Source organism: Fluviispira vulneris (genome assembly GCF_014281055.1).
Taxonomy (GTDB): domain Bacteria; phylum Bdellovibrionota_B; class Oligoflexia; order Silvanigrellales; family Silvanigrellaceae; genus Silvanigrella; species Silvanigrella vulneris.
Window position 1 is genome coordinate 346,029 of the sequence record NZ_JACRSE010000004.1, and the last position, 57,671, is coordinate 403,699.

Genomic DNA, 57,671 nt, shown 5'->3' on the forward strand with positions numbered 1-57,671 from the left:
TATAATAATAGAATCAAATTCAAGACCTTTTATCTGATGAATATTTGTGACAGTAACACCTTTGCGAAACTCAAAAGACTCACGTTCACTTTGTCGCACTTCAATTTTTTTAAATTTTAAGAGCGACTGAAGATCATTTTTTAAAGCTTCAATCATTTGCTTATCGTGTAAAACAACACAAATATGCGCATGGGGTGCTTCTTCTATCCGCTTTAAAATAAAATGTGTAATTTGTTCCTTCAATTTAAAATAGGATTGAACAGAAATTATTTGTGGATAAGCTCCTTGTCTTCCTTGTAGAATTTTTTCGGAACCTATCACAGAATCGGCAAGCCACATGATTGGGAGAGTCGAACGGTGTCCGACTTCCAATCTTGTTACTTTTGCATTCCCGAAATTTAATTGTTTTGCAATTTCATCCCAACCAATAAATTCTTTTTCTGGAAATATTTTTTGATTGGTATCGCCAACTATAGTAACACCGGTGCGAGAGTTAACAGACTCCAGGAGAACCAATAATTGCATCGCTCCAAAATCTTGCGCTTCATCGATGACCAAGTGATCGAATTTAAAAATAGTTTCACCTAACAAACCATAGGGCAAACCACCACGTTTGAGTTGAACAAGTCGCAATAAAAGTGCATAGTCATCGTACTCTACATATTTACCGACTTTTGCACTGCTAGCCTTACCTTCGCTTTGTATTATTTTTTGTCTTTGTCCTATTTTTTTAGCTTTTTCTTCTGTCAAACCAGGAATGCATTTCATCAACCATTCCCAATGGCTTAATAAACTCAACAGTTCTTCTTTATACAAAATAGATTTTTCATAAACATTTTGCAGGAGTATTTCGATTTGCTCCAAACGTTTTTTTTCATACTCATCTTCTTCTTTTAATATGAGTCTTTTTATTTCTTGTCTGAATTCGATTATATCTTGCACATAGGCTGTTTCACTGCGCTTATATTTAAATCGAATATTATCTGTATCGTACGTAGGAATTTTACTTTCGATAAAATCCCAAGTTTTTTTAGCTTGCGCCTTTACATAAACTTCCATCAATTGAGAAATACCTGCATGGGATTTTATCATCACCAATTTTTCATTGTCTTTAAAAGAATATTTATCAAATAATTTTTTTAAATTTTTCCCGGAAATGGTTTCTAATTGGCCTTTATAAACGCTTTCCAAAGCTGAGATTGCCCAGGAATGAAAGGTATTGATTTCAATTTTATCTTCTAAGTTCAAAGATCTTATACTTTGTTTCACAAAACTCTGCAGAGATTTATTGAACATCACAACTAAAACTTTAGTTTTTTTATTGATCCCGTGTTCTTCATTTTCATCCCATAACAACCAAGACACTCTATGCAGAGCTACTGAAGTTTTTCCCGAACCCGCACGCCCTTGAATGATCAGGGGTTCAGATGTTTTTTGCGTAATCAGTTCGTATTGTTCAGGTGTAAGTAAGGAAATGAGATCGGGTAAGCCTTCTTGTTGTGACTGTTTAACAACTTGAGTTATTTTTTCATTCTCATCTTTGCTTTGGGTATTGTTTAGGTCAACAAAGGAGCCATCATCAAGACGAACAATTTTTGCGGTGCCATTTAAATCACTCCATTCGAGGGATTTTAAATAACCCGAATATCCCTCGGCCGCGGCAAAAGCTGTTACGGCACCTTGTATACTGCGAAAAGGAGGTTCGAGCTCAATTTCTTCACCAATATTCAATTTTTGATAATAAAACTTCGCAACAGGATGCCGCCAATCGACTATTTTTTCTTCTTTGTTTGCCACTGCCCCAATGCGAAATTCAAAATCTTCTTTTTTATTTTTAAAAGAAACATAAGCATGCCAAGGCGTGTCCAACTCTAATTTCGGGGCTAAAACTTGAAACTCTTCGTTCACACGTTCTGCAATTTTAATTGGTTCTTTTTCATTCGCTAAGCTCATATTCTTTTTCCTTTACATGTTTATCCTTTTTTCTCTCTGTTCCCTTAATCTCTTCATCTAAGTCAAAATAGGCAAATGATTTTTTAATTTCTTTTCCTAATAACAGCTGCTGTTCTTCTTCTTTTTTTCGTTCATTGTTTAGCAGTGAAAGGCGTTCGAGAATCTGTTCCCGCGCTGCAGGAGATGGGGTATAGCGAAATTCACCCTTTTCTAAATATTTACCTGCATCCTGTCCTTCATAAAAATCCATGCAGAGCTCAATGTCTTGCCATTGATAAGCAGCAAGCACCGCTTCATTTATCTGTTTGTGCAGATTGCGTAAGGCATAAATATCATCAAAAGGTGGATTTTGTTTGTCTATTTCTTCGCTATTCGATAATTTCTGGTTGTGAAATAAATTATAAACTTTGGTCAAACCAATATTACGCTCAAGACAAATACTTTTTCGCTGGGCAAGGTATTTTTCTCCCAGAGAATTTAGCATCTGCAATTGCTCCCGACTTGGGCGCGGAAAGGGAAAGGTTTCGAAGCAGGATGAAGGTGAATAAGTTCTTGTTTTACCTAAAGTGCTACAATTTTTATCCATCCATAATTCATGAAAGTGACTTTGTAAAATAATATAAATTGATCTAATATTTGTTCCTAATACTACAATTTTATCAGAAAATACTTGCTTAGAATTAATTATAGTTGGACAACAATGCGCTGATACCCTGGCAATGGCAAAAGTTTCACTTTGAATATTTAAATAATTATATAATCCCTTTGCGGAACTTGCATATTTCCACCAATATTTTCCTCTATTATCCGCTATTGTATTTTTTCCAATATTTTCTTCTCTTTCAGGTTTTACTAACTTCTCAACTCTGTTTATTGCGGATGGGTAATCTGCAGCAACAGAGCCAGTATAGTTTGGGGCAGCAATTCCAAAGAAAATTGAATTATTTTCACCATTAATATGTTTTCTTTCATTTACTAATGATTTTGATATTTGATCCCACTCTTTATTCCCTGCTCTTCTTAAAGGCCAATCAAAAAAATTTATCACATATCTACTAGCTTCTTGCGCTGGACTGGTATTTAAGTCATCACCTGTAATATAAGGAAATAAAATATCATTAGGATTTTTGTTTTCATTGACTAAGTTTTCTTGCATTATTTTTAATTCAGTCTTTGGCTCTAAAGTAAAACCTCTGCCAAGAATAAAACTGCCTTGAAATGACTCTTCAGCATTTTCAACTAAAACAAAAATATTTCCACTTTTTCTTTCTGACAGTTCCTCATTTATAATATGAGTTTTTATCCCATTAATTGTCTTTTGCGCATGATCTTTTTCCTTCGCAATATGCACCACACTCACCTGTAAAGAAGCCATCCCTTCCCAGGGAGTCGAAGTGATTGCGTTAGTTATAATACCTCTCCACTTACAGACAATCGGTGTTAAACTTGCATCTTTAGTATAACCTTGAGCAATTGTACTCGTTGCAATAAAACCTAAATTGCCATTTAATTTTAAACTCATAAAGTAACGGGTAAAAAAATACGCGCAAAGATCTGTAGTGACGTTCGAATTTCTATTTTGCACCTTTAGAAAATTTAAATATTTATTGCCTAAGTTTGAACTAATTCTAGATCCCCCCAAAAAAGGGGGATTGCCAAGCACGCAGTGGAAACCACCGTCTTTAAAAACTTCGGGCCACTCGAGTTCCAGGTGAAAAAAGTTGTAAATATCGGCTAGTCTTTTGGTCTCGGCGAGTTTTTCAGGGTGTAAATTTTCGTTGTTGTGCAAATCTGCAAGGGTGGGCGCGACGCTGTTCCCTGCCTGATACTGCCAAAAAAAGGCTGCGCACCAAAGATCAGCCCGTAGTTTTTCGAGCAAGTATTGCTTTTCTTGCTTGAGTTTTAAGAATTCTTTTTCGCGGGAAATACGACTTTTGGCATCTTCCACGTCTGTTTCCGACAATTGATTAAAGGCCTCAGCTAAGTCTTCACTTGCTATGCCCATAAAGGGTTCAACCCCACTTTTGAGCTGCTTTTTATTTAAATCCCGTGCATTATTGGCAATGGTTTTGTTGTCCGCCAAGTAAGAAAGTCCACGCTGCGCAGGGTCTTTGAATTCAGGCTGCGCGGTATAAGCTGCGTTTGGAATATGGCTTGGCCACAGTTCGTAGGCAAGCCCGCGGATTTCTTTTTCCAGTTGTTTCTTTATTTTTAATTTTGCTTCCCGCTCTTTTTCAGGCAAATGGAATGAGTTGCCTAAGGCCGCTATCAACTTCTCCCGCTCTTTTTCGCGCTTGGCGATTTCTTCGCTCAATTCTTTTTGTATGGCAGCGCACATACTCTTGGTTGGCACACCGAGCAGGGCATCGCCCACGCGAATGTGGTGTTCTAAGAAAGTCAGCGGTTTGCCTGCTTCCATGGACTCCATCCAGAGCGCCACGCGGCACAGGTCGATCGCCATGGGGTTCACGTCCAAGCCATAAATGCATTTGCGAATGACTTCTCTTACGGCCATGCGTAAATCAAGCGGTGGCGGGGAATCATCGCCGGTGCGGAGTTTCGCAATTTCAAGGCCAAGCCGATGGGCGGCAGCCACTAAAAAATGCCCACTGCCGCAGGCGGGATCCAAAATCCTGAGTTTAAACAATTCTTTTTCTTTGTCTTTCGCCGTTTTTCCTTTTTCGAGGGCATCTTCAATCGAAGCTTTTAAAGCAAAATCGAGGACGGAATTTAATATGCGTGTAGGCGTATAGTGCGCTCCTGTTACTTTACGTTCGTCGGTAAACTCTTCATTGTTTTGTGCGCCGATAGAAACCCGCTTCAATTCAAAATTAATATTGGGGATTAAAGGTAACAAACTCTCATACACACCACCAAGTTCTTCGGCACCTAAATGTCCCCAATTGACTCTCTGCTTTGTTCCTTTATCATCTTCGGTGAAACAGAGTGAGCGGAGTGAATTTAAAAAATATTCATTACTGACATTCGCATCGTTTAAAAAACTGGTTGCTTCATTTGAAAATAAAAATCCTCCGAGTGCCGGTAAAGCAAGACTCGTCAAACCCTCTTCGCTACCTAAGGCTTGGGTAATGAGCTTAAAAGAAAGCCACAGGTCAAAGTGCGCGCTGCCCGTTTGCCCATTGGTGGCAAAAATGCGCAAGCGTTCGGTTGAATAATATTTTTTATACAGTTCTCTCGCTTTATTTGCTGCTTTTGGCCCATGCAATAAATTGCGATCTTCTGCAACAAATAAAAAAACCAAGCGATAAATCCAGCGTAACGATTGCCGATAGAATTCTTGTTTTGTGCATTCACCTGATTCTAATTGTGCACGAAGTCTTTCTCCAGCTTCAGAATAGTCAGAGATAAAACCAGACGCCAAGTACTCAATAGCTTTGCTCACCCCAATTTTAAGTTTATCGAGGGCGCGAATGCCGCTTTCCATTGCTTTTTTATGCCAGAGCTCAATTATAATTTCTTTTGATTTCTCTTTTTTTAATAAAAAAACGCTCTTGTGACATAGTAAATATAATTTTTCAAAACTGGCAATGTCGTTCTCAGAGAAAATAAAATCACAGTCGAATTCTATATAGGATTGTCTTGTTAAGCTCGCAGTATCTCTTAAGAGGCGAATGGATTTCCCATTGGAGATAACCCCCCAAAGATGTTCCGAAGCCGCATTTAAATACTCTTGCATAAGCGAATGCGCTGTTACTTTACGTTCCACAAGCGAGTTTTCATTTGCACTTTCGCGCAATATAGAAAAATTACGCTGGGAGTCGAAATCTTCCCACACACTGGTAAACAACAATGGAATTTGATTGTCTTCAATATAATCTAATTTATATGAGTTGGAGTTCAGTTTTTTTTCTATCCCTAAGGAATTTGGAATGGAATAACCTAATTCAGAAAATAATTCACTTAAAAATTCGATTTTGGTTTTTAAGCGCTCATGATCCAATTCATCTTTATTCCAATCTTTATGACTCAATTGCTTTTCTTCTTGTCTTAGTTTCGACCAAGCATTCCATTTGAGTAAAAGTTCGTTCCAAGATCTGTGAATTTTTTCTTTTAAGCTCTCTGCCCCAGTTAATGAATAAAGTTCACGTTTTATTTTCTGCTCTATATTTCTTTCAGTTAGACTTTCAATAAAATCACGATGAAATAAAGCACCCTCTAAATGAATTGCTGAATTTTTATTTATCATATTTTAATTCCAATTTACAACAGGAAGAAAGACATAGACTCCTAAGACATCGGGTACACCCACACACTCAACCCGCACACGTCGGATAGTTCCCTGTGTGCGCACACGTCTATGTGTTTCTAAAATATCGATCATTCTTTTTTCTTTTTGCCACAAGGATAATTCATTGCATAAATGAGAAGCTGCTTCTAGAATTGGTTTTAAAAAACGATCCCTTTCTGCCACGGTTACGTTGGCATCGGGTTGAGCTTTACTTAAAATAAGTTCAGCACTTTCACCCATAGTTATTTGATCCTGGGAAAAATCAGTAGGAGAACCTTCAAACAGAATGGGCAATATTTCTTCGACAAGCGAGGACTCTTCCTCTTTTTCTTCTCTTAATAAGTAACGAAACCGGCCTAAAAGAACCGATGTTCTTTTACTCACAACTTTAGTGCGCATAACCCCAGCTCTTGCCGCAACTTTTAAAGGGTGATTTTTAATTAAGCCATCAAGCGAGGTTTCAAGCACTGTTCTAGCAATGTCTTCCACTTCCGGTGAGGTGCGTAAAACAAGTTTATCGATTTCTGCAAGACAGTTTGGATCGAAACTCAGTTTGAAGGAATAGTCTTTTTTATTCAGAGAACCCAGTCTATTTTTTAACTGCAAATCTGGGATTTGTGCTTCTATATAATTATCTTTTTTAACATAATGACCGCGCGTGCGCTCTATTAAAGTTAAGATAAATCTTTCAACATCTTCTTGACTGCCTAAGGATTGCTTCATGGCATCAAGTTCTTTTTTTACATCATCGACAGTGACTTTACTGTGACTATAAAATGTTCTTGAAGTTTTTTGATATTCTTCTTTTACTTTATCTATTTTTGTTTCCAGTTTTTTCAAACGAAAGGCTTTTTCATTTGCCTCGAAACTTGCTGAGGTGTCATCGAATAATAATATTTGCTGAGATTCTTCTTTTTTTGTTTCTTTAACTTTTAAAGCCAATTGTAATATTTCTTCGCCGATATCTGTAATAGGTAAATGCACTCCGAGTGCGTTGCGAATTTGTCTTTGCTTTTCATGCAAAATTCTTAAAAATATTTCTTCAATTGGATGGTCTTTACCGATTAAAGTAAATATATGCACTTCTGGAGATTTCTGCAGCAATCTATCCACACGCCCTTCTCGTTGTTCATGCCGATTGGGATTCCAAGCAAAGTCATAATGAATAACTGTGTCAAAGAGCTCCTGTAAATTGACCCCCTCACTTAAACAGTCCGTACAAATAAGTATCCTTTGTCCGATATGCTCTTGAAAATCTTTCAGCACCATCTGTCGCTCTTCAGGTGAATTTTTTCCTGTTAAGGTGCGAATTTCGAGTTTGCTTTTTTGAGTGAAGGGTTGAATATTCTCATCTATTACCAATTCGTCGTATATGTATCTTGCTGTATCAATAAATCGACAGAATATAACAATATTTCTTTTTTTCCCTAAGCATTTCTTAATGAGGATTTCATGGATTAAATTCTGTAATTTTGGATCTTTCTTCCCAGTCAACGATTTTAAGGTTAAAGCAAGCTCTCTTTGCTTTGGACTGAGCTGCGAAAAGACAAATTCTTCCTCTTCTTCAATTGTTCTTTCAAGCGAATCTATCTTTTTTTCTTCAAGCTCAACAGTTTCTTTTTTCTTGCGCCCTCTTTTTTTCGCCTCTGGTTCTTTCGTTGCTGTTAGTTCAATTTGCGCTTTTTTCTTTGTTTTATTTTCTTCAAAATCAAGTTGAATGTTATTTATGAAATCTATTTCTTCATTTTCAAAAGAAACTCCAGGAACTTCTTCATCTGATAAAAAATAACTTTCATCTTCGCTGTCATCATTTTCATTCTGCTCGTAACTTATACTGCCGAATATATCTCTGTGGGCTTGCTTTTTTAATTCCTCTGCATTTTTTGCATTTTTCAATGCCGATCTTCTACAGAGTGATAGGTATGCTGCTTTCGGACTCGAGGTGAGAGCTAAGACAAGTGTAAATGCAGACCACCACTGCGCCTGCCTCCACTTGTTAGAATTTTCACCCACGTTTTCTTCTTGCAGTTGGGTGGCTTCAGCTAAAATAGAAGTACAAAGATCGATATTTAATTTAGGTAAATTATATGTAACATTATTGCGTATTCTCTCGGGAAATAAATTATCACCTAAAAATTTCTTAATATCTGGCCGTCTTCTCTGGACAAAATAATTGGCTAATTCTTCGCGCAGTTTTTCATTTTCACTTCCCGACATATTTTCAGGTAATTTTTCTGCTAATTTTGGATTTAATATTGAAATAAGCGATCGAAAAGCTTGATTTTTTCCACTGTGAGGAGTTGCAGTAAGTAATAAAATATTTTTCTTCGGATTTTTTGCAACATCAGACAGCAATTTATGCCTCAATTGTTGGGTTTTACCCACCGCAGAGTCAGCGCATTCGTGAGCTTCATCCACCACCAAAAGATCGGGGCATTTAGCATAAAACTCATTTCTGTTCCGTTCGCTTTTAATAAAATCTATGCTCACAACTGTAAAAGGATATTCATCAAATATTCCTTTTCCTGGAGAACAATTTTTCTCTAGCGTTACAGCTTTTTTTGCTGTGACTTCAACTGCCTCAATATGAAATTTATCATTAAGTTCCTTTGTCCACTGACTCACTAAATGAGCTGGACATAAAACTGCAAAACGTTTTACTTCATGCCTGTCGATCAATTCTCGGACAATAAGCATGGCTTCAATGGTTTTACCAACTCCAACATCATCTGCAATTAAGAGTCTTATTGCTTCGCTTTCTTGTCTCAGGGCAAGGATAAGTGGCACCAATTGATAAGCTCTTGGTTCGACAGAAATGCGCCCGAAGGAGCGAAAGGGACCGACGCCCGTGCGGATTGAAAGTCTTGCAGCATCTCTTAGCAAACGTGCAGAAGAAGCATCGCCTGCTTCTGCTAACGATGGAAATGGAAATTCAGCGGGCTCTATCTTTTCAATTTTTGTTAATATTCCGGTTTCTTCATTTCCTTCTCTACCTGCTAAAGGTCTAAGTAAACAGAGTTCGGAAGAACTGCCAGGGAGGACTGTCCACTCCCTCCCTCTTGCACGCACCAAAGAGCCAGGTGAAAAATGATGATCCATGAAATGCCCTTTACAAAAGTATAAAATAAAATTCTCAATGAAAAAAAATGTGACAGGCATGAACTTAACAAATATTTTTTTTATTGTGAAACAATTATTATACTTATTTTATTGGAATAAAACCATATTTTTACATGATTATTAATTAGGCTACCATTTACAAAATAGATTATAATAAATAGCTTCTTCTTATTTTTATAACTTACTATAATTATATTTATTTTTATATATATTACAATTTTTTACAAATACATTGTCTTCAAAACTAGATATTAAAATTTTTTACGATTCAAGTGCCACATGAGAAAGTCAATCCTGCTAAATATGCAGGTTCTATTCTTTTAAATATTTTATGCATTAAATTTATGCAAAATAAATACACACAAATCCATTTTGCATTATTTATTTTTTTTTAGTAAATTATTATATTTTAAGTTTTGTTTTTAAAAAAAAATAAAACTTAAAATTAAATGCTAAATCTTAATATATAAGGAATATTTATGATACTTTTAAAAGCAATTCAGAAAAATTTTTGTCATTTAATTAAGCTCTCATTAGTTTATATTGCAACCATCTCAACCCAAGCGCATAGCTCATTGACTTATTGCTCCACATTATGTGGTTTGCTTGATACCACTGTACGAAGCACAAGTCCTGATGAAGCAAGAGTTTATTGCTCTTCAGCAAATAAAGAATGGGCATATTTAGGAAACGGGAACGTTAAAGTTACTGGTACTTGGAAACAGCAAAAAGTTAGAAATTTTTACAAAATATATTTCATTATAGACGGGGGAGAAAGTACTATCTTCCAGTTACAAAGAGCTTGTAAAAATGAATTTGGTGAAGATTTTATTTTTGCACAACCTGACAATCCACGAACGAATTCTTGGCATACCTTTGCAATTAATGATAATATAATGGCTCTAGGTCATTATTTATTACAATTAAGCTCTCCAGGACGATTATAATTATTATTAAAAATTAATTTACTGAGCTAAACAATAATTACATAAATTTTATATCAAAAAAACTTTAATTTATTAACCGATTTATTGAGTGAAAAATAGAATCGGAATCAATATTAGATTCCTTTTGATGAAAAGATTGAGAACCATATTTGCCAGAAGGGTAGCCTTTAGCACATAAGTGAATAAATTTTTCCAAATGTATATTTCTTTTACAAAGTTCATATGCAATCATCGTCGCTGCTGAACCGTGTTCTAAATGCTCTTCTACTATAAGTAATTTGCGAGTTCTCAGTACATCATGAATAAAATTTTCATCTAATATATTTTCACCATTTGATAATTTTGATAATAGCCAAACTGAGCAAGAAAAATTGTTATTTTCTAATTTTAAATACTCACTCACAATTGGCCCAATAAAAAGAAGTGTTGCATTCTCGCCCTGAAACAAATTACGCCAAGATGAAAATGGTTTTACTTTAAAAGACTTCGGTTTTTTATCAACACCCAAACGCAAATAAGCAGGCTTTTTAGTCTCAAATAATAAATTTATTATGCTGCTTAAATCCTCATCAAAGGCTGGAATATATACATTCATTGCATTCAGACCAAGCAATGCTCCATAATCGTCAATAGCATGATGGGTTGGCCCCATAATTCCATAACCATACCCACCACCATTTCCGACTAAAACGACTGGTAATTCATGCAAGCATATGTCATTGCGAATTTGTTCAAAAGGGCGTGCATAGACAAACGGAGCAATGCTATAGACCCATGGTTTCAATCCAGATTGTGCGAGTCCAGCCGCAACCGAAATCATATTTTGTTCCGCCACTCCTGCATTGATAAATCTTTCACCTAAAGATTCTTTAAGTGGCTCTAAAGCCATAAATCCTAAATCACCTGTTAAAAAAATAAAATTTTTATCACTACTTTTCAATAATAGATTTTGAGTGAGCTCATTTCTCATATTATTCCACTCATCCTTTACTTTTTCTTATATGCAAGAGCATAAAAATTTCCTGCAGGGATTTTGATAATTATTTTCTTTAATAGAGGAGAAAAAATCTTATTCAGTAACATTTTCTTAAATGCAAGCGGCATAGGAAAAAGTTTAATCCAATAATAAAGAGGATATGAATTAAAAATTGGCTGGATACTTATATTTTCATATCCACATTTAGTTAATAAAACATGCATTCCTTTTGGAGAAAAAAGCTGCATATGTTCTATATCAAAAATTGGTGATTTTAGACCTAATATTTTGGTGCTAAATGCTTTATAATTATGACAAACCGTATAAAAACATCCTCCTGGTCTTAAAATCTCATGAATCGATTCTACAAATTCTGTGGGCTTTTCTAAATGCTCTAATGTTTGAAAGCATGTTATTAAATCAAATGTATCTTTTGCAAAGGATTCCTTCTTAAAAAAAGAGTGAATAATATTTTGCTTCACTCTGGGACGTGCCGCATTAATGGCTGCCGTAGAGGGTTCTATCCCTTTTACTTCTTTGAATCCAAAATCTAATAAACGCTCAAGAAACGAGCCTTCCCCTGTCCCAATATCGAGTGCAGAGTTAATTTGTTTTATTTCATTCGATATTGTGGGTAAGAGTTTAGCATATGTGAGACTTGCCCGATCTGCTTCTTCTTTACTATCAAAAGCAGCTTCATGATAAGTATGTGCAATATAATTACTTTCAGGAATAGGACTCGAATACAAGACATGGCAGCAATGACAATGGTGAATTCGATAGTGCATGTATTCAGGTGTTTTTCTGGAGGCAAATGCATACTCCCCAAGCTTACTAAAATCAAAATTTTCAGGTGCCCAAACTCTTGATTCCGAATCTACAAAACAGATTGGACAAGCACGATCTAAAAATTTCATAAATAATCCTTCGATATATATTTATTCACTAATATTTTTAATACTTCCATTTTGAATAATTGATTTTCGTATATATTTAGGTCTTGCTTTAACTTCTTCAAATATTTTTGCAATATATTCGCCAATGAAAGCAACAGAAATTAAAATAGAAGAACCAAAAAATATTACCAATAACATAACTGTTGTTATTCCCTGAGGAGCAATTTCTGGAAATATTAATTTTAAAAATATGTGCACAAGAGATAATAATAATGATATAGAAAAAATAATGATTGAACAAAAAGTTAGGAAGCTGAGTGGGACATAGCTAAATGATAAAATCCCTTTTTTAGCCCAATTTAAATTTTTAATTAAATTATTTGTTGACTTTCCAAATGCTCTTTCCGGTCTTAAATAACAAATACCAGTTTGTTTGAAACCTACAAATGCTCTTATCCCTCGTAAAAAAACATCGCGTTCGGAAAATTTCAAAATCCAACTCACAACTTTTTTATCTATGAGGCTAAAATCTCCTGCATCTTTAGGAATATATACATATGAAAAATAACTAAAAATTCTATAAAATAATTTGTAGGCAATTTGCATGAAAAAAGAGGCTTCTCTCTTCACACGAATACCGAAAACCACATCGAAACCTTCCTTCCATTTTTCAATAAATTGAGGAATTATTTCAGGAGGATCTTGTAAATCACCATCCATCAAAATACATGAATTCATACGCGCTATTTTCATCCCACTCTGAAAAGCTGCTTGAGAACCAAAATTACGCGAATGTGTAATACCTATAACATTTGGATCTCTTGCTGATATATTTTTAATTACTTCTTCAGTATTATCAGGACTACCATCATTAACAAATATGATTTCATATTCAATATTCAATTGACTGAGAGTCTCCGTTAATCTTGCATACATCAATGGAATTGCTAAATTATCCTTATAACAAGCAATAATTATAGAAGTACTATATGCTTTATTTAGCACATATTTTTTAGATTTTTTTTCTAAGCTTTCCCAATTCTCTGAAGCTTTCAGCCAGTCAGCAGTTTTTAATAAACCTTGTTGTAAAGAAGTTTTGGGCTGCCAATTGAGTTTAAGTTTTGTTTTTTCTATATTTGCGAACCAATTCACGTTGTCCCAATGCCTACTTTCCGTATTTCCAAAAATAGGATCCGCTGGAATTGCAAATGCTGCTTTTGCTTCATATGCAATTTTTTCAATTGTCACTTCCTTGCCAAAGCCAATATTAAAGGATTCTCCATAAGAATCTTCTTCTAAATTCAATGCTGCAGATATAAAGGCATTACAGACATCATCGATATAAATAAAATCTCTTGAAATATTTTTATTTACAAATGGGGGGTATGAATTCTCAAGTGCCTTATGAACAATATTTGGAATCAAACGAGAAGGATCTTCCAAAGGACCATAAACGGAATACAATCTTAAATTTGCAATGGGGAGTTTTTTCTTTTTCCCATAAAATAATATGAGATTTGCACACGCTACTTTAGAAACAGCGTAATGACTATTTGGTAAAGGAAAATCATTTTCACAAGGCCCTGCTGAATTATCTCCATATTCAGACGAACTACCTGAATGAATATATGCAGAAAATTTGTTTTTCTCTAAATAATTTAGAATTCGAAGAGTTATTAAGAAATTTGTTTCATAAATAAGTTCAGGGTTATCTTCAAAATGATATGCTCCATAAGCAATACAATTAAAAATTGTCTGAGGCTGAATTTTTTCGAATAATTCATGTAAATTTTCATTTATTCGCAAATTAAAAATTAAAATATTTTCTTTATTTTCAACATCAGAGAGTCTCCATGGATTTTCCTTGCTAGAAGTGCCATATACATCATTTCTTAAAGCATTTATTTTTTTAAAAAGATTAGCGCCAATGAATCCACTTGCTCCTAAAATTAATATAGGTCCCCTCAATTTCATTAGATCTAACAAAATTTTTCCCCTTATTCGATTTCATTTATTCTAAAATATTCTCTAATGTTTTAGAATAGCAAGTTTGATTCATAGGAAGATAATGACAGGCAATTTGATCTTGCAATTGATACATATCTTTACCTTTAATAGTGTTACATATAATTGCATTTGGTTTATCAAAAGTTAATTGACTTACAGTTTTCATCGCATTGTCTAAATCAGAGAAGCAATGCCCATCTGTCTCAACAACATTCCAGCCAAAACATTCAATTTTTAACTTCAGAGGTTCTAATTCGAGGGTATCTGAAGTCCTTCCAAATCCTTGGATTTTATTACTATCAATAAGCCAAAATAAATTTGTTAATTTATGATGCGCTGCAAATAATGACGCTTCCCAAGTGCTTCCTTCATTTAATTCACCATCTGAAGTGATACAAAAAATTTTTCTTTTTATACCGGTGAATTTATCACTCAACGCTAAACCCGTAGCTAAAGAAAGACCATGTCCAAGACTTCCAGTTGCAAAGGGAATTTTTGTCAACTTATTTGCTGGGGGATGTGCTGCTAAATAAGTTCCATCCTTATAAAAAGTATTAATTTGTTCTTCGGAAAGATCACCAGATTCTGCAAGAGTTGCATATAGCGCTGCAGCAGCATGCCCTTTTGACAAAATAATTTCGTCATTTATGCTACTACACCAATGAAATTTGCAAATTGTCAAAATATCAGCACACGATAACGAAGAGCCGACATGTCCTGCATTTGCATTAAAGTACATTTTTAAAAATCGTTCTTTTATAGATATTGATATTTTTTTTAAATTAATAAAACTGTCTTCGCAATCAATTGGTACTACTTTTCGTGGGTGATCCAAACTCATATCTTTATTAAGCATAATATTATCCAGCTTCGGCTTAAAATTCCACACAAACTTTTTGGAGTCTTTTACGTAAAGGTAAGGTAGCAAGAATTATATTAAATATCAAATCATAATTCTTACAATCTTGCTATTTTTTTATGCATAATCATATATATCTCATTCTATTACGACATTTGCATTTTTAAATCTTGTATATATTTCTATCCATTTCAATACAAGAATATAGAACAATTTTATTTAAGAATAAACGTTTGTATAACATTGTATTATTTTTTTATATAATCAATATATTACACTATAAAAATATTGAAAAATTATAGGATATGATATACCTTTCTTAGGTGTAAATAACTTGTAAAATAAATTTAAACTGCTTCTGAAATTTGAATTTTATATAAATCAGATCAACTCATTTTTTTTTAAATACTGATTAATAATTTTAAATATTAATCAAAAATTACCCTTTAACTCACTTTTATAATCGCGGGAACCATAACTTTGCAATTGAATCATAAAAGTATTTCAAGAATAATTCATCTTGGAAGTATATTTGCATTGGATAATTCTCAAGCAGTTCATGGTTCTTATTTGCATTGTTCTTCTATGCGCGGAATTCCAAGATTAAGAACACAATTCAATAAGCCTGATGAAGTTAGAGTCTATTGCAGTAGAATAAATAAACAATGGAACTTTTTATCAGATGGTAATTTCAAAGTTCATGGAATCTGGAAAAGTCCAATAATAGGAACTTTCACCTATTTTTATTTTATCAATAATGGTGGAGAAAAAGAAATAAAAGATTAACAACGAACATATGTTAAAGAATTTGGACCAGATTTTATTTATGCCCAACCACACAATCCAGACACTATTTCTTGGCATCCTTTTGCTATTAATGATGAACTTATGGCATCTGGGAATATCATGTTTAGTGTAAGAGTTCTAGGTCGCTTATAAAATTCTCTTCACATGAGCTCCCTTTCCAGTTATTCAAAGTGACAGGGGAGCACTGGTGTCATACTAATGAGTGCTGTTAAACTCTACACTATTGTGAAACATTTTTTAATATTTCACATTTTTTTATGTTATTATAGCCACCTACGTGTCCCAGTTGCCTTGTCTATTGAATTCCTTTTTCTTCGAAAAAGTACCAACTAGAAATGAGAGTTATAAACAAGAAATTTATGAAATTTTTGTAATTAAATTTTAAAAATTTTATAAAATAAGAAAAGTAACAAATATTATTATCGCAGACCCGCATTTAAATGGAATTCTCAAATCTAATAAAGTTATTCTTTAATAAGAGCAAATGATAGAAATTCTCTTTTTAAAAATTATCATTAATTTAATAAAATATTTATAATAAAAAAATAATAACTCCACATTAATTTATATCATTATAAAATTAAATTAGTTATTTATTTGGTATAGTTATTGCTGAATAATAATTTGACTGGAACGGCTCAAGTAGACGATCTAAATTAAATTTATTTATTTCTAATTAATGTTACTTTTTCATTATTATTCATAAGATAAATTTAATAATTTAATAATTTTATCGAGGAGTTAAACTTGACATTTGGGGAATTTTTAGAAGAATTTGATATAAATAAAATCTATAATAAAAAAAGTGGAATAAATAAAATAAAATTACAACATTTTGTTTTATTATGCTTTATGTACTTTAAAACATATCCTAAAGAATTTAAAATAAGTAATTTTAATGATTTATCGAATAATTTTTTTTTTCCAAATTACATTGAAAATAAGATATTTGAAATATTTCTAGATGGTTATTCAAAGCAATCATACAATTCCATTTTAAGCAGAGTTTTAAATTTCATAAATATAAGTAACACAAATAATAAAACTATTATGAAATTTATATCAAAAAAAAATGAATTACAAAAAAATATTGAATATCATAATGATAAATTTGATTATAATTATACATTTGAAAACTCAATATTTAACCGATCATTTGACTCACTTTTAGCTGTTAATATAGTTCAAGACTATAACGATAAACTCCTTTTTATTTTAAATAAAATTATCAAAGAAGTGATTACTGAAAGCTTTACAAAAGCATCTCAAAAAACTGGATCAACTTTATATGGTGCATATGACTCTTTTTCTAAAAATCCGATTTTACAGACAACTACCCAAAAAATGACATTTATATTTAACTATATTTATTCACTTTCAAAAATTGATGAAAAATATAAAATAAGTTCCTCAAAAGAAATAGAAAAGCGTAGAGCAAGAGATAAAAAACCAGAAAATAAGATTTTAAAGAATATACCAGGGACTTTTAAAACTATTGGCCATGAAGATAAAAGAAGAAGTGCAATTCCTAAAAAAGTTTTGAATTTTAAAAATATTAGATACATTAACAATCAAAATTGGACTTCTGGAAAAAATGATTGGATATTAAAAGAAAATGAATACTATAAAAATCAAGAAAAATCAGGTAAATACTATATAGCTGGTTCGTCAGGCACAACTATAAATTTTGTATTATTTATATCAGATAAATGTGGTTTTTTATCTGAAGAAGAGAAAATTACTTTTTTACTAGGTATTATCTCTTATTTAGTTTTAGGTGGACATCACTCTTTAGATGAAGTTGCTCAAGCATTTTACTATGATATTGGACAAATTAAGCATTATGATTCTACATATAAGTTAATTCAAGAAAATAAAACAACTTTAGAATCGTTTGGCTCTATGATAAATCAAAATATAAATAAGACATATGAAATAACAAGCTTATTGAAAGTATTAATGGCTAAGAATAAATATTTTAAAAATACTCTTCAAACAACCCTAGATGACTTACTTGAGCATTTTTGCGACTATTATTCATCAGAAGAAAAAAAATCAAAGCAACTAAACTAAATTATCGAGAACTGTTTAAACCTAGGGAGTAAATTTTTTATAAAAATGAAAGTTCTCCCCTAGGATTTCCTATCCGTAGCTTCTAAGAAACGGTCCATTTGCCCCCTTGTTCAAATTGAAAAATGAACTTTTAATCCTCAAAAAAATCAGACTCTGTGCGACACTATTGAATCTGTGACAGCATATTCTGGAATTGGAATATTGCAATCAAGATAGTAGCTCTCAGAAATATTTAATACATCACAGATCACTAATTTTTTTGATTAAAATGCACCAGAAGTACCAATATTAATTAAAATATCTAGCTTAATTTTTCTATCCCATGAACTGTATTCATAAACTTTGCTTCTGAATCAACATAATCGACAATCTCTTTTTTACCATTTATAACCAGATATATATTATAATTATTTATAACTCCAGTATAATAATAATTACTTCTTGATAAATGACTCAATCTAGCAATTTCGCTCAATTTTAATTTAGATATAATCGATTCAGCTTCGCTTTGCAGAGAAACAATAATAAGAATATTTTTATTTGAGATTTTCTTAACAAAATATCATCATTTTTCAAAAAAATTTCAGTTAGTATAAAACAAATCTTTATATAAAAAAACCGAGAAGAATAATTTATTCTTCTCGGTTTTTTAAGTTCCACCAAATAAAATTCAATCAAAAGATATCTATTTAGTAAGATTAAGCGTTAACAGCTTCTACTTCAGCCTTTATTGCCTTAGGTTCTACGAACTCAATAAGAGCTCTTCTGGCATTGTCACCAGGGCGGAATCCAAGTTTTAAAATGCGTGTGTAGCCGCCTTTTCTTTCAGCATTTGCAGGAGCAACTTTAGTAAAAAGGTCACCTACAGATTTTTTGCTGTAAAGAGTCGCTGCAGCGCTTCTTCTGTTTGTAACATTATCAACACGCGCGAGAGCTACGAGAGGTTCTACAACCTTTCTTAATTCTTTTGCACGCTCAACAGTGGTCACCAATGTGCCATGTTCAACGAGTTGTGTTGCCAAACCACGAAGGAGAGCTTTACGCCCTGCGGAATCTCTGTTTAACTTTCTATGTGCCAAACGATGTCTCATGTTCTTCCATCCTTAAATATCAGACTTAAAGTCTTTCTCTTAATTTAGCGGGATCAAACCCTTCAATCTTCATGCCGAGGTGGAGTCCCATTTCAGCAAGAAGGTCTTTGATTTCATTCAAAGTTTTACGACCGAAATTCTTAGTTTTAAGCATTTCAGCTTCAGTTCTAATAACAAGTTCTCCGATATAACGGATACCCGCATTTTCTAGACAGTTAGCTGCTCTCACAGAAAGTTCGAGTTCGTCAACTGATTTATAGAGATTCTCATTCAAACGAGCATCCACTTGAACTGAATCGATCACTTGAACTTCATCATCAGCTTCTTGAAAATTGATAAAAATGGATAGCTGATCTTTAAGGATTTTAGCCGCATAAGCCAAAGCATCTTCAGAGGTCACAGCACCATTTGTGCTAATTTCTAAAATAAGCTTGTTAAAGTCAGAACGTTGACCAACACGTGTGTCGGCAACACTGAAGCTAACTCTTTTAACAGGTGAGAAAACAGCGTCTATTGGGATAACACCTAATGGCAAGCCATCCTTCACAGCGTCGCTTGTTAAATAACCTTTACCAGTTCTCACAGTAATTTCGGCACGAAACTTACCACCAGCTCCCACAGTACAAATAATGTGGTCAGGGTTTAAAATTCGTAATGAACCGTCTGAAATGATATCAGATCCTTTGACAACCTTTGGACCAACAACATCGATTACAGCGGTTTTTTCACCTTCTGTGTCGAGCCATACATCCAAAGCCTTCAAATTTAAAACAATCTCTGTTACATCTTCAGAAACGTCAGGGACTGTCGAAAACTCATGCTCTACTCCTTCAATGCGCAAACCTACAACAGCAGCACCCTGAAGAGAAGAAAGCAAAACACGACGCAATGCGTTACCTAACGTAGTCCCAAAACCACGCTCTAGAGGCTTAGCTATAAATCTCCCAAAAGCAGAAGAGATATCTTCTTTTTCAATAAACTGCGGCTTTAATAGCGCCTTCCAGTTGCTCTGCATTATTGACTCCGTCAACTTTTCCGTTTCGTATTTTGCCCCAAAGCACTCTTTGAGCTCTTACTAATAAAATAAAGCTCCACTACCACATTGCTCACGCACCGGAATTTGAACATCTTCTCGAGCTGGTCTTTGATGATGCTGCGCAAGTTGCCTTGAAGCACTTCTAGTACTTCCCACTTAAAACACTAAAGTTGGAAACCTAGCATAAGCCCATTGAACTAAACTAGAATTCCAAACAATTAGACATTAGAATGTGAAGCTCTATTAAAAATCATTCTGATTCGTTTTTCTAGAGCAGAGTCCGCTTTTTTGGCATTTCCTTCTTCCAAAGTACAATCAGAGTCAAAACGCTTTTAAATCGCATTTTAAGACCAATCTAAGCCTCTGAACGAAGAAAAAAGCACTCACGTACACTTTTCCTTAGTCAACGAAGAGTAGCAGTCATTAAACTCTACGACGTTTTGGAGGCCTGCAGCCATTGTGTGGCACAGGTGTCGCATCTTTAATGAGAGTTACTTTAATTCCTGTTGCAGAAATTGCACGGACAGCAGATTCTCTTCCAGAACCTGGGCCAGTAACAATCACTGAACAGCTTTTCATACCACAATCGATCGCTTTACGAGCAGCGTCTTCAGCAGCAACCTGAGCAGCAAAAGGGGTACTACGACGAGAACCCTTAAAGCCTTTGCTACCAGCACTTGACCAAGTAACAACGTCGCCATTTGCGTCTGCAAATGTAACGATTGTGTTGTTGAAACTTGCAGATACTGTAGCAATACCGGTTGGAACGTTACGTTTAACACGTTTCTTCTTTGATACTACCTTGTTCATTATCCATTACCTCACTCGGTCTTACTTCTTCTTGTTAGCCACAGTCTTTTTAGGACCCTTACGTGTACGCGCATTTGTTTTGGTTCTTTGCCCGCGAACAGGCAAGCCCTTACGATGACGTAGACCACGATAGCAACCTAAGTCCATTAGACGCTTAATATTGGACTGAACAAGACGACGCAAATCGCCTTCCACAGTGTGGTTTGTGTCAATAAGCTTTCTTATGGCGTTAATCTGATCGTCGCTGAGTTCTTGGGTACGAGTATCTCTATTTATAGATAACTGATCCAAAATCTTTTGAGAGGATTTACGACCAAGACCATGTATATACGTAAGCGAAATTTCGATACGCTTGTTACGCGGAATGTCAACGCCCGCAATTCGTGCCACAACTAACCTCCGATATTATTCTATTAACCTTGACGCTGCTTGTGCTTTTTATTTTCACAAATAACTCTTACTACACCAACACGACGAATTACTTTACACTTGTCACATATTGGTTTAACACTAGCTCTAACTTTCATTAGCATACTCCTAGTAAAAACTCACGAAAACGTAATTATTTAGCTCTATAAGTGATTCTAGCCCTAAATCTTCCATCTTTTGTTTTATCATTGGGATCTAGCAGGACTGTAACTCTATCACTGGGCAATATATTGATGCAATTCATTTTCATCTTTCCAGAGACATAGGCTAAAACCTTGAGACTATTTTCGAGTTCTACTATAAACAAATTGTTGGGTAGCTTTTCAGCGATTATCCCTTCCAACTCTACCTTCTTAGGCTTTTCATCACGTTCAGACATTTACAATCATACTCCAATGAGAACAAAGAGCGTTATTGGGTATCTCAAATTGCTGCTTAAATCAAGACCAATCTTCATTTTCTCATTAAAATTGATACAATTTCAGCATAAACAATTTCGGGAGACTTTAACCCATCAACAATACTTAATAATTTCCTATCCGCATAGTACGAGACTAAAGGAAAGGTTTCCTGCTGGTAAACAGTAAAGCGACGCCGTACTGTCTCAGGTTCATCATCCTTGCGACGGAACATTGAACCTAACTTGCCGCAACTCACACAAGAATACTTTGAGATATCTGTATGAGTCACAATAGAATCGACCTTGCCGCATGCAGAACAAGTCCATCTTCTTTCGAAACGCTCCACTAATTTTTCGAGATCAGCTGTCAGTGATAAAACTAGATCAACCTTGCTTGAAAATTTACTCAAAAGACTATCAAATTCTTTTGCTTGTGAAAGATTTCTTGGAATGCCATCCATCAAAACTATGTCGTTTTGAGTGAGTGTCATTGAGGACAGAGCATTTTCAAGACACAAAAACATCGACTTATCATCTATGAGATGGCCTGACTCAACAATACCTTTGACTTTCAACCCGAGTGCGGATTCGGATGCTATTTCTTGGCGTATGATTGCGCCTGTAGAAATATGCTTCACTCCCAAACGTGAACTGAGAAGAGAACACTGAGTCCCCTTACCAACGCCTGGAGGACCTAGAAAAATGATTACCTTCATTTACAATCCTGTTTCATAGCCTTGTATCATTTGCGGTATCTCGCGAATGAGAAGGGAAAATCAGAAAATCATATTTTTGAGTCGCAAGTTGTGCTCTCACTTGGCGAATAGCCTCAAGTGCAACACCCACAACAATCAAAAGAGAAGTTCCTCCAAAGGTCATTTGCTGAGAGAAGGTCCCACCAACGAGAGAAGGAACGACCACAATAAGATTCATGTAAACCGCTCCAGCAAACGTCAAACGAGAAACAACAGTATCAAGAGCCTCAGCAGTCTCACTCCCAGGACGAACTCCTGGAATATATGCGTTTTGTTTTTTTAGGTTTTCGGCTACATCATCGGATTTAAAGACGATAGATGCATAGAAAAATGAGAAAAAGAGACCTAAAATTACAAAGGCGGCATTATATAGCCAATGGCCTGGTAAAAAATCAGCGAGCCAAATATTCCCAGACGAATTTCCAAAACTTAAAAATGTTGCTGGTACAGCTAATAATGTGGATGCAAAAATTGCAGCCATAATACCAGCCATATTAACTTTCAACGGTAAGTGTGTTGACTGTGCAGACATCACTCTCTTGCCAACAAGACGCTTTGCATAGTGGATTGGAACTTTTCTATAGCTTTGCTCAAAAAATGTAACAGCAAAAACAAGAACAAGGGCAAATCCGATGATGCCAAGGGCACCCACAAACGCACCACTATTCTGCTTGACCATTTCAACAATTGTGCTTGCTGAAGACGGTAAATAAGCAACGATACCAGCAAAAATAAGAAGGCTTATGCCATTCCCAATGCCTTTATCAGTGATTTGCTCACCTAACCACATTACAAAACAGCTACCAGCTGCCATAAGTACACAAGACAAGAGCCTAAACGACAGACCAGGATCAAGAACTATCATTCCACCACCAGGACCACGGGAAGCTTCTAAACCTGCTGCTAAGAGATAACCTTGTACAAGCGCTAAAAGCACCGCAAGTGCCCGCGTTATACGAGTCATCTTCTGCCGACCAACACCACCATCTTTTTGCATTTGCTCCAATGCAGGAACAACCACTGTCATCAATTGAATGATAATGCTCGCAGATATGTAAGGCATAACTGCAAGGCTAAAAATGGAAAAGTGACTCAGAGCACCACCTGAAAACATATTGAATATCTTCAGCAGACCTGCGCCTTGCTGGCTTGCAAAGAGAGCAAGTTCTTTGGCATCGATACCTGGAATTGGAATGTGCACTCCAAATCGGAACACGAGAAGTGCTAACAATGTAAACAACAAACGCTTTACAAGGACATTATCTGTCCAGCCACTTCCCTGAGGCATCCCCTGCTTACTCCTCGATAGTTACACCTTTTGCCACTAGTTTTTCACGAGCTCCAGCGGACATAGCAAAATTTCTTACAGAACGAAGCTCTGCAGGAACATCTCCCATGGAGAGTAATTTTGCAATACCAGAGGCGTTAAAACCTTTGCCATCTAAAATGCCATTTTCAATATATTGGCTAGAATCTTTTAAATTTAAGGACTCTACCTCGATAGCGCACACGTTCTTGAACCCACGTTTTGGAATTCTACGGTAAAGAGGAGTTTGACCCCCTTCAAAACCAGGACGAATGCTTGAACCAGAACGAGCTGTTTGGCCTTTACCACCGCGTCCACCTGTTTTACCGAGTCCACTACCTGGGCCTCTGCCTAAACGGCGTCTATCTTTTCTTGCACCCGGATTTGGGCGAAGTTCTTCTATTCTCACGTTTTACTCCTTACTCAGCTGGCTCAACTCTGATAAACTGAATTACCTTGTTGACCTGGCCAAGGATTGGATTCACGTTTGGTAATACGCGTGAAGAACCAATCTTAGAAAGACCAAGTGAAACTAGGGTTTTGCGCTGTGATTCATTACGACCCGCAAAACTACGGAGCAATGTCACTTTAATATTTTTGGTTTCTATAGTTTTCATTTTTGAGAGACCCTTTTTACTTACGAGCTCTTAAGTATTCTTCGGTAGTCGAAAGCTGTTTGAGGCCCTTGAAGGCAGCCTTAACAACATTATGAGGATTACGACTTCCTTGAATTTTAGCCATGATATTAGGAATACCAGCAAGCTCTGCTACCGCACGCACTGAACTTCCGGCAACAATACCAGAACCTTCTGTTGCTGGACTCAAAAGAAGGTGGCTAGCACCAAATTTTGCGTTCACAACAAATGGAATAGTTTGCTTTTCCATTGGAACAGTAATAAGTGATTTTTTTGCTTGAGCTACTGCTTTTCTAACTGCTTCAGGAACTTCAGCAGCTTTTCCAAGACCATAACCAACTGTACCTTGGCGGTCACCAACAACAACAAGAGCTGAGAAGCTCATGCGTCTACCACCTTTAACAGTTTTTGATACGCGAGAAACGCTTACAACTCGATCTTCAAAGCGATCTTTCTTCTGCTCTTCTTTATTCATTTGCATTTTATGATCATCCTTACAAAGTCAAGTTCTTAGAATTGAAGACCAGCTTCACGAGCGGAGTCAGCAAGAACTTGAACACGCCCATGATACGTGAAACCGTTTCTATCAAACACAACAGAAGTTACGCCTGCGCTTTTTGCTCTCTCAGCAACAAGAGCACCAACTTTAACGGCCATTGTTTTGCCGCGAAGGCCAGTCGATTTAACATCTGCTTCAATAGAACTAGCACATGCAAGAACAACGCCTTTTGCATCATCTATAACTTGAGCCTGAATATGACGACTGCTTCTGAAAATACAAAGACGTGGCTTTGTTAAATCAGTTGAGCGACGGCGCCAGAAACGCATCTTACGCAATTGTCTAACTCGTCTACGATTAATAATACGATACATAAAATCTCCTGGTTTTCTGCTCACATACAGAAAACACTAAAAATAAGCAAGTTAATTATTTCTTACCTGCAGATTTACCAACCTTAGTTGCAATCACTTCGCCAGAATAACGAATACCCTTGCCTTGGTATGGTTCTGCTGGACGTACGGAACGTACTTTAGCAGCCATTTGACCAACAAGTTCTTTATCCACACCAGAAATGCTTACCTTACCAGCCTTGTCCACTTCGAAAGTGATTCCAGCAGGGGGATCGATATTCACAGGGTGAGAAAAACCAACAGTGAGATTCAATACTTTGCCAGCCATGTTTGCACGGTAGCCAGTTCCTTGAATTTCAAGGGATTTGCTGAAACCAGCAGATACACCTTGAACCATGTTGGAAAGAAGGGTTCTGTAAAGACCCCAGTATGCAGCACTGTTTTCACCAGTACTTGCAGAAACAACAACTTCGCTACCTTGCTGAGCGACAGAAACACGACCAAGGGTATCACGCTTCATGATCCCTTTTGGTCCATTCACTTCGAGAATAGTGCCGTTTAGTTTTACGGTTACTCCCGAAGGAATTTTAATTGGCTGCTTACCAACTCTTGACATAGAAGCCTCCTAAAAGTCCTCGAAAGTTACCAAATATACGCTAAAACTTCGCCGCCTACGCGTTCTTGACGAGCAGTTTTGCTTGTAAGAACACCTTTAGGAGTCGTAAGAATTGCGAAACCAAGACCACCACGAATTCTAGGAAGATCAGATACACCTTTGTACACACGGCAACCAGGCTTAGAAACGCGAGTCATTCCACGGATTGCTGGTAAACCAGCTTCTGTGTACTTCATTGCGATCTTAATTTTGCCTTGACCGTTATCCTTGATGAGACGGTACCCACGAATGAGTCCTTCTGCTTCCAAGATTTTTGTAATTTCAATTTTTATTGTGCTTGCAGGAACAGTTGTATACTTAAGTCCTGCATTTGTAGCATTACGGATACGTGTTAACATATCAGCAATTGGATCAGTAACGTACATTTTTATTCACCTCACCAACTAGCCTTGACCATTCCAGGAATTTGACCGGAAAGGGCGTTTTTACGTAAGCAAATACGACATAAACCAAAATCTCTGTAATATGCGCGAGGACGACCGCATTGATTGCAGCGGTTGTGCTGACGCGTAGAAAATTTGGCTTTTTTATTTGCCTTATTAATCATAGCTAAACGAGCCACAGCTTCCCCTTTTACTTTCTAAACGGCATATCAAGGAGAGTAAGAAGTTCACGCGCTTCTTCATCTGTTTTCGCAGATGTCACAATTGTGATACTCAAACCACGAGTTTTATCTACTTTATCCGCTTCGATTTCTGGAAAGATAATCTGTTCGCGGATGCCAAGAGAATAATTACCACGACCATCAAAACTATTTGACGAAACACCACGGAAGTCACGTACGCGAGGTAGCGCCACCGAAACGAGCTTGTCATAGAATTCAAACATGCGCTCTTTGCGAAGAGTAACAGAAGCGCCAATTGGCATTCCTGCGCGAAGTTTAAATGTCGCAATAGATTTTTTAGCACGAGTAATTACAGACTTTTGGCCAGTAATTAATTCAAGCTCAGCAGCAGCTGCTTCGAGAGCTTTAATATTCTGAGTAGCTTCGCCTTGGCAGGTATTGACAACGATTTTTACGATCTTAGGAAGCTCCATAACATTCTTTTCGGAATGACGCTTTTTAAGTTCTGGTAAAACTTTGTCGTTGAACTTTGCCATGAATCTTGGTTTTACACCTTTTGAGTGCTCACCGCGAACCACTACTGCGCCGTAATCAGCGCCTTTTTTTCCAGTAGGTTTTTTACCTGCCTGATTTTTTTCGCTTGCCATGGATTATAGAACCTCCGGAGCCAAGCTGATAATCTTGCCACAATTACGTTGTCTTAATTCACGAGCGATTGGTCCGAAAATACGGGTACCAACTGGCTCCTTTTCATTTTTGACAATTTTTACAAGAACAGCAGCATTTTCATCAAAACGAATTCGAGACCCATCAGCTCTCGAAACTTCTTTCTTACAACGAACCACAATTGCCTTGTGTACTTCGCCTTTCTTAACACGCCCACCAGGCACAGCATCCCGTACGGAGACTACAATCAAATCACCAACACGTGCATAACGGCGGAAAGAACCACCCATAACACGAATGACATTGAGAGTACGCGCCCCGCTATTATCGGCTGCTACCAGGATAGATTCTGGCTGAATCACGATACACCCCATTAAATGAGAAAGAAAATAGAAACTATCTTACAATGTTGCTATCTTAGCGACTAACAACAGAAACAATTTTCCAAGATTTACTCTTAGAAACACGACTGCATGGCAAAATATCAACATCTTTGCCAACAACTACATCTGCAATTCCGGATGTATCTGCAAAAACAGATGTGTGTAAGTGAAGGCGTTTGCCGTATGTTCCGTTAGGAACAACACGTGGAACTTCCACTTTTACTGTCTTTGTGTCTTTTGAAACCGCAACAACACGACCTCTGATAGGATTTTTTGTGATTTTTGCATTTTCCATGATATTACCCCAATTATTTAGCGGATTGTGCTTTTTTACGAGAAACGATTTTAAGATCTCTTCTCAGCCCTGCAATACCACCCGCATTCGAAATGAGAGCAGGATCCATGGAAACTCTAAACTTCACGAGCTCTTTAACAAGCTCTGTGTGCTTAGTGGATGCATCACTTGAATTCAAATCAGCAAACTTTTTTTGTTTTTTCATTGATTTTCCCAAACCTTATCACTTCTGCTCATCATACGAGTTTTGAATGGAAGCTTAGCCGCAGCCAGCTCGAAAGCCTCTTGAGCAAGGTTTGCTGGAACGCCCTGAATTTCAAAAATAACTCGACCGGAGCGAATAGGACAAACCCAACGATCCAAACCACCTTTACCAGAACCCATACGTGTTTCAGCAGGTTTCTTAGTGATTGGCTTATCTGGAAACACACGAATCCAAACCTTTCCACCACGCTTTATGTGGCGAGTCAAGGCAATTCGACTTGCTTCGATCTGACGAGCTTCAAGTTTCCCTGGTTCTACAGCCTGAAGAGCAAAATCTCCAAAATCTACGCTATTGCAGCGGTCTGCAATACCTTTGATACGACCTTTGTGAGATTTACGAAACTTTACTTTTTTTGGAGCTAACATATTCTAATTACTCCTCATTGCGCAAATTCTTGGTATTAACAGCAGAGCTAGCTGATTTCCCAAAAACTTCACCCTTAAATAACCAAACCTTAACCCCAATGAGACCATAGGTTGTCAACGCTTCAGAAGTGCCATAGTCGATGTCTGCACGAAGAGTATGGAGAGGAACACGTCCTTCCATATACCATTCTGTACGAGCCATTTCAGCTCCATTCAGACGACCTGCTACGCGAATCTTGATACCTTTTCCGCCAGCTTTCATAGCTTGTTGCATAACCTTCTTCATAGCTCTTCTGAAGGAAACGCGTTTTTCAAGCTGTTGAGCAACGTTAAATGCAGCGAGTTGCGCATTTGTATCAGGACTTTTTACTTCAAAAACATCAACTTTGATATTCTTGTCGTTCGTTTTAAGAACTGTTCTTACTTCGTCACGAAGAAGCTCAATTCCCTTACCTTGCTTGCCAATAAGTTTACCAGGTTTAGCTGTGTAAACTTTAACAACTACTTGTTTAGCAGCGCGTTCGATTTCAACACGAGCGACGCCTGCTTCTGAATATTTTTTTGAGATGAACTTGCGAACATTCAAGTCTTCATTAAGATTTTTTGCGAATTCGCGCTTACTAAACCAGCGAGAATCCCAAGTCTTGTTGATTCCAAGTCTCAAACCAATTGGATGTACTTTCTGACCCACTGCTGTACCCTCTGTTAATTAAGTTTAAGACGAATAGTTAAGTGCGACGTCTTTTTAAGAATTAGCGTTGCACGTCCTTGAGCACGTGGCATAAACATGCGACGGCGTGGACCTTCATTCACTACAAAATCACTAATTACAGTGTTTACAGCGCTATTTTCAGGAAGCTGAGCCAACGCAGAGCGGATAAGCTTTACGGCAGCAACAGAACCAGAGCGTCTTTCAACAGAAAGGATTGCTATAGCCTGTGGAACAGTTTTGCCAATAATCATTGGCCTTAACAATCTAGCTTTACGTGCAGTACACTTTGCAGCATAGTGTGTTGCTTTTGCGTCCATAACTTACCTCTTACTTTTTCTTAGCGGCTTTTTTATCCGCACCATGACCATGGAAAGTACGAGTTGGCGCAAACTCACCAAGCTTGTGTCCTACCATGTTTTCGTTCACATAAACTGGAACGAATTTCTTTCCATTGTGAACTGCAAAAGTTAATCCAACAAAATCAGGAAGAATTGTTGAACGGCGACTCCAAGTTTTAATAACCTTAGCGGCACCTTTGTTCTTTTCTGCTGCTTTGAACAGATAGGAGTCAACAAAAGGACCCTTTTTCAACGAACGTGGCATGCTTTTACCTCTTAACCAATTCGAAAATTATTTCTTACGACGGCTTACGATAAACTTATCGCTCGGTTTAACCTTGCGAGTTTTATAACCCTTAGACAATTGACCCCATGGAGAACATGGATGACGACCACCACTTGTACGGCCTTCACCACCACCCATTGGATGGTCTACAGGGTTCATAGCGACACCACGAACAGTTGGGCGAACACCTTTCCAACGATTACGGCCAGCTTTACCAAGGGATACATTCATATGATCCGCATTGGAAACGGTACCGATAGTCGCATAGCAATCTTCAGGTATAAGACGAAGTTCCCCAGATGGCATACGGATTTGAGCATATTGCTCAACGCGACCAACTAAAGTTGCAGAAGCGCCCGCACTACGAACAAGCTTTGCACCTGCCCCAGGACGCATTTCAATACTGTGAACAACCGTACCCGCTGGAATTTTCTTGAGCGGAAGACTGTTGCCAGCTTTGATATCTGCTTCGCCTGAAGCGATAACTTTTGTACCAACCTTAACACCGTCAGTTGCGAGAGCGTAGCGACGATCTCCATCAACGAACTTAATTAAGGAAATAAATGCAGTACGATTTGGATCGTACTCGACAGAAGTTACTACACCTTCGACGTCTTTACGAGATCTTTTCCAATCGATAACACGGTATTTTACCTTATTACCACCGCCATGATGGCGAACAGTAATACGGCCGTTGTTATTACGACCAGCCTTACGAGGCTTTGCAGCCAAGAGAGGCTTGTAAGGAGTATCAGTCGTAAGAACTTCTCTGTAGTTAATATAACTCTGTGTTCTTGTTGTGGCCGTATATGGCCTTAATTGTCTGATTCCCATTTTCCTCATCCTTGCGCGATAATTCGAGGATTTTTCCGCGCACTAAAAAAACACCAACAAAACCGAAGAAGCTTATTCTGCAGCAGCATCAGCTGGAGCGGCTACGACTGGAGCTGGAAGCTCTTGACCATCTTTAAGACGAATGAACGCCTTCTTGATGTTAGGAAGCTTAACTTCAACAGCACCACTTTTTTTAGAACGAGCTTTACGAACAACTCTTCCACGTAAAATAGAAGTATTTACATCTACAACGTCAACACCAAAAACATCTTTAACAGCTGCTTTGATATCTGCTTTTGTAGCTTTAAGATCAACTTTAAGTGTGTAAACCTTACTTTCTAAAAGACCGTATGATTTTTCGCTTAAAATTGAACCTTTAATAACATAATCTGAACGCATGTTCATTTCCTTTCTTCAAAATTCAGTCTGCAAGTCTTGATTCAAGAACTTTGAACGCTTCTGGACTTGCAACAAGACTGCGCGCTTGAAGAACAGTGAATGCATTCACTTGCTCTGGGCTCACAAGGTGCACGCCGCGAATGTTGCGAAGAGCACGGATTGTGTTTTCACTTGGATTACTAAGGCAAACCAAAGTATTCCCTGTGAAATCAGCAACGCTTTTTAATACAGTTGCTGCGTCTTTTGTTTTTCCACTTGCGAAATCAAGTGCGCCAACGAAAACTTTACCAGATTTAACACGCTCAGAAATTGCAATTCCAAGAGCCACGCGACTCATTTTTAATGGAATCGCTTGACGATAGTCACGTGCTTTAGGTCCATGAGCTACACCACCACCAACATGGAGTGGAGCAACGAAAGAACCGCGACGCGCGCTACCTGTTTTCTTTTGCTTATATGGCTTTTTACCAGTTGACTTAACCATCGCGCGTGTTTTCACGCCAACAGTACCTTGTCTTTGGTTGGCTCTGTAAGCCTTAACAACTTGCCAGAGAGTGCCTTTATTACGGTCAGCGTAGCTAACCAAACTCTCTGGAAGGTTTTCTATTTTAGACAACATTTTGCTATCCCTTCCCAAAACTTAAATTTAAACAAATACCATACCGCCGCGTGCACCAGGAACACCGCCTACGACAGCCATAATTGACTCTTCATGAGACCAGTAAGCAACCTGAACATTGCGGAGAGTTACTTGTACATTACCGTCTTGGCCTGGCATTTTTTTGCCTTTCATAACGCGACCAGGTTCAGTACGCATACCGATAGAACCAGGAGATCTATGAAAACGGCTACCATGACTTGCAGGACCGCCTCCAAAACCATGACGAGTCATAGCGTCTTGAAAACCGCGACCTTTTGAAAAGCCAGTAATTTTTAATTTTTGTCCGACAGTGAGAGAAGGAGCTTTAAGAGGTGAGCCTACTTCAAATTCAGCAGGATTTTCTACAACCCATCCACGAACCAGTTTATTCTTGTGACCAGTTTCGTATTCAACAACGACAACGACTTGGCCATTCGCCAATTTCTCGTGTCTTACAACCTTAGCTGGCTGCATTTTTAATACAGTTACGCCTTGAGCTGCGCCAATCTGCGTAAATGCACTAGTCATGCCAACTTTGCTAAAAGCATAACGTACCATATGACTTTAACTCCTGCTGGATGCGATAAATCACAGCGCCAGCTTGTTGTTAAAACTTTCTAACACAAAGTCAGAAAGTATAATTAAATAAATCAATAAAAATCGATAATTAGTAAAGATTGATCTCTACATCAACACCAGCTGCGAGGTCGAGCTTCATAAGGCCATCAACAGTTTGTTGTTTTGGCTCGAGAAGGTCGATCAAACGACGGTGCGTGCGGATTTCGAACTGCTCACGAGACTTTTTGTCTACGTGAGGAGATCTCAACACTGTATAACGATTAATAATTGTTGGCATTGGAACAGGACCAGCTATTTTAGCCCCTGTGCCTTTTGCCTTGTTAATAATTTGAGCTACGCTCTGGTCAACCAGAGATACATCATAGCCCTTGAGACGAATACGGATTTTTTGGCTTTCCATTGAATTACACTCCAAACCGTTGGGCGTCGATTCGTAACGTAGAACGACGCCCACTGTCAAGCAAAATTTATAAAATTTAAGCAATATCTAAACATACCGAACAGGTTAAAATTGCTTATCTCATTTGGTGATGCGAACCTGTCCCAAGGCGTGCAACAACTTGTGGAATAGAAGCCTCAATAATGGCTTCCGCATCGAGACTCTGACCTTCAACAAACATATCGAGATTGTTGTAGTAGTTCACACCTGTTCCAGCAGGAATCAAACGACCCATGATGACATTTTCTTTGAGGCCACGCAAAAGATCTTTGCGTCCAGCAAGAGCTGCTTCTGTAAGCACTCTTGTTGTCTCTTGGAAGGATGCCGCTGAGATAAATGATTCTGTTGAAGATGCTGCTCTCGCAATACCTAGAAGAAGAGGTTCAGCTGTTGCTGGACGCGCTCCTCTTTGCATAGCAAGTTCGTTTTGCTCTTCAAAAGTCCATTTTTCGATCTGCGCTGCAGGTAAAAATTCAGTATCCCCTGGATCCTTAATACGAACACGACGGAGCATTTGCTTAACGATAATTTCAATATGCTTATCGTCGATGTTCACACCTTGCAGCTTATAAACTGCTTGGATTTCAGAAACAAGGTAACTTGCCAAGGCTTTTTCACCAAGAACTTTTAAGATGTCATGTGGGTTCAATGGACCGTCAACAAGAGGTTCACCCGCACGAATAAAGTCGCCTTCGGTGACAACAACGTGGCGTCCCTTTGGAATGAGATACTCACGGCTGTCTCCGCCACCCATTTCTGGATTGACGACAACACGTCTTTTCCCTTTGATATCTGCACCAAAGGAAACAAAACCATCAATTTCAGAGATAATCGCGAAGGTTCTGCGTTTCTGAGCAAGGAAGAGCTCAGCAACGCGTGGAAGACCACCGGTAATATCTTTTGTTTTTGCCTGTTCACGAGGAATTTTAGCAAGAACATCACCAGGATAAACCATATCCCCATCTGCAAACATGATAGTCGCACCACTTGGAAGTGGATAACGAGCATCACGGGTGTCAGTGATTCGAATCGCAGTGCCAGAAGAATCGGTGACAACGATTGCAGGTTTGATCTTTGTGTCTTTGTTTTCGATAACAACACGACGGGTCAAACCAGTAACTTCGTCAGTACGCTCTTCAACAGATACACCTTCAAAAAGGTCTTGGAACTTAACTTTACCAGGAACTTCGGAAACGATGACAACAGAGTGCGGATCCCATTCAATAAGCATGGTACCAACTTTTACACTTGCTCCATCTTTTACAAAGACTTTAGAACCATATGGAATAGAATGGCGGTCACGTTCAATACCATCAAGGTCATAAACAATAACTTCACCATTACGGCCCATTGCAGTGTCCCATTCAGCACGCCCTTTGACGAGGCTGACATTGGAAAGCTGAACAGTACCCTCTGCCTTCGCTTCATATGAAGAAGCTTGGGATTGGGTTGTCGCAGTACCACCGGAGTGGAACGTACGCATTGTCAACTGAGTTCCAGGCTCACCAATAGACTGAGCTGCAATAACACCAACCGCTTCACCTACGTTCACGAGATTACCTGTCGCAAGGTCACGACCGTAGCATTTTGCACAAACACCACGACGGGTACGACAAGTTAAGACAGAACGCACATAAACACGGTCAATTTTAGCCTGATCGAGGCGGATAACCGCTTCTTCATTGATTTCTTCGTTTGCTTTGACAATCACTTCGCCGGTTGCACGGTTCTTGATGTCGTAAAGCGATGTTCTTCCAAGCGTACGATTTCCAACGCGTTGGATAACTTCTCCACCTTCAACTACAGAAGTGATTTCAACTCCATCGAGAGTTCCACAATCTGTTTCAGAAATGATGGTATCTTGTGCAACATCCACTAACTGACGTGTGAGGTAACCTGAAGAAGCTGTTTTAAGAGCTGTATCGGCAAGACCCTTACGCGCACCGTGTGTGTTGATGAAGTACTGAAGAATTGTGAATCCTTCACGCAAGTTGGAAGTCACAGGAGTTTCAATAATCTCACCTGTTGCTTTCGCAACGAGACCCTTCATCCCAGCGAGCTGACGCATCTGTTGCTTGGAACCACGGGCTCCAGAGTCGGCCATCATGTAAAGAGAGTTAAAGGATTGAATTCTAACTTCTTCACCTTTTTGGTTGACTGCTTTTTGCGTTTCAAGCTGCTTCAACATTTTTACGGTAATTTCGTCCTGAACACGTGACCAGATATCAATTACTTTATTGTGGCGTTCACCTTCCGTAATAAGACCTTCTGCGTATTGTTCACGAACTTCTTTAACTTCACCATAAGCTTCATCCAAGAGTTTTGTCTTCTCTTTTGGAATCATCATGTCTTTAATTGCGATAGAAATACCTGACTCTGTTGCATAACGATAACCTAATTCACGCAATGCATCGGCTAGGAGAACAGTCTCCTTTGCTCCGCAAAGACGGTAGGTGTCGTTTACAAGCACAGCCAAAGCCTTTTGATCGAGGGCTTTGTTGTACTTTTTAAAGAAAGGCACTTTGTCTGGAATCACTTCTCTTAAGAGGCAACGACCCACTGTGGTTTGTACAAGCTCTTTGTCACCTTGGTGCTCACGCACAAAAATACGGGTGTGAAGCTCAACAAAACCGTGATCATAGGCAACACGAACTTCTTCAAGACTGGAGAATTTCATGCTGTCGCCACGTAGAGTGATATTTTCACGTGTCAAATAGTAAAGACCAAGAACGATGTCTTTACGTGGCTCAATAATAGGCGTTCCGTGCTGAGGAGACAAAATGTTATTTGTCGACATCATAAGCACGCGCGCTTCTATTTGAGCTTCAAGACTGAGCGGAACGTGAACACACATCGTGTCACCGTCAAAGTCCGCGTTAAACGCTTGGCACACCAATGGATGAAGCTGAATAGCTTTACCTTCGATGAGCACAGGTTCGAACGCCTGGATACCAAGGCGGTGCAATGTTGGCGCACGGTTCAAAAGAACAGGGTGTTCTTTTGTACATTCTTCAAGGAGATCCCATACTTCTGGACGTTCCTTTTCCACCATTTTCTTTGCACTTTTAATAGTTGAAACATAGCCTCTTTCTTCAAGTTTGTTGAAGAGGAAAGGTTTGAACATTTCAAGAGCCATAAGCTTAGGCAGACCGCATTGGTGTAAGCGCAATTCTGGGCCAGCCACAATTACGGAACGACCTGAGTAGTCCACGCGCTTACCGAGCAAGTTTTGACGGAAACGACCGCCTTTCCCTTTCAACATATCGGAGAGGGAACGGAGTGGACGCTTGTTAGGACCCGTGAAGACTTTTCCACGGCGACCGTTGTCAAAGAGGGCATCGATAGCTTCTTGAAGCATACGTTTTTCGTTGCGCACGATAATTTCGGGCGCATTGAGCTCGATCAAACGAAGCAAGCGATTGTTACGGTTGATCACACGACGGTATAAGTCGTTGAGGTCAGAAGTCGCAAAACGACCACCATCCAGTGGTACAAGCGGACGCAGGTCCGGAGGCAACACAGGAATAACGGACAACATCATCCACTCAGGACGGTTGTCACTCATAGTGAACGCTCCCACAACCTTCAGCCTTTTGATAAGCTTTTTGCTTTGGGCGTCGGAGGTTGTGTTCAATAGAGATTCTTTGAGATGCTCAGCAAGCTCGAAGACATCTACGGATTGAAGCATTTCAAGAAGCGCATCGGCACCAATACCAACACGGAAAGCATTGTTTCCGAGTTCACGTACTTTTGCAGCAAAACGATCTTCTGAAATGAGCTCATGTTTTTTAAGATCGGAAGTTCCTGGATCGAGCACGATGTAAGATTCGCAATAAAGAACTTTTTCAAGATCTTTAAGCGAGATATCTACTACGCAGCCAATACGGGAAGGTAAACTTTTTAAGAACCAAATGTGCGCAACAGGGCTGGCCAAGTTGATGTGACCGAGTCTTTCGCGGCGCACTTTGCTTTCAATAACTTCCACGCCGCACTTTTCACAGACGGTTCCGCGGTGTTTTTTACGTTTGTATTTTCCACAAATACATTCGAAGTCACGAACGGGTCCGAAGATTTTTCCGCAGAAAAGTCCGTCACGTTCAGGCTTGAATGTTCTGTAGTTGATTGTTTCAGGTTTTTTAACTTCACCATAAGACCAACTTCTGATGCGCTCAGGAGAAGCTAAACCAATTTTTACTGCACTAAAATTCAAAGGATCTACAGGTTTTTCGAAGAAACTGTAAACATCTTTGGTACCTTCATTCATACTCATGCTTAAACTCCTTCGACTTTATTGGATTTCGCGCACATCACGTTGCAAGTCATCGAGACTGATTTCACTTTCATCGCGAATGAGGCTGACATCCAACGCAAGCGATTGCATTTCTTTGATAAGAACATTGAAGGATTCTGGTAAACCAGGAAGCATCATGTTCTCACCCTTAACAACAGCTTCATACATTTTTGTACGACCTGCGATATCGTCAGATTTAACAGTGAGGAATTCCTGAAGGGTGTATGCTGCACCATAGGCTTCCATCGCCCACACTTCCATTTCCCCAAGACGTTGACCACCGAACTGTGCTTTACCGCCAAGAGGTTGTTGTGTAACAAGGCTGTAAGGCCCAATGGAACGCGCATGGATTTTCTCATCTACCAAGTGGTGGAGTCGGAGAACATACATAACACCAACTGTAACTTGACGATTGAATTTCTCACCGGTTCTTCCGTCGTAAAGTGTAACTTGTCCAGATCTGTCGAGATCTGCGAGTTCGAGATATTTGAAAATCTCTTCTTCTACAGCACCGTCAAACACTGGGTTTGAGAGAGTGACGCCTTCTTTATACTTGCGCACAAATTGGCGAAGTTCGTCGTTTGAGCATGTTTTAACAAACTCATGAACAGAAGGATCATCCCAAACCTTGCAGATATACTCTTCAAGTTCATGACGAGGAGCTGCTTTGTCGAGCATCTCATTGATTTTAATACCAATTCCACGTGCTGCCCAACCAAAGTGCGTTTCCATAATCTGACCGATGTTCATACGCGATGGAACCCCGAGCGGACTGAGAACGATATCTACTGGCTGTCCATTGTCGAGGAATGGCATGTCTTCGATAGGAACAATTTTTGAAATAACACCCTTGTTACCATGGCGACCCGCGAGCTTATCACCCACTTGCAGACGACGTTTGATTGCAACGTAGACTTTAACCATTTTGATAACGCCTGGTGGCAATTCGTCACCACGTTTTGCACGGGCGATTTGGGTTTCTGTCATTTCACGAACGAGAGCAATTTTCTCATTCATAGATTTTTTGATTTTTGCCAGAAGTGCGCTCTTGTCAGAGCTGATAACTTCTAGGGCTTTGATTTGTTCAATAGATAAATCAGCTAAGACTTCTTTTGTGAGTTTTTCACCAGAAGTGACTTTAAGGACACCGCTTTCATTTTTAACTTCAATGCTGACCGCAGCTGTTTCGCCTGCAATGAGATCTTCAAGTTTTTCAGCAGTGGACTTACGGATGATTTGAATACGATCGCGTTCATCTTTTTTGAGTTTAGCAATTTCTTGCTCTTGAACCTGGATCATACGGCTATCGAGTTCAGCACCTTCACGCGAAAATACTTTTGCTCCAATAACAGTTCCTTGTACTCCTGGTGGAACACGAAGGGATGTGTCACGCACATCGGCTGCTTTTTCGCCGAAAATTGCGCGGAGAAGTTTTTCTTCTGGAGTGAGTTGTGTTTCTGCTTTTGGAGTGAGTTTACCAACGAGTATATCGCCAGGTTTCACTTCAGCTCCCACACGTACAACACCGGCATCGTCGAGATCTTTTAGGGATTCGTCGCTGACGTTTGGAATATCGGAAGTGATTTCTTCTTTTCCAAGTTTGGTGTCACGGCTGATACATTCAAATTCTTGAATATAAACAGAGGTATATAAATCTTCACGCACAATGCGTTCGGACACAACAATACCGTCTTCGTAGTTGTAACCATTCCATGGAAGGAATGCGACAACGACGTTTTGGCCAAGAGCGAGTTCGCCCATTTCCGTTGCAAAACCATCTGCAATGATGTCATTACGCTCAACTTTATCACCAACTTTTACAATTGGTTTTTGGTTAACACAGGTATCAACGTTAGAACGGGTAAACTTGATGAGCGTGTAAATATCAACTTCAGAAGCCACTTCTGTGATGTCTGAGGAAGCTTCATTGGTTTTAATAACAACGCGTTCTGCATCCACGGCAATAACTGTACCCGCACGGCGAGCAACCACAGTCACACCTGAGTCAGCAGCCACAGTACGTTCCATACCTGTCCCAACAAGTGGCGCTTTGGTTCTCAACAATGGAAGACCTTGGCGTTGCATGTTGGCACCCATGAGGGCACGGTGGGCGTCGTCATTTTGTAGGAATGGAATAAGAGATGCAGCAACCGAAACCGCTTGGTTCGTTGCAACGTCCATTAAGTCAACTTCTTCAGCAGAATAGATGTTAGTTTCACCTGAACTGCGCGCGTTCAAGAGATCATCTGCTTTGATTTTGTTTTCTTTATCAAGATGCATATACGCTTGTGCAATAACGTGATCACGCCATTCATCGGTTGATGAATAATAGCGCACGTCATCAACCGGTAAACGGTCAACCACAGAGCGATAAGGAGTTTCGATAAAGCCATATTTGTTTACTTGAGCAAAGGACGCAAGCGAAACGATAAGACCAATGTTTGGACCTTCAGGCGTTTCAATTGGGCAGATGCGTCCGTAATGTGTTGGGTGTACGTCACGCACTTCGAAGCCAGCTCTTTCACGGGAAAGACCACCAGGCCCAAGGGCAGAAAGACGACGTTTGTGGTAAACCTCTGCGAGAGGGTTTGTCTGATCCATAAACTGACTTAACTGTGAAGAACCAAAGAATTCTTTCACAACAGCAGTCACAGGTTTCGCATTGACAAGGTCATGCGGCATAAGGCTGTCAAGGTCTTGGAGTTGAAGACGTTCTTTAATAGCTCTCTCAATGCGAGTTAAACCAATGCGATATTGATTTTCAAGAAGCTCACCCACAGCACGCACACGACGGTTACCAAGGTGGTCAATATCGTCCACTTTGATTTTACCGCTGCGTACATCGAGGAGGCGCTTAACTGAACCGATGATATCTTCACGGGTTAATGTGCGATAATCGATATCAATTTCGAGATCGAGTTTTTCATTTAATTTGAGACGACCAACACGGGAGAGGTCATAGCGATCTTTTTCAAAAAAGAGATTTTGGAAAAGATTACTTGCATTTTCAAGTGTGGGTGGATCACCTGGACGCATTCTGCGATAAATTTCGAGCAACGCTTCTTCTGTATTGGCTGTTTTGTCAACCATAAGCGTGTCACGGAAAGAAGAGTCCACGTTGAGATCATCAATAAAGAGGATTTCAAACGAAGAGATTCCTTTGAGGACAATTGCTTCGAGAATTTTTTCTGAAATGTCCGTGTTGATTGGGAATAGAACTTCACCGGTGTCATCGTCGATGATGTCACGGCCAATGATTTTCCCAATGATTTCTTCGCGTGGGAATTGAAGTTCTTCAACACCAGCTGCTTTAAGTTGTTTAATATGTAAAGCGGAAATTTTACGGTTGCGTTTAACGAGTGTGTTACTTGGATTTTTAGGATCCATAATATCACTGGAAGCTCTTTGTCCACGCAAACGATCTAGGTTTACTTTACGGAAATACTGACCATCACGAATAACGACAGTCTCGCATTCGTAGAACTTGCCAAGCAATTCTTCCGTTGTATAACCAAGCGCCTTTAAGAGCACAGTTGCAGGCATTTTTCTGCGACGATCTATGCGGCAATAAAGGATATCTTTTGTATCGAATTCGAAATCGAGCCATGAACCACGGTAAGGAATAATACGTGCATTGTATAAAAACTTACCAGAGGAAAGAGTTTTTCCTTTGTCATGATCGAAGAAAACACCGGGAGAGCGGTGTAGCTGAGAAACCACAACACGTTCTGTACCGTTAATAATAAAGGTACCGTTTTGTGTCATAAGTGGGATTTCGCCAAAATAAACTTCTTGCTCTTTAAATCCACGGATGGATTTAACGCCTGTTTCATGGTCAACATCCCAAATAATGAGACGGATTAAGACCTTAACAGGTGCAGCGTAAGTCATGCCCTTTGACCGGCATTCCTCGACAGTGTACTTTGGTTCATCAAGTGAGTAACTGACGAATTCAACAGAAGCTGTTGCATCAAAATCTTGAACGGGAAATACGCTTTTGAAAACACCTTGAAGACCAGCTTCAATACGATTTTCAGCGGAATCAGTACCTTGCAAGAATTCTGCGTACGACTTCTTTTGAATGTCAATTAGATTGGGCATACCAATAATAGGTTTGACTTTTGCAAAAGTGCGGCGGTGACGGACAAAGCTAGATGCCAAGTTGGCCATATGAAATCCTCTGCATGAGAAAGAAAGGATACAAATATAATAAATTGTGCAAAAAATAGGAAATGCGTCCTTTTGACATACCATAAGGAAGCAAAGCACACAATATTTGCACAATAGCAAAAGTCAAGCTAAAGAACGCATGTTCAATAGCTTGACTCTAAACAAACTAAACTCGGTAAAGAGTCTTGTTTATTATTTAACTTCAACAGTTGCGCCAACTGCTGTGAGTTTCTTTTTAATTTCTTCAGATTCAGCTTTAGTAACGCCAGCTTTAAGAGATTTTGGCGCGCCTTCAACGAGATCTTTAGCTTCTTTAAGACCAAGACCAGTGATAGCACGAACTTCCTTAATAACGTCAAGCTTTTTGTCGCCAGCTGCTTTAAGAACAACTTCGAATTCAGTTTGTTCAGCTGCTGCTGCTGCTGCAGGAGCTGCTGCCATCATAGCAACAGGAGCTGCTGCAGATACGCCAAATTTGTCTTCGAGTTCTTTAACAAGCTCAGCAGCTTGAATAAGAGTGAGGTTTTCGATGTAGGAAATGAATTGTTCTTTAGTAATAGACATTGTAAAGCCCTTATAAATTTTCTAGTTTCAAAAGCGAAACTAATAGATTAAACACAAAATTAAAACACAAGTTGACAGCTCGTTTTAGCTCGCCTTTTTATCTTTGATGGCATTGAGAACTTGAACCAAGTTTCTAGGCACACCACTGAGCACGTTGAGAAGTCCACGGTGTGGAGCAACCATTGAGCCGATAATTTGGCCGATAAGCACATCGCGAGATGGCAAAGATGCTAAGTTTTGAACAGCAGCAGGAGTCAAAGCGGATTTTTCCATATATCCACCAGTGATCTTGAGCTTTTCAAATTTCTTTGCGGACTCAGAAAATGCTTTTGCAGCAGCGGCAACATCACCATAAGCAAAAACGACGCCGGTTTGACCAACGAAGAGATCAGAGATAACATTTTCATCTCTGCCTTCAACTGCTTTTTGAGCAATTGTATTTTTGACTACGTGAAAGTCAGCGTTGACTGCTTTGAGTTCACGACGCATAGCCGTAAGCTCTTCAACTGTCATTCCTGAGTAATTAGCTAGGAACACGGCGCCAGATTTGTCGAGAGCTTCGACAACACTGTTACGCCACTGAAGTTTAGCGTTACGATCCAAGAGAATGCCTCCCCTAAGTTAATCGCATTCCCACAGGCAAAATGGGACCACGAGGTTAATAAACCGCAGGGGCCAAAGTCTATGCGGGATTTACACATCTGCAAAACGCAGAATAACCAGCAGTCTTAGACCCTTACGAAACTAAAAAATTATATTTTGAAATCAGCAGTTTCAAGACGAACAGATGGGCTCATTGTTGAGCTTACATAAGCTGACTTGATGTATGTACCTTTAGCAGCTGCTGGTTTTGCTTTTACAATTGCATCAATAAATGCTTTTGCATTTTCTTCGATTTTAGCGGCATCAAAAGAAACTTTTCCTACAGGAGCTTGGATAATACCAGCCTTGTTGACTTTGAATTCAACGCGACCTGCTTTAGCTTCTTTAACTGCAGTTTTAAGATCTTGAGTTACAGTTCCCACTTTTGGGTTTGGCATAAGACCGCGAGGTGCAAGAATACGACCAAGACGACCTACAAGACCCATCATGTCAGGTGTTGCAATGGCAGATTCAAAATCCAACCATCCACCTTGAATTTTTTGTGCAAGCTCTTCGCCGCCAACATAATCAGCGCCAGCTTCTTCTGCTTCACGGATTTTTTCGCCTTTAGCAAAAACTAAAACACGCACCTTTTTTCCAAGACCGTGAGGAAGAACAACCGCACCACGGACGTTTTGGTCAGCGTGGCGCGGATCGACACCAAGATTCATAGCAATTTCAACTGTTTCATCGAATTTTGCGTATGAAATATCTTTAAGAAGCGCACTTGCTTCTGTTAAATTATAAGACTTTTCTGCATTTACTTTTGCAGAAGCAGCTTTTAATTTTTTACTAATTTTTCTTGCCATAATATATTCCTTTGAGGTTCATCGGCTTATAAAGCCTCCCTCGAAAAATTTAAGCTTTAACTTCGATGCCCATAGAACGAGCAGAACCTTTGATAAGGCTCTTTGCTGTTTCGATATCGTAGCAGTTCAAGTCAGGAAGTTTTGTTTTTGCAATTTCTTCAACTTGTTTATCTGTTACTGAACCAGCAATTGCTTTACCTGGAGTTTTACTTGCAGATTCAAGCTTAGCCGCTTGTTTCAGAAGAACACTTGCAGGTGGAGTTTTTGTGATAAATGTAAAGGATTTATCAGAATAAACTGTAATGATTGTTGGAAGAACAACACCTGGTTGCTTTTGCGTACGAGCGTTAAATTCTTTAACAAACATTGCGATATTAACACCGCGTTGACCCAAAGCTGGACCAACAGGTGGCGCTGCAGTTGCTTGCGCGCCTTTAATCTGGAGCTTAATAAGTCCTACGACTTTCTTTGCCATGGTTCTTTCCTCATAAAATGGAACAATCAGCCCAAAAAAAGGTGCGATTTGGGCGTGAGTGCAAAGCGATAATACAAAACTTTAAGAGTTGCAAGAGAAAAGGATGAGTATAAAGGAGTAGAATTCTTATTCCATCAACTTCTTAAATTCTCTTGTTAATATAGGCACTGCTTGGAAGAGATCGGCTACGATACCAAAGTCTGCTTTCTGGAAGATAGGAGCATCGACATCGGTGTTGATCGCCACAATGCATTTTGACGTTCTCATCCCCGAAAGGTGTTGAATAGAACCAGAGATCCCACAGGCAACATAGAGACCAGGGTTGACTGTTTTTCCAGTTTGGCCCACTTGCATTTCGTAAGGAGCGTAACCAGAGTCCACCGCTGCGCGCGAAGCACCTACTGAACCATGGACAACATCTGCACATTCAAAGAGGATTTTGAAATTGTCTTTGCTTGCAATCGCACGACCACCCGAAATAATAATATTTGCTTCTGTTAAGTCAGGTCTTTCTCCAGCACCTTTGCGCACTTCTACAACCTTGGAGGTTATTTTTGCCCGATCGAAGTCGACAGCGAACTTCTCAACATTGGCTTGCGCGTTGGCATCAGCCACTTCGCTTGGGCGCACATTGGGCCGCAGGGTTATAAATGTTATAGGTGCGGCTGAAACTGCCTGTTTAGCGCATTTACCTAAATACATAGGGATCTCAGCAACAACCGATTCTCCGTCCAAGGAAAAACTCACCACATCCGTGAGCATAGCTCCCTTGTTACGAATAGAAAGCCTTGGAAAGAAGTCGCGTCCCGTTGGCGAGGCTGCCCCTACTACAACTGTATAGCTATTTTTTTGGACAATTTGCGTAATAGCTTGGATCGTTGGCTCACCCTGATAGGTGTTTGTTTCAGGTGTGTCGACCACGTAAATTTTCGAGGCACCAAATGTTGCAAGGGTTTTTGCATGCTGCTCACAGCCTTCACCTAATAAAACGGCATGTAAGTTTTCGGTTTTTCCACCGAGCATTTTCCTTGCTTCTGCAAGAGCTTCTCCAGCAGTTGATTTGAGCTTTCCATTTCTCACTTCAGCATAAACAAGAACTTTATGAGTCATTTTCTTCCCCTTATATAACCTTTGCTTCGGAGCGCAATAATTTAACCACTTCCATTACCATTTCCTCGACAGGCTTACCTTTAAAGATTTTCCCGGGAGCTTTTTCAGGCGGAAGCTTATAAGTGCGCACCTCAACTTTTGCTTTCTCAGTGATAAGGTCTGCTGCTTTTTTTTCTGCAATTGGCTTCTTTTTTGCCTTCATAATACCTGGCAAAGAAGGGAATCTTGGATCATTTAAGTTTTGATGAGGAGCTATGAGCAAAGGTGTTTGCGCTTCATAAACTTCAACAATACCGCTTTCAACATCACGCTCAGCGCGTACACTTTTGCCTTCATTTTGCCATTCAAGTTTTGAGATATTGACAAGACTTGGCATGCCTGCAAATTCTGCAACCATAGGGCCGACGTTACCAGCCCCTTCGTCAATGGTATTGAGGCCCGCAAAAATAACATCAGGCTTTTCTTCTGCTACGACTTTGGAAATCGCCAAAGCCACCGAGTAAGAGTCAAGTGCACCCGTATAGCCTTCTGTGTTGATCCACACACCACGATCCATTCCCATAGCAAGTGCTTTACGAATGGTTTCTTGGGCACGGGATGGACCCACGCTCACAACAACACTTTCACCTTTTAGCTTATCTTGGGTGCGGATAGCTTCTTCCATGGCATACTCATCACATGGGTTAACCATATATTTAAAATCAGATTCATCGATAGTTTTGCCGCCACCAGAAATTTTAATAACTGTTTCTGTATCAGGAACATGTTTAGCAAGAACAAGAATTTTCACTTTAGTCCTCCGAGAAGGATTGTTTATTACATAAAAAAACACCACTAAGTCAGATTGAGATTACTTATTCTGACTAGGGTGTCAAAGGATTGATATGAGTTTCTTGGCGGCAGAGATGTTTGATCTGCGAAGGATCTTTAGTCTTTTCTCTTTATACACACATGCCGGCTGCGCGCATCACCGCGACTTTCCGTGTCAAAACCAGCTTCAGAAATGACGACATGTTGCTGACGACGAACAAATGAATTTTGTGGATTAAGACTTAATTCAGGAATACTCTTGTTTTTGAGCATTTTTTGTACTGCTTTATTTGCTTCTAGCAAAGCTTCTTCCATGTTTTGTTGATTTCTCGGATCTACAGAATTGCTTTGTCCTTGAAAACTATTCTGGAATTTTGCAACAGCATTACGCGTTTGCATTTTTCCTTCTGACCTTGGTTTTTCTGCAGACTGAGCTACATTTTCAATCACAAAAGAGCTTTTTTCTACAGGCAACGTTGTAGCTTCTGCACTGATTTGGGGTTTTTCAGACTTTTCCACTCTTTCTTGTTTAGGTGTATGCTGAGATTTTCTTTCATCTTTTTTAAAATGAGGCTTGTCTTTATCACCTCTTTTTTGCGAATTTCTTTCATTACGACGGGAATTTCTTTCTTCGCGCTCTCTATCGAAGAGCTCTTTGAACTGTTTCCGATAAGAAATTCCACATGGAGGACGAACATTCCAGTCAATTGCTTCTATGACTTGTTCTTTCGTAGTGTATTTCCAGAGTGCATATGAAGAAAAGAGCTCGAAATAAGAACCTAAATATTTTTTAGCAAAAGACGTTATAAGGCTCCAAATTTCTTGCACATAATTATCATCTAATTTTTCGTCAGTTTCAGACAATAATGGGAACAAAGAAAAAGGCTCACGCGATTCTGCGGTTGGTGCAGAAATATAGTCTTTAAATTTTGCAAGAGCGGCAATAATATTTTTGCTACTTGTCACTTTAGGTAAGACAGGCGTAGGAAGCAAAGGAAATCCATGTCCTGTATAGGAGACAAGCAAAAACTCGATATCTGCAAACAAAGCTGCTATAGAATGCGAAAACCAAGCAATATTTTCTAAGTTCACGGTTTCATTGCGATTAAAATGAGGTAAAACTTTAATGTGATGAGCTATGATTTCGTTTAACAGTGATTTGAACGTAGAGAGATCAAAAGACTCAGGCTGAGCCCACGAGCCAAGCAAGAACGGTTCAAATCGGAGGTGAGAGTTGAATTCACCGTTGGCTTTGGATCGTGCTTCAAAAGCCTGGTGAACCGCATAAATAAAGGAATCTGAGTTAATTTCTATCTTTGTAGGTTCAGTCACAATAAAAAGTCCCATAAAAAGTTTGATAAAAGGTAAGCATGACACCTTCCTCAAGGAAAAGTAAAGTGACCCTGCGAAAGTAGGATTGCATCCTTAGAAAAGAGATAAACCCTAACGAAAGAAAAGTCACGAATGAATTTTCAAGCTCCGCAAAAAATAACTCTCGAAATGCGTTTGCAGCTTCTCCGAGAAAAACTCACACATGTACCTCAAAAACCAGGAGTCTATCTCCACAAAGGGAAAGAGGGTGAGATTCTTTATGTAGGCAAAGCAAAAGCCCTAAACGCAAGACTTAAAAGCTATTTTACGGGTTTTGAGAGACAGACTCCTAAAACAAAAGCGCTGGTTGAAAAGATTTTTGACTTTGAAGTTATCGTAACAGAAAATGAATATGAATCACTCATTCTGGAATGTAACCTTATAAAACACAATTTGCCAAATTATAATATTTTACTTCGAGACGATAAAACTTATCCATATATCAAAATAGATATGCATGAAGATTGGCCACGCGTAATTACGACTCGAAAGCGAAAAAAAGATGGTGCTCTATATTTTGGGCCATTTTCAATTTCGGGACAAATTCAACAGCTCATGGGTATTTTTAATCGATTTTTCCCTTTAGTTAAATGCACTCCTAGTTTTTTTAAATCCGTAACACGTCCTTGCAATTATTATGATATAAAAAGATGTCTTGGCCCTTGTAAACTCCCAGTAAAAAAAGAAGAATATCTTGTTCATTTAAATTCAGTCATAAATATTTTAAATGGAAAGTATAAAGATATTTCAAAATTAATAAAAGAAAATATGTTAAAAAGTGCTGACAACTTAGAATTCGAAAAAGCCGCCCTATATCGTGAGCAACTCAGGGCATTGGAGGCACTTTCAAACCAACAATCTGTAACTTTAAATGCAGATATTGAGCTAGATATTATTGGTAGTTATTGGAATGAGGAATTGGTTACTTTTTATATTACAAATATTCGTGATGGAAAAGTGGTGGGAGGCTATCCAAATGTCGTTGAGCACTTAATAGAAGAACCTGAATTTGAAGAACAAAAAGATCATTTAAAAAATGAAAAATCAAGAATTTACACCTCTTTTATTTCACAGTATTATGAAAATAAATTTATACCTAGAAGCATTTTATTTGCGAACATTCTTAATATCGATGAATATTTAATACTCGATGAATATTTATTCATGAAAAAGAATAAAGAAAATAGAGATCAAGAAAAAAAGCAACCCATTTTATTTTTGACAAAAGAAGAATACTTTAAAACAATTAAAATAAACAATAAAAATGATGAGAAAAAAATTGGCGACCTTATCTCTTTATCCAATCAAAATGCAGAAAATAAATTTCATGAGCAAGCAAAAATAGATGAATTCAGTCACAAAATGTTAAGCGCATTGATGAAATTATTAAATTTAAATAGCATACCTACTTGGATTGAGTGTTTTGATATTTCCACATTCCAAGGTTCACAGACTGTCGCTTCACAAGTTGTGTTTAAAAATGGCCGTGCCTCTAAAAAAGATTATAGAAAATATATTATCAAAGATATCGTTGGAAAAAATGATGATTTTGCCAGTTTACGAGAAGTGATGCGCAGACGTTTTAAGGACAATGAAAAAGAAAAAATTCCTGATTTACTGATAATAGATGGAGGTGAGCCACAAATTCGCGAGGTGGGATGGCTTTTAACTTCTTTAGGGATGACTTCAATTCCACTTGTAGGGATAGCAAAATCAAGAGTAAAAAATAATTTTTTTGACAAAGACCTTCATAAAAGCTCGGAACGCTTGGTAGTGCCAAAGAGAGACGCAAAAAATGAAATTCTCCCAAATGAACATCCAGAAACTCTTATGCTCGAAAATGGCTCACCCGAGTATAGACTTGTAACACAAATGCGTGACGAAGCTCACCGTTTTGCTATTACATTTCATAGAAAGAAAAGAGATTCTTCCTCATTGAAATCTTTGCTGTCTGAGATTAAAGGCCTTGGCCCCAAACGAAGAAAAAAACTGATAGAAGCTTTTCCAAATTTAAAAGAAATTTTAAATGAAAAAATGGATACTATTGTACAAAAAACGGGAATTCCTCTACATATTATTCAAAATATATATGATAAATTAAAAGAAATTTCTTGATTTGTAATCTTTCTAAATAAAGAAAAATCCTGAATTTAAAAATTATTTCTTGAAAACTATTGCGCTTGAAAAACGAGACACCCACAAAAAATTTCATAAATTTTTATTTTTGCGCCAAAGACTTGGACTTTCATAATTTAATAATGACCAAATACCTATTTTTAGCTTTTTCGCTTTTTTTTCAGCAGAAAAATATTTTTCTAAATTTAGACTTGCATTTAATTTACCTCGATAGACTTCTGCCATACCATTTTCAATCATCTTTATATTCACATTTATATTATCAATGAAAATTTCTGATAAATTACGGCCAAAGTGATCTTCACTGTAATTTTTGAGTTCAACTTTTTTTCCCTTTATAAGGGAATTTAAATAATTTTTACTTTCATTACCAAAAGCTTGACCTTTTTTGACTTGACCATGAGCAACCTCTGGAGCGTCAATGGCTATGAGTCTTATTTTAATATTGATATTATCTGAACTTCGCACGCGGCAGGTATCACCATCATGACAATTCACTACGAAATAAGTAAAATCTTTTGCAAAAACATTTACACATAAAAATAAATAATAAAATATAAGCAACTTTTTTAAGTTTGTCATACTGTGACGTTCCAATCGCTAAAGGTCGATGAGTTTTTGAGACTCTATTTTAAGCTCACTTAAATACTCTAAACACTTTAACGAGCGGGAACCATACCAGCTCAAATTCTGGCCATCAACACGTAAAAAATGTCCATTTTTTAACTTATAGGATTGTTTGAACTCTTCTATATGTCTTTTTTTAAAGGGATATGGTTCAGAACTAAACAAATAAAACTGGGAAGATTTTACCTGCACCATTTTTTCAGTTAACACTGGGTAACGCAAATTCATATCTTCCTCAGTGATGACACTATTTTTAAAACCAGCTAAACTTAGCATTTGTGATATATAAGTTTTATCGCCAGCCACCATCCAAGGATCTCTCCATATAAAATACATAAATGAATACTGCGGAGATTTAATAGATTTAAATTTATTTAATTGATTTTCAACCTTTTCTTGCCAAACACGTACCCATTCTTCACATGAAAATATTTCGCCAAATTGTTTGACCATTTGAATGACATCATAAATATTTTTGGGAAAGGAATCTATTATCATAGTCGATGTTTTATCGATCCTCTCCTCGAGCAATCTCCGTATTTCTGGGGTATTTTCTTCTTTATTTACTATTATATGGGTGGGCTTTAAAAAGATTATTTTCTCGATATCAGGATCTTTTGTACCTCCAACAGCAAGTGCACTTTTACGCAAAATTTTAGGAGATACACAGAAATTTGTACAGCCTTTAATATTATTTTGCATACCAAAATCACATATAGTTTCTGTTAAACTAGGTACCAAAGAAACAATACGAATATTTTGGTTCATATGCACACACCAATTATTCTTTGCCTTTTATTTTTCTCATACTTGTCTTCTTCTTTTCTCTACTATTTAAAAATCTTTCTAGAGAGTGCAATGAAGAATAACCAGCTAAACTGGCTACTTTTTCATTTTCAATTCCCTTCGCCAACCAACGCAAAATAGCATGATTTCTTAAACTCTCAGAGTTATAAGGCACTCCTAAGATTTCTGTGCAAACTTCATATATGACAAACTTGATTCCATGTCTGTGCAGAAAATTAGTTCGAGTTTTGCGACTCACATTAAGATAACCAAAAAACAATTTATCATCAAGTTCAGTTGTCAAACCCATTTGCTCACGAGCTTCTTTTAGCATGTTCAATGCATTTGCAATTTCAAGATTGTAGGGAACAAGTCTTTCGTTATTTCCTGTGACTTTTAAACAACCAGCAATAGATGTTTCTGAAGTCGGTTCTTCCAATTCAGGCCAAACATCCCCCCATGACAAATTAGCAGCTTCTGAAGCTTTCAGCCCGCATTCGCCTAAAATAAGTATAAGCGTCCAATCACGAATTGCTTTTTCATCTTTGCTATACGCCAATTGTTTAAGTGTACGACTCAGATTTAAATATTTATCATGTGGAACTGTAAGTAAAATGGAGACAGGCTGTTTAGGAGATTTAGTTTCTAAAAAAGGGGAATTCTGAATTATTTTTTCTGAAACGAGGAAGTGAATAAAAGTACGGACACTCATTTGTGCCCTTCGGACACTGGATTGAGAATTTCTCCCATTTTCTTTTAAAAAATGGAGCCAATTCTCTTGCGCTGGATAAGAATAATTATCTGGACTTGTTTGCTTTTCTAAGAGGAACTCACAAAAAAGCGATAAATCATTGCGATAGGCACTTATCGTATTTGACGACTTCCCGTTTTTTTTAAGCTGGTTTAAAAAAAACGGATGAGCAAAGAAGAAAGCTTTGAAAATGCGAAAGGCTCTTGATTATAGAACTCTTTTTTAACAATTTCGGTCACTGCAGACTGATGGTTGATAAAATTTCCATCCATGAAAATCTCCCCAAAAAAACTCGTTTTAGTGAAGGAAAGCATTCCTATGAAGAGCGCTTAAAATACGGTATGTAAAATCTATTCGTTTCGATTTTGACTCTCAATAACTACTACATAAAAAAAATTATTAAAACAATATTAATATATTATATTTATGATTTTATAAAAAATACTTTATTAACAGATACTTATATTAAGTTATTTTGCCATTGGTAATCTTTGCCTCCCCAGAGATGGTATAGCTTTGCTAAAGATTTTTGTTAACTTATTGAATTATTTGGTAGTCATAAGACTCCTCTAACAAGGCGATTGTATTTTTCAAATATAAACATATTCACAAAGAATTATCGAAAGCTATAGTTAAAAAAATCTACAAAAATTTTCTGCTTTATTTTTTGCCGAAATTAATTATGGTGAGCAATTTCAAGGATATAATCAAAGCATTACGTTTTAGTACAAAAATACAATTTGAGCTTGAAGAGTTCTTTTTTCTCTCTTTTGATAAATTAAAAATAGATTTTTTATTTATCAAAATGCATTCAATATTCTATTTTATTGCTCTATTTAAAGTCTTATAAAAAATAAGACATTTCAATCTAAATAACTTGAACTCATCTAAAGAAAAGTGCTTAATAGAAAATTGGAGTGGGGCGCATTCTTATTTTAATCAGAGTGCATTCAAATTTAAATATTTTGGTAATTTTCACTTTCTTAATATATATATTAAATAATATTTATTCTTTTGCCCGAGTGAAAAGGAATCATAATGTCCGATATAAAAAGAATATTAGCGCAATCTGCAGGATTAAGAGCATATTCAATTAGAGTCGGGATTTTAAACAAAACCAAAAGATATTTTTCTTTAAAATATAACATTCTGTCGAATTCAATCAAACAGTACGAAGAAAGCCCAATCATTCGCTCAAAAATCACTGGCAGAAAAATCTATGAAGCATTTCTTTCTGAAGGAGTAAAAATCTCTGAAAATTGGTTTTTTGAAGGATCTGGCACTTTTCCAATCAGTGAGGAAATCTGTGCAAAGCTATTTTATGAATTTGAAGATCAAGAGTCAAAAGCATATACCGATATACTTTTATTCAAAGCGCGTTATCGCGACGCAGAAATTATAACGATAGAAGATAAAGCAAATTATCCATATTATAATTATGGTGATTATGTAGGTTTCATTTGGAGAAAACTAAATAAAATTGATAGCATCAATAAAACCGTATGTGCTGTTGAAATTAATGATGAAATAATTATCCGTGTTTGCACAAAAATATCGAATACCAAGGTGAGGATTGAAGGAAATAATTTTCAAATTAAACTTATCACAATAGATAAAATAGCACCCATCATTTTTCATAGACCTGGAAAGAGATACAGACTTATCAACACAGATTTCAAACACAGCTAATCGTTAATTTTCTTGAACCATCTCGAGAAGAATATCATTGCCAAGTCTCTCTTGTACGACAATTTTCATTCTTTCAACTTTTGACACATCTCTAAAAATGTAGGGAATTAACGCCCTTTGCTTTTTAGAAAATAATTTATTCTTTTCACCTCCCAAGAAAAAAGGAGCTATGAAAACATGAAGTACATCATAATTTTTTTCTTGTAAAAATAAACTTAAAAGTCGAGGACCACCTTCGATTAAAATGCTTTGCAAAGGGCGGCCTAAAAATTCATCAATTTCTTTGCATTTTAAACTTTCAACGATGATATTTGTCATCTTATTTTCAGAATTATCATTTATTTTTTGTAAAATAAAATTTTCATTATTTTTTAAAAACTGAAACCATTTGTTATTTTTTTCTTTTTCGTCAAGTAAAACTTGAGTTCCAATAAGGATAATTTGCTTTGTACCCAATTTAAAAGTTTTTTCAGTTAATATAGCTTGCTCTTGTTCGGTACATTGGAAAATTTTGCCAAAAGGATCATAAATTATCTTAAGCGGATCTCTTTTATACTGATTTTGAATTTCTCTTACATCTAACGATGGAAAATCATTTAAAAGAGTTCCAACCCCAATTAAAATGGCATCGTATTTTTGTCTTAACCAATGTGTGTATTTTCTAGAGTGGATACCTGAAATCCACTGCCACCCATCATGATCATCCGCAAAACAACCATCAAGGCTTTGCGCCCACTTTAAAGCAATTAATGGACGATGATTGCGCTGCTGAATAAAAAAGGGAGAAAGCCATGCTTGCACCTCTGTTTTTAACACGCCAACTTTGCACTCGATTCCCATTTCTTTTAATTGCTGAATACCATTTCCACTTACTATAGGATTAGGATCTTCTGAGCCAATAACAACTTTCGATATGCCTCTATTGCGAAAAAGCTCTACGCAAGGAGGCTGCTTGCCCACATGAGTGCAGGGCTCTAATGTAACATAAACCGTTGTCCCTTCGAGATCGCCCACTTTCAGAGATTCAAATGCCACTCTTTCAGCATGTTTTCCACCCCATCTCTCTGTACAACCGCTTGATATTATTTTGTTATTTAACACAACCACACAGCCCACAGATGGGTTTGGATTCGCAGCGCAGCCATTTTCCATACTCTTGCTCAGAGCTTGAGCCATCCAATACTCATCTGAATTTTCTAATATAATCTCTTGCCTTGTTAAATTTTCTTCTGGATAGAGCTTTTGCAAAACTCCGCCAAAGGAAAATCCAGGCTTCAGTGACAAAGACATTTTTCATTGCCTTTCTAAATTAAGAGTGATAGCAAGAGTGTTCTGATTATTCATTTTAGGAATAAATCGGTTTTGCGCCCCAATCGCATGGAGGACCAAAACTTGTTTTTTCCTGTATTTTAAATCACTTGGGTTATTTCCCAGAAAGGATTTTTCCATGCAAATCACTACAGAACAACGCGCAGAAATCATTGCTAAGTTTCGCACACACGAATCTGACACCGGTTCTCCAGAAGTGCAAGTTGCACTTCTAACCGCTCGTATCAACCAACTGACTGAGCACTTCCGCAAACATGCAAAAGACTTTGCAGGTCGCCGTGGACTTCTTGCTCTTGTAAGCCAACGCCGTAGCTTACTTGATTATGTTAAACGCAAAGAAGAAGCACGTTACCAAAAAATTATTGCTGCGCTTAACCTTCGCCGCTAATAAGAAATAGATTTTATTTCTAAAGATTTTAAAGCTGGATTCTTACAGAATTCAGCTTTTTTTGTTATAGTAAAGAAACTTAATTATTTCATATTGAAATAAACTCCTGCGAGCAATTCGTTTGGACTATCTTTACTTGGTATATTTCTTTCTCCATAAAGAGTATTTATATTATAATAAGTATATTTTAAAAATAAACCGACTATTTCACCTTCGAATTCACTCAAAAAACTGCCACCAACGTCAATACTATTATCAAAACCAAAAACAAGTTGTGGTTTTATATTAATATTCTTAATGAGTTTAGAATTAATGTTGAATACATAACGGATTTGTGGACTGATTTGCTCATAAGTACCACCCAAGTAAACTTTCTCATATGCAAGCCCTAAACTCAATTTATTATTTACTTTATAACGTAACATTCCTTCCATTGAAAGACCTTGTGAATTAATAAAAGTACTAAAATCGGGTAAAGTAAAGCCAAAAAGATCGAGGGTCTTTATATTTTGCTCACCATTCCAAATATATTTTAAATTCCCCCAGAGAAGTGAATAAAAAGTACCACTCGCTAATAAACTAAATAAATACGATTGCTGTAAATCTGTCCGCGTAATATTTTTTCCCAATGCAGCATATGAGCTTTCAATTTTTTGCGGATCACCTCCTTGAAATTCTGCAGGATTTAATCTTGAGTAGTTATAAGGAGAGAGTTTATCTGCAAAATAAAAAAAGAAATCTGGGACAGTTCCTCCTCTCTCAAAAACCCTTTCAGCCAAATTTTTAGTTAATAAAATTTCATTATTCATTCCACCCGCAGTTGAAATAAGAGAATTGACTTGTTGCTCAGTCGCATTCTGATAAGAAATTGTCCCAGAAGTCGCTGCCCCTTCATTTGGATATCCTGCACGTTTAATAATCATTCCAAAGTATGTACTTGTTGATGCAGTTTGGCTGTTATTTACAAAATAAGTAATGCTGCTAGAGCCAAAATATCTAAAGCGTGTCGCATGGCCAAATTCATGAAAAGGCACATTCATATAAGTTGAGCTAAAATATCCAACTTGAAATAATCCAGAAAAAAATGCAGAAAAAAAACGACCAATGGCAAATTTATCTGCGGATAATTTTCGGAATCCCCAATCATACGTTTCATAAACACTCATTGGAAAATAGGCCATACCTTCGTTTGAATTAAAAGTACTTTCCAAATAGCCACTTGATAAGGTAAAACGAGTTGAGGTCTGTGATTTATCACTAAAATCTATTGCAAATATTTTGATAGTGAAAAGAGAAAATAAAAATATCTTTATTTTAAATATAATTAAATATTTTTTCATATAATCCGAATTCAAAATAAAATTAATTTTTTTAATGATAAAGATATCGGAGAAATATAAAAAAAAAGAGTAGGAATTTATTACCCACTCTTTTTCTGTTCGCGATTTTTAAAAGACGTAAAAAGCACCCGCGAGGAGTTCATTTGCATTGGAAGCAAATGTTATGTTTCTTTCCCCATACAAAGTCTTTTTATTATAATACGTGTACTTTAAAAACATCCCAACATCATATTGCGAAGTCGCTTCAGTCAGAACGCTTCCACCAACATCGACATTGCTTGAGTCAAAGCCAAGCACAAGCTGGGGTTTGATAGAATATGCTTTTATGAAGCCATTTTGATTTTTGACCTTATAAATAACTTCAGGCGAAATTTGTTTATAGTCATCACCCTTAAATATTTGTTCATAGGAAAGACCTAACTTAATGTTCTCATTCACATCATAATGCAGAACACCTTCTGTTGATAAACCTTTGGCATTTAAATAGGTATAAAAATCAGGCAAGCTAAAACCTGCAATTTTAAGCGGTTTTATCAGCTGAGTTCCGTTAGCCAAGTAATCGATATTTCCCCAGACCAATGAGAAAAAAGTACCACTGGCGAGCGCACTAAATAGATAGTAATTTTTAAAGTCTGTCCGAGTTATTTGTTTACCAACAGCAGAATAATTTCGTTCAAGCAGATAAGGATCTCCAGTCCGCGAATCTAAACCTGAATAACCATACGGCCCTAATTTCGCAAGTAAGTAGTAGGAAAGATCGGGTACCGATCCCCCTCTCTCATGGATACGTTCGGACATAAGCTTACTGAGAAGAATTTCGTTATTCATCCCACCAGCAGTTATAACAGTATCCACTTCACGATTTTGTGTAATATAAATATCTGTATATCCATTTGCTGACGTAGAAGCACCATCGCCTGAAGATCCAAGTCGATCGAAAACCATTTGAAAAAATGAAGTCGTAGTTGTTGAAGAGTCATTAGGCCTATATGTAATATCATTAAAACCATAATAACGAAAACGGGTGGCATGACCATATTCGTGAAAGGATGTATTGAGAACACCACTTAAATATGTCGGCAAAATTTGCCCACCAATAAGCCATGAAACAAATCGAGATAATCCTGAATCTCCAAACGAGAGCTTTTGAAAACCCCAATTGTATGTCTCATAAACACTCAAAGGAAAGTAAGCCATACCTTCATTTGAGTTGGTCCCATTTTCAAAATAACCTGTTGATAAATAAATGCGATTTTCTGGACTACGCCAATCCTGAGACTGGGCATAGGAATTTGTTGTGAGCAATGTTGTGAGCATAGCGCTTAAAGCTATTTTTTTTGCAATAATCATATTGAACCTTTAAAATTACTCTAGAATTAGAACTCTTTAAAAAAACATTTATTAAATTGCAGAATTCAGAAAAACAATCAAGCATTTTAAGATATAAAAAAGCATTTTAAAATATTTGTTAAAAATCAAAAAATATGTATCGTACACTCAGATAAACAGCACAGTTTTTGAGGTTTGCATGGAAAATACACATTCTAATAGGAAATTAGGTCTCTGTCTCGTACTTCTAGCATTTACAATTTGGGGATTGATACCTCTCTATTTTAAAACATTAATAGAGGTTAGCCCTCTCGAAATTCTTGCCCACAGAGCAGTTTGGTCTCTATTTTTTCTAATAGGAATAATATTGATACAAAAACAGTTTATGCAAATATTTGAATGCTTAAAAAA

General features: G+C 37.6%; 57 protein-coding genes and 1 pseudogene (2 of these 58 cut by a window edge). 7 read left to right on the forward strand and 51 right to left on the reverse strand.

The annotated features are described in order from the left end of the window. The 3 genes in view from H7355_RS10795 to H7355_RS10805 are tightly spaced (at most 3 nt apart) and all read right to left on the reverse strand, a layout consistent with a single transcriptional unit that may run on beyond the window. Positions 1 to 1,953: the 5' portion of a UvrD-helicase domain-containing protein gene (locus H7355_RS10795; RefSeq protein WP_186647370.1), read on the reverse strand. The gene continues 252 nt to the left of window position 1, outside the view; only the first 1,953 of its 2,205 coding nucleotides appear in the window; its start codon is at positions 1,951 to 1,953; the stop codon falls past the left edge of the window. Beyond that, positions 1,937 to 6,160: an Eco57I restriction-modification methylase domain-containing protein gene (locus H7355_RS10800; RefSeq protein ID WP_186647372.1), complete on the reverse strand. Its 4,224-nt coding sequence runs from the start codon at positions 6,158 to 6,160 to the stop codon at positions 1,937 to 1,939. The genes H7355_RS10795 and H7355_RS10800 overlap by 17 nt, the downstream gene beginning before the upstream one ends. Before the next feature lie 3 nt (positions 6,161 to 6,163). Next, a complete protein-coding gene (locus tag H7355_RS10805; protein WP_186647374.1) occupies positions 6,164 to 9,301 on the reverse strand; it encodes a helicase-related protein in 3,138 nt (1,045 codons plus the stop codon). 500 nt (positions 9,302 to 9,801) lie between these two features. On the opposite strand from H7355_RS10805, the gene H7355_RS10810 reads away from it, so the two are divergent. After that, on the forward strand, positions 9,802 to 10,269 hold the full coding sequence (locus H7355_RS10810) for a hypothetical protein (RefSeq protein WP_186647376.1): 468 nt from the start codon (positions 9,802 to 9,804) through the stop codon (positions 10,267 to 10,269). A gap of 64 nt (positions 10,270 to 10,333) precedes the next feature. On the opposite strand, the gene H7355_RS10815 is transcribed toward H7355_RS10810, so the two are convergent. The 4 genes from H7355_RS10815 to H7355_RS10830 are packed head-to-tail and all read right to left on the reverse strand — an operon-like array spanning position 10,334 to position 15,004. Next, positions 10,334 to 11,239, reverse strand: coding sequence for a transketolase (locus H7355_RS10815; protein ID WP_186647378.1), 906 nt, complete (start codon positions 11,237 to 11,239; stop codon positions 10,334 to 10,336). 17 nt (positions 11,240 to 11,256) lie between these two features. After that, entirely contained in the window at positions 11,257 to 12,162 is a 906-nt protein-coding gene (locus H7355_RS10820) for a class I SAM-dependent methyltransferase (RefSeq protein ID WP_186647381.1), read from the reverse strand. Between the two features lie 21 nt (positions 12,163 to 12,183). Beyond that, positions 12,184 to 14,127 carry an NAD-dependent epimerase/dehydratase family protein gene (locus H7355_RS10825; RefSeq protein ID WP_286190770.1) on the reverse strand — a complete coding sequence of 648 codons (1,944 nt, stop codon included), beginning with the start codon at positions 14,125 to 14,127 and terminating at the stop codon, positions 12,184 to 12,186. Between the two features lie 25 nt (positions 14,128 to 14,152). Next, positions 14,153 to 15,004: a 1-deoxy-D-xylulose-5-phosphate synthase N-terminal domain-containing protein gene (locus tag H7355_RS10830; protein ID WP_186647382.1), complete on the reverse strand. Its 852-nt coding sequence runs from the start codon at positions 15,002 to 15,004 to the stop codon at positions 14,153 to 14,155. Positions 15,005 to 15,487: 483 nt separating this feature from the next. On the opposite strand from H7355_RS10830, the gene H7355_RS10835 reads away from it, so the two are divergent. Next, a complete protein-coding gene (locus H7355_RS10835; RefSeq protein ID WP_186647384.1) occupies positions 15,488 to 15,793 on the forward strand; it encodes a hypothetical protein in 306 nt (101 codons plus the stop codon). Between the two features lie 768 nt (positions 15,794 to 16,561). After that, a complete protein-coding gene (locus H7355_RS10840; RefSeq protein WP_186647386.1) occupies positions 16,562 to 17,887 on the forward strand; it encodes a hypothetical protein in 1,326 nt (441 codons plus the stop codon). Between the two features lie 698 nt (positions 17,888 to 18,585). On the opposite strand, the gene rplQ is transcribed toward H7355_RS10840, so the two are convergent. The 37 genes from rplQ to H7355_RS11025 all read right to left on the reverse strand — a co-directional run bounded on the left by rplQ (position 18,586) and on the right by H7355_RS11025 (position 46,846). Then, positions 18,586 to 18,978, reverse strand: a complete 393-nt coding sequence (gene rplQ, locus H7355_RS10845; protein WP_186647388.1) for a 50S ribosomal protein L17 — start codon at positions 18,976 to 18,978, stop codon at positions 18,586 to 18,588. A gap of 25 nt (positions 18,979 to 19,003) precedes the next feature. Continuing rightward, positions 19,004 to 19,993 carry a DNA-directed RNA polymerase subunit alpha gene (locus H7355_RS10850; RefSeq protein WP_186647390.1) on the reverse strand — a complete coding sequence of 330 codons (990 nt, stop codon included), beginning with the start codon at positions 19,991 to 19,993 and terminating at the stop codon, positions 19,004 to 19,006. 444 nt (positions 19,994 to 20,437) lie between these two features. After that, positions 20,438 to 20,824 (reverse strand): 30S ribosomal protein S11, encoded by a 387-nt coding sequence (rpsK, locus tag H7355_RS10855; RefSeq protein WP_130610630.1) that lies wholly within the window; start codon positions 20,822 to 20,824, stop codon positions 20,438 to 20,440. 21 nt (positions 20,825 to 20,845) lie between these two features. Continuing rightward, on the reverse strand, positions 20,846 to 21,214 hold the full coding sequence (gene rpsM, locus H7355_RS10860; protein ID WP_130610633.1) for a 30S ribosomal protein S13: 369 nt from the start codon (positions 21,212 to 21,214) through the stop codon (positions 20,846 to 20,848). A 23-nt stretch (positions 21,215 to 21,237) separates the two neighbouring features. Continuing rightward, on the reverse strand, positions 21,238 to 21,351 hold the full coding sequence (gene rpmJ, locus H7355_RS10865) for a 50S ribosomal protein L36 (RefSeq protein WP_130610638.1): 114 nt from the start codon (positions 21,349 to 21,351) through the stop codon (positions 21,238 to 21,240). A 35-nt stretch (positions 21,352 to 21,386) separates the two neighbouring features. Continuing rightward, a complete protein-coding gene (gene infA, locus H7355_RS10870) occupies positions 21,387 to 21,632 on the reverse strand; it encodes a translation initiation factor IF-1 (protein ID WP_130610641.1) in 246 nt (81 codons plus the stop codon). Positions 21,633 to 21,706: 74 nt separating this feature from the next. Continuing rightward, positions 21,707 to 22,369 (reverse strand): adenylate kinase family protein, encoded by a 663-nt coding sequence (locus H7355_RS10875; protein ID WP_186647392.1) that lies wholly within the window; start codon positions 22,367 to 22,369, stop codon positions 21,707 to 21,709. A 13-nt stretch (positions 22,370 to 22,382) separates the two neighbouring features. Further along, a complete protein-coding gene (gene secY / locus H7355_RS10880) occupies positions 22,383 to 23,696 on the reverse strand; it encodes a preprotein translocase subunit SecY (protein ID WP_130610647.1) in 1,314 nt (437 codons plus the stop codon). Positions 23,697 to 23,703: 7 nt separating this feature from the next. Then, positions 23,704 to 24,123 (reverse strand): 50S ribosomal protein L15, encoded by a 420-nt coding sequence (rplO, locus tag H7355_RS10885; RefSeq protein WP_130610650.1) that lies wholly within the window; start codon positions 24,121 to 24,123, stop codon positions 23,704 to 23,706. Positions 24,124 to 24,133: 10 nt separating this feature from the next. Then, positions 24,134 to 24,301: a 50S ribosomal protein L30 gene (gene rpmD / locus H7355_RS10890; protein WP_390808375.1), complete on the reverse strand. Its 168-nt coding sequence runs from the start codon at positions 24,299 to 24,301 to the stop codon at positions 24,134 to 24,136. Positions 24,302 to 24,347: 46 nt separating this feature from the next. Further along, positions 24,348 to 24,824: a 30S ribosomal protein S5 gene (rpsE, locus tag H7355_RS10895; protein WP_130612864.1), complete on the reverse strand. Its 477-nt coding sequence runs from the start codon at positions 24,822 to 24,824 to the stop codon at positions 24,348 to 24,350. A 35-nt stretch (positions 24,825 to 24,859) separates the two neighbouring features. Continuing rightward, complete coding sequence (rplR, locus tag H7355_RS10900; RefSeq protein ID WP_130610658.1) at positions 24,860 to 25,222, reverse strand: 50S ribosomal protein L18; 363 nt, start codon at positions 25,220 to 25,222, stop codon at positions 24,860 to 24,862. A 55-nt stretch (positions 25,223 to 25,277) separates the two neighbouring features. Further along, on the reverse strand, positions 25,278 to 25,817 hold the full coding sequence (rplF, locus tag H7355_RS10905) for a 50S ribosomal protein L6 (RefSeq protein ID WP_130610662.1): 540 nt from the start codon (positions 25,815 to 25,817) through the stop codon (positions 25,278 to 25,280). 26 nt (positions 25,818 to 25,843) lie between these two features. Then, complete coding sequence (gene rpsH, locus H7355_RS10910; RefSeq protein WP_130610665.1) at positions 25,844 to 26,242, reverse strand: 30S ribosomal protein S8; 399 nt, start codon at positions 26,240 to 26,242, stop codon at positions 25,844 to 25,846. A gap of 11 nt (positions 26,243 to 26,253) precedes the next feature. After that, on the reverse strand, positions 26,254 to 26,439 hold the full coding sequence (locus H7355_RS10915; RefSeq protein ID WP_130610668.1) for a type Z 30S ribosomal protein S14: 186 nt from the start codon (positions 26,437 to 26,439) through the stop codon (positions 26,254 to 26,256). Between the two features lie 11 nt (positions 26,440 to 26,450). Beyond that, entirely contained in the window at positions 26,451 to 26,978 is a 528-nt protein-coding gene (rplE, locus tag H7355_RS10920) for a 50S ribosomal protein L5 (protein ID WP_130612867.1), read from the reverse strand. Between the two features lie 114 nt (positions 26,979 to 27,092). Beyond that, on the reverse strand, positions 27,093 to 27,470 hold the full coding sequence (gene rplN, locus H7355_RS10925; protein WP_130610671.1) for a 50S ribosomal protein L14: 378 nt from the start codon (positions 27,468 to 27,470) through the stop codon (positions 27,093 to 27,095). 55 nt (positions 27,471 to 27,525) lie between these two features. After that, entirely contained in the window at positions 27,526 to 27,786 is a 261-nt protein-coding gene (gene rpsQ, locus H7355_RS10930) for a 30S ribosomal protein S17 (protein ID WP_130610674.1), read from the reverse strand. 13 nt (positions 27,787 to 27,799) lie between these two features. Next, a complete protein-coding gene (locus H7355_RS10935) occupies positions 27,800 to 27,991 on the reverse strand; it encodes a hypothetical protein (protein WP_130610677.1) in 192 nt (63 codons plus the stop codon). Further along, entirely contained in the window at positions 27,988 to 28,416 is a 429-nt protein-coding gene (gene rplP / locus H7355_RS10940) for a 50S ribosomal protein L16 (RefSeq protein ID WP_130610680.1), read from the reverse strand. The genes H7355_RS10935 and rplP overlap by 4 nt, the downstream gene beginning before the upstream one ends. Positions 28,417 to 28,423: 7 nt before the next feature. Continuing rightward, positions 28,424 to 29,107, reverse strand: coding sequence for a 30S ribosomal protein S3 (rpsC, locus tag H7355_RS10945; RefSeq protein ID WP_186647394.1), 684 nt, complete (start codon positions 29,105 to 29,107; stop codon positions 28,424 to 28,426). Positions 29,108 to 29,121: 14 nt separating this feature from the next. Then, positions 29,122 to 29,445, reverse strand: coding sequence for a large ribosomal subunit protein uL22 (locus tag H7355_RS10950; RefSeq protein ID WP_186647396.1), 324 nt, complete (start codon positions 29,443 to 29,445; stop codon positions 29,122 to 29,124). A 10-nt stretch (positions 29,446 to 29,455) separates the two neighbouring features. Continuing rightward, a complete protein-coding gene (gene rpsS, locus H7355_RS10955; protein ID WP_130610689.1) occupies positions 29,456 to 29,731 on the reverse strand; it encodes a 30S ribosomal protein S19 in 276 nt (91 codons plus the stop codon). A gap of 27 nt (positions 29,732 to 29,758) precedes the next feature. Then, complete coding sequence (gene rplB, locus H7355_RS10960) at positions 29,759 to 30,595, reverse strand: 50S ribosomal protein L2 (RefSeq protein WP_315861832.1); 837 nt, start codon at positions 30,593 to 30,595, stop codon at positions 29,759 to 29,761. A gap of 63 nt (positions 30,596 to 30,658) precedes the next feature. Further along, positions 30,659 to 30,991 carry a 50S ribosomal protein L23 gene (gene rplW, locus H7355_RS10965; protein WP_186647398.1) on the reverse strand — a complete coding sequence of 111 codons (333 nt, stop codon included), beginning with the start codon at positions 30,989 to 30,991 and terminating at the stop codon, positions 30,659 to 30,661. Between the two features lie 16 nt (positions 30,992 to 31,007). Further along, positions 31,008 to 31,604, reverse strand: coding sequence for a 50S ribosomal protein L4 (gene rplD / locus H7355_RS10970; protein ID WP_130610699.1), 597 nt, complete (start codon positions 31,602 to 31,604; stop codon positions 31,008 to 31,010). Positions 31,605 to 31,631: 27 nt separating this feature from the next. Further along, positions 31,632 to 32,183, reverse strand: a complete 552-nt coding sequence (rplC, locus tag H7355_RS10975) for a 50S ribosomal protein L3 (RefSeq protein WP_130610702.1) — start codon at positions 32,181 to 32,183, stop codon at positions 31,632 to 31,634. Between the two features lie 109 nt (positions 32,184 to 32,292). Then, the gene (gene rpsJ, locus H7355_RS10980) at positions 32,293 to 32,604 is read right to left on the reverse strand and encodes a 30S ribosomal protein S10 (RefSeq protein WP_130610705.1); all 312 of its coding nucleotides are present in this window, start codon (positions 32,602 to 32,604) and stop codon (positions 32,293 to 32,295) included. Between the two features lie 115 nt (positions 32,605 to 32,719). After that, complete coding sequence (gene rpoC, locus H7355_RS10985; RefSeq protein ID WP_186647561.1) at positions 32,720 to 36,907, reverse strand: DNA-directed RNA polymerase subunit beta'; 4,188 nt, start codon at positions 36,905 to 36,907, stop codon at positions 32,720 to 32,722. 24 nt (positions 36,908 to 36,931) lie between these two features. Continuing rightward, positions 36,932 to 41,104 (reverse strand): DNA-directed RNA polymerase subunit beta, encoded by a 4,173-nt coding sequence (gene rpoB / locus H7355_RS10990; protein ID WP_186647400.1) that lies wholly within the window; start codon positions 41,102 to 41,104, stop codon positions 36,932 to 36,934. Positions 41,105 to 41,296: 192 nt separating this feature from the next. Continuing rightward, positions 41,297 to 41,668 (reverse strand): 50S ribosomal protein L7/L12, encoded by a 372-nt coding sequence (gene rplL, locus H7355_RS10995; protein WP_222435699.1) that lies wholly within the window; start codon positions 41,666 to 41,668, stop codon positions 41,297 to 41,299. An 84-nt stretch (positions 41,669 to 41,752) separates the two neighbouring features. Further along, entirely contained in the window at positions 41,753 to 42,271 is a 519-nt protein-coding gene (gene rplJ, locus H7355_RS11000; RefSeq protein ID WP_186647402.1) for a 50S ribosomal protein L10, read from the reverse strand. Positions 42,272 to 42,420: 149 nt separating this feature from the next. After that, positions 42,421 to 43,119, reverse strand: a complete 699-nt coding sequence (gene rplA, locus H7355_RS11005) for a 50S ribosomal protein L1 (protein WP_186647404.1) — start codon at positions 43,117 to 43,119, stop codon at positions 42,421 to 42,423. A gap of 49 nt (positions 43,120 to 43,168) precedes the next feature. After that, positions 43,169 to 43,594, reverse strand: a complete 426-nt coding sequence (gene rplK, locus H7355_RS11010) for a 50S ribosomal protein L11 (protein WP_130610717.1) — start codon at positions 43,592 to 43,594, stop codon at positions 43,169 to 43,171. Positions 43,595 to 43,720: 126 nt separating this feature from the next. Further along, entirely contained in the window at positions 43,721 to 44,704 is a 984-nt protein-coding gene (locus H7355_RS16060) for an electron transfer flavoprotein subunit alpha/FixB family protein (protein WP_186647406.1), read from the reverse strand. A 10-nt stretch (positions 44,705 to 44,714) separates the two neighbouring features. Next, complete coding sequence (locus tag H7355_RS11020) at positions 44,715 to 45,494, reverse strand: electron transfer flavoprotein subunit beta/FixA family protein (RefSeq protein WP_186647408.1); 780 nt, start codon at positions 45,492 to 45,494, stop codon at positions 44,715 to 44,717. A gap of 137 nt (positions 45,495 to 45,631) precedes the next feature. Continuing rightward, a complete protein-coding gene (locus H7355_RS11025) occupies positions 45,632 to 46,846 on the reverse strand; it encodes a R3H domain-containing nucleic acid-binding protein (protein WP_186647411.1) in 1,215 nt (404 codons plus the stop codon). Positions 46,847 to 46,978: 132 nt separating this feature from the next. On the opposite strand from H7355_RS11025, the gene uvrC reads away from it, so the two are divergent. Continuing rightward, complete coding sequence (gene uvrC, locus H7355_RS11030) at positions 46,979 to 49,000, forward strand: excinuclease ABC subunit UvrC (protein WP_186647413.1); 2,022 nt, start codon at positions 46,979 to 46,981, stop codon at positions 48,998 to 49,000. 93 nt (positions 49,001 to 49,093) lie between these two features. Here uvrC and H7355_RS11035 read toward each other — a convergent pair whose 3' ends face one another. From H7355_RS11035 to H7355_RS16215, 4 genes and pseudogenes are all read right to left on the reverse strand, one after another. Then, positions 49,094 to 49,603, reverse strand: a complete 510-nt coding sequence (locus H7355_RS11035) for a thermonuclease family protein (RefSeq protein WP_186647415.1) — start codon at positions 49,601 to 49,603, stop codon at positions 49,094 to 49,096. An 18-nt stretch (positions 49,604 to 49,621) separates the two neighbouring features. Beyond that, complete coding sequence (locus H7355_RS11040) at positions 49,622 to 50,416, reverse strand: ABC transporter substrate-binding protein (RefSeq protein WP_186647417.1); 795 nt, start codon at positions 50,414 to 50,416, stop codon at positions 49,622 to 49,624. A gap of 13 nt (positions 50,417 to 50,429) precedes the next feature. Next, positions 50,430 to 51,146: a tyrosine-type recombinase/integrase gene (locus H7355_RS11045; protein ID WP_186647419.1), complete on the reverse strand. Its 717-nt coding sequence runs from the start codon at positions 51,144 to 51,146 to the stop codon at positions 50,430 to 50,432. Between the two features lie 18 nt (positions 51,147 to 51,164). Continuing rightward, a pseudogene (locus H7355_RS16215) lies at positions 51,165 to 51,377 on the reverse strand (site-specific integrase); the annotation flags it as partial. A gap of 846 nt (positions 51,378 to 52,223) precedes the next feature. On the opposite strand from H7355_RS16215, the gene H7355_RS11050 reads away from it, so the two are divergent. Further along, positions 52,224 to 52,874 (forward strand): hypothetical protein, encoded by a 651-nt coding sequence (locus tag H7355_RS11050; protein ID WP_186647422.1) that lies wholly within the window; start codon positions 52,224 to 52,226, stop codon positions 52,872 to 52,874. A 3-nt stretch (positions 52,875 to 52,877) separates the two neighbouring features. Here H7355_RS11050 and ribD read toward each other — a convergent pair whose 3' ends face one another. Beyond that, positions 52,878 to 54,164 (reverse strand): bifunctional diaminohydroxyphosphoribosylaminopyrimidine deaminase/5-amino-6-(5-phosphoribosylamino)uracil reductase RibD, encoded by a 1,287-nt coding sequence (gene ribD, locus H7355_RS11055; RefSeq protein ID WP_186647424.1) that lies wholly within the window; start codon positions 54,162 to 54,164, stop codon positions 52,878 to 52,880. A gap of 157 nt (positions 54,165 to 54,321) precedes the next feature. Here ribD and rpsO point away from each other — a divergent pair, with 157 nt between their 5' ends. Beyond that, on the forward strand, positions 54,322 to 54,591 hold the full coding sequence (gene rpsO / locus H7355_RS11060; protein ID WP_130610747.1) for a 30S ribosomal protein S15: 270 nt from the start codon (positions 54,322 to 54,324) through the stop codon (positions 54,589 to 54,591). 83 nt (positions 54,592 to 54,674) lie between these two features. Here the strand turns inward: rpsO and H7355_RS11065 are convergent, their stop codons facing one another. Both H7355_RS11065 and H7355_RS11070 read right to left on the reverse strand, forming a co-directional pair. Beyond that, positions 54,675 to 55,931 carry a hypothetical protein gene (locus H7355_RS11065; RefSeq protein WP_186647426.1) on the reverse strand — a complete coding sequence of 419 codons (1,257 nt, stop codon included), beginning with the start codon at positions 55,929 to 55,931 and terminating at the stop codon, positions 54,675 to 54,677. 108 nt (positions 55,932 to 56,039) lie between these two features. Continuing rightward, a complete protein-coding gene (locus H7355_RS11070) occupies positions 56,040 to 57,281 on the reverse strand; it encodes a hypothetical protein (protein ID WP_186647428.1) in 1,242 nt (413 codons plus the stop codon). Positions 57,282 to 57,459: 178 nt separating this feature from the next. On the opposite strand from H7355_RS11070, the gene rarD reads away from it, so the two are divergent. Beyond that, positions 57,460 to 57,671, forward strand: partial view of an EamA family transporter RarD gene (rarD, locus tag H7355_RS11075; protein ID WP_186647430.1) — the beginning only. Its footprint extends 706 nt past the window's final position; the window shows 212 of its 918 coding nt (coding positions 1–212); its start codon is at positions 57,460 to 57,462; its stop codon lies off the right edge, out of view.

Bases quoted from the DNA above. Each gene is read 5' to 3' on its own strand.
- rpoC (WP_186647561.1), bottom strand. From the start codon at position 36,907: ATGAATGAAGGTACCAAAGATGTTTACAGTTTCTTCGAAAAACCTGTA.
- rplK (WP_130610717.1), bottom strand. From the start codon at position 43,594: ATGGCAAAGAAAGTCGTAGGACTTATTAAGCTCCAGATTAAAGGCGCG.
- infA (WP_130610641.1), bottom strand. From the start codon at position 21,632: ATGTCTGAACGTGATGAAAAGCCTAAGAAGGTAGAGTTGGAAGGGATA.
- rpsO (WP_130610747.1), top strand. From the start codon at position 54,322: ATGCAAATCACTACAGAACAACGCGCAGAAATCATTGCTAAGTTTCGC.
- rpsJ (WP_130610705.1), bottom strand. From the start codon at position 32,604: ATGGAAAGCCAAAAAATCCGTATTCGTCTCAAGGGCTATGATGTATCT.
- H7355_RS10830 (WP_186647382.1), bottom strand. From the start codon at position 15,004: ATGCTTAATAAAGATATGAGTTTGGATCACCCACGAAAAGTAGTACCA.
- rplW (WP_186647398.1), bottom strand. From the start codon at position 30,991: ATGAACATGCGTTCAGATTATGTTATTAAAGGTTCAATTTTAAGCGAA.
- ribD (WP_186647424.1), bottom strand. From the start codon at position 54,164: ATGTCTTTGTCACTGAAGCCTGGATTTTCCTTTGGCGGAGTTTTGCAA.
- rplP (WP_130610680.1), bottom strand. From the start codon at position 28,416: ATGTTAGCTCCAAAAAAAGTAAAGTTTCGTAAATCTCACAAAGGTCGT.
- H7355_RS16060 (WP_186647406.1), bottom strand. From the start codon at position 44,704: ATGACTCATAAAGTTCTTGTTTATGCTGAAGTGAGAAATGGAAAGCTC.
- rpmJ (WP_130610638.1), bottom strand. From the start codon at position 21,351: ATGAAAGTTAGAGCTAGTGTTAAACCAATATGTGACAAGTGTAAAGTA.
- H7355_RS10805 (WP_186647374.1), bottom strand. From the start codon at position 9,301: ATGGATCATCATTTTTCACCTGGCTCTTTGGTGCGTGCAAGAGGGAGG.
- rplQ (WP_186647388.1), bottom strand. From the start codon at position 18,978: ATGAGACATCGTTTGGCACATAGAAAGTTAAACAGAGATTCCGCAGGG.
- H7355_RS11045 (WP_186647419.1), bottom strand. From the start codon at position 51,146: ATGAGTGTCCGTACTTTTATTCACTTCCTCGTTTCAGAAAAAATAATT.
- rpsQ (WP_130610674.1), bottom strand. From the start codon at position 27,786: ATGGAAAATGCAAAAATCACAAAAAATCCTATCAGAGGTCGTGTTGTT.
- H7355_RS11050 (WP_186647422.1), top strand. From the start codon at position 52,224: ATGTCCGATATAAAAAGAATATTAGCGCAATCTGCAGGATTAAGAGCA.
- H7355_RS10950 (WP_186647396.1), bottom strand. From the start codon at position 29,445: ATGGACGCAAAAGCAACACACTATGCTGCAAAGTGTACTGCACGTAAA.
- uvrC (WP_186647413.1), top strand. From the start codon at position 46,979: ATGAATTTTCAAGCTCCGCAAAAAATAACTCTCGAAATGCGTTTGCAG.
- rplL (WP_222435699.1), bottom strand. From the start codon at position 41,668: ATGTCTATTACTAAAGAACAATTCATTTCCTACATCGAAAACCTCACT.
- H7355_RS10800 (WP_186647372.1), bottom strand. From the start codon at position 6,160: ATGATAAATAAAAATTCAGCAATTCATTTAGAGGGTGCTTTATTTCAT.
- secY (WP_130610647.1), bottom strand. From the start codon at position 23,696: ATGCCTCAGGGAAGTGGCTGGACAGATAATGTCCTTGTAAAGCGTTTG.
- H7355_RS10815 (WP_186647378.1), bottom strand. From the start codon at position 11,239: ATGAGAAATGAGCTCACTCAAAATCTATTATTGAAAAGTAGTGATAAA.
- H7355_RS11035 (WP_186647415.1), bottom strand. From the start codon at position 49,603: ATGACAAACTTAAAAAAGTTGCTTATATTTTATTATTTATTTTTATGT.
- rpsE (WP_130612864.1), bottom strand. From the start codon at position 24,824: ATGAATAAAGAAGAGCAGAAGAAAGATCGCTTTGAAGATCGAGTTGTA.
- rpoB (WP_186647400.1), bottom strand. From the start codon at position 41,104: ATGGCCAACTTGGCATCTAGCTTTGTCCGTCACCGCCGCACTTTTGCA.
- rplD (WP_130610699.1), bottom strand. From the start codon at position 31,604: ATGTTGTCTAAAATAGAAAACCTTCCAGAGAGTTTGGTTAGCTACGCT.
- rpsK (WP_130610630.1), bottom strand. From the start codon at position 20,824: ATGAACAAGGTAGTATCAAAGAAGAAACGTGTTAAACGTAACGTTCCA.
- rpsH (WP_130610665.1), bottom strand. From the start codon at position 26,242: ATGTACGTTACTGATCCAATTGCTGATATGTTAACACGTATCCGTAAT.
- H7355_RS10820 (WP_186647381.1), bottom strand. From the start codon at position 12,162: ATGAAATTTTTAGATCGTGCTTGTCCAATCTGTTTTGTAGATTCGGAA.
- H7355_RS11065 (WP_186647426.1), bottom strand. From the start codon at position 55,931: ATGAAAAAATATTTAATTATATTTAAAATAAAGATATTTTTATTTTCT.
- rplB (WP_315861832.1), bottom strand. From the start codon at position 30,595: ATGAGGAAAATGGGAATCAGACAATTAAGGCCATATACGGCCACAACA.
- H7355_RS11040 (WP_186647417.1), bottom strand. From the start codon at position 50,416: ATGAACCAAAATATTCGTATTGTTTCTTTGGTACCTAGTTTAACAGAA.
- rpsS (WP_130610689.1), bottom strand. From the start codon at position 29,731: ATGCCACGTTCGTTGAAAAAGGGTCCTTTTGTTGACTCCTATCTGTTC.
- H7355_RS11070 (WP_186647428.1), bottom strand. From the start codon at position 57,281: ATGATTATTGCAAAAAAAATAGCTTTAAGCGCTATGCTCACAACATTG.
- rplA (WP_186647404.1), bottom strand. From the start codon at position 43,119: ATGGCAAGAAAAATTAGTAAAAAATTAAAAGCTGCTTCTGCAAAAGTA.
- H7355_RS10935 (WP_130610677.1), bottom strand. From the start codon at position 27,991: ATGAAAAAACAAAAAAAGTTTGCTGATTTGAATTCAAGTGATGCATCC.
- H7355_RS10810 (WP_186647376.1), top strand. From the start codon at position 9,802: ATGATACTTTTAAAAGCAATTCAGAAAAATTTTTGTCATTTAATTAAG.
- rplF (WP_130610662.1), bottom strand. From the start codon at position 25,817: ATGTCAAGAGTTGGTAAGCAGCCAATTAAAATTCCTTCGGGAGTAACC.
- H7355_RS10850 (WP_186647390.1), bottom strand. From the start codon at position 19,993: ATGCAGAGCAACTGGAAGGCGCTATTAAAGCCGCAGTTTATTGAAAAA.
- rplC (WP_130610702.1), bottom strand. From the start codon at position 32,183: ATGGTACGTTATGCTTTTAGCAAAGTTGGCATGACTAGTGCATTTACG.
- rplE (WP_130612867.1), bottom strand. From the start codon at position 26,978: ATGGCAAAGTTCAACGACAAAGTTTTACCAGAACTTAAAAAGCGTCAT.
- rplR (WP_130610658.1), bottom strand. From the start codon at position 25,222: ATGTATCGTATTATTAATCGTAGACGAGTTAGACAATTGCGTAAGATG.
- H7355_RS10875 (WP_186647392.1), bottom strand. From the start codon at position 22,369: ATGAAGGTAATCATTTTTCTAGGTCCTCCAGGCGTTGGTAAGGGGACT.